Genomic DNA, 56,630 nt, shown 5'->3' on the forward strand with positions numbered 1-56,630 from the left:
CAGCCTGGCCGGTGAAGACCTTCGGCGGCTGCACTTCCATGTTCTTGACCACGTCACCGTCGTAATAGGTGACCGGCACCGGCTTGCCCGACGCCATCATCTCGTCGACGTAGCCCTTGAGTTCCTTGAGGGTGAAGCCGGAGAAAATCTGCGCGACCCACGGGTAGCAGACCATGTCGTCGACTTCGCAGAGGCGGTAGTAGTAACTGAAGAGGCTTTCCTTGTGGTCGGCGGTGTCTTTGAACGGGATCAGCTTCAGGGAGGGGTCCATGGTGTCGCGGGTGATCAGGCCCTTGTTTTCCAGGTACGGCAGCAACGACTCTTCAAGGTCGTAGCGGTAACTGGTGTTGTCCATGTCGAACACCGCGAAGTTGCCCTTGTTGGCATTGGCGGCAATCATCGTGTCCAGTTGCTTCGCGGCAGCCGCAGGCCAATGTTTCAACTCGGTGGCGGCAAAGGCCTGGCTCGCGAGGCCCAGGCACAGCGCGGCGGCAAACAGTTTCGGCGCTAGCTTCATGTGCGTTTTCTCCCTGAGTGAAAGACATCGACGCTAACAAATCTGTATGACAGTTATCGCCCGAGCGCGACCGCTTTCGTCGTGATCGCGCCAATGCCATACGCCTGCGCGTCATCCGCTTATTCCAAAAACGACAGTCACCATGCGATAACGTTATTAAATCAATATATTTCAAGCTGTTAGGCTTGCCGGTTCGCAATCGCAGGCTCCTGCGATTGGCTGCCTTCTCAACGGAGCTTCAATGAATCTGCCCCTGATTCTCAACTTACTGGTGTTCGTGGCCTTGCTGCTGGGCCTGGCACAAACCCGCCGAACCAACTGGAGCCTCGCCAAGAAGGTCTTGTTTGCGTTGGTACTCGGCGTGATCTTCGGTGTGGTGCTGCACGCGATCTACGGTGCCGGCAACCCGGTGCTAAAGGCCTCGATCGGCTGGTTCGACCTGGTCGGCAACGGTTACGTGCAGTTGCTGCAAATGATCGTGATCCCGCTGGTGTTCGCCTCGATCCTCAGCGCCGTGGCCCGTCTGCATAACGCCTCGTCCCTGGGCAAGATCAGCTTCCTGACCATCGGCACGCTGCTGTTCACCACGGCGATTGCGGCGCTGATCGGTATCGGCCTGACCAACCTGTTCGGCCTCACCGCCGAAGGCCTGGTGGCCGGCACCCAGGAAATGGCGCGCCTGCAAGTGATCCAGAGTGATTACGCGGGCAAGGTCGCCGACCTGAATATCCCGCAACTGCTGCTGTCGTTCATCCCGCAGAACCCGTTCGCCGACCTGGCCCGGGCCAAGCCGACGTCGATCATCAGTGTGGTGATCTTTGCCGCATTCCTCGGGGTTGCCGCGCTGCAACTGCTCAAGGATGACGTGGAAAAAGGCCAGAAAGTCCTCAACGCCATCGACACCCTGCAAGCCTGGGTGATGCGCCTGGTGCGCCTGGTGATGAAGCTGACCCCGTACGGCGTATTGGCGCTGATGACCAAAGTGGTCGCCAGCTCCAACCTGCAAGACATCATCAAGCTCGGCAGTTTTGTGGTGGTGTCGTACCTGGCCCTGGGCCTGATGTTTGTGGTGCATGGCCTGCTGCTGTCGCTGGCCGGGATCAACCCGCTGCGGTTCTTCCGCAAGGTCTGGCCGGTGCTGACGTTTGCCTTCACCAGCCGCTCCAGCGCCGCCAGCATCCCGCTGAGCATTGAAGCGCAGACCCGTCGCTTGGGGATTCCGCAGTCCATCGCCGGTTTTGCCGCCTCGTTTGGCGCAACGATTGGCCAGAACGGTTGTGCCGGCCTTTATCCGGCGATGCTGGCGGTGATGGTTGCGCCGACCGTGGGTATCAACCCGCTGGACCCGCTGTGGATCGCGACCCTGGTGGCGATTGTGACCTTGAGTTCGGCCGGTGTGGCGGGCGTGGGTGGCGGTGCGACGTTTGCCGCGCTGATCGTGCTGCCGGCGATGGGCTTGCCGGTGTCACTGGTGGCGCTGCTGATTTCGGTTGAGCCGCTGATCGACATGGGCCGTACCGCGTTGAACGTGAACGGTTCGATGACGGCCGGGGCGATTACCAGCCAGATCATGCAGCAGACGGATAAAGCGTTGTTGAATGCGGATGAGCATGCGGAGCTGGCGCAGGCTTGACGGCTGAACGTTGTGGCGAGGGAGCTTGCTCCCGCGCCACAGCAAGCTCCCTCGTCACAGCAAGCTCCCTCGCCACATGAGTTTTTAGGCTTTTTCCCAGACTTCGAAGTTGTACGCCGGCTTGTCACCCTCAGCCGCATTCTCGACATTCGACACCAGCTTCCACTGGTTCAAATCAAACTCGGGAAACCACGCATCCCCGTCCGGGCTCAACGCCACCCGCGTCAAATACAGGCGATCCGCCTGCTCCAGCCCATGGGCATACAACTGTGCGCCGCCGATCAGCATCAGCTCATCCACGCCCTGCGCCTTGGCCCATTCCTCAGCCCGCTCCACTGCTGCGTCGAGGGACGGAAAAACTTCCGCACCTTCCAGCGCCAGATCGGTCTGACGGCTGACCACAATGTTCAATCGGCCCGGCAACGGTCGCCCCAGGGAATCCCAGGTCTTGCGCCCCATGATGATCGGCTTGCCCAAGGTGGTGGCCTTGAAATATTTGAAATCCCCCGGCAAATGCCAGGGCATGCTGTTGTCGACGCCGATCACACGGTTTTCACCGAGGGCTGCGATCAGGCTTAAAGGGAGAGTTTTTTTCATGGCGACGAGAATACCAGAGCCGCGCGCGGCATACCCCAACCGGCGTTCCAGCGGTTATGCTCCAGACTCACTGGCTCAACAGGACGGCGCGTGACAGCTCTGAACCCCCTGCAAACACTCTGGCTGACCGAGACCGTGCGCCTGCGCGAGGACCACGCGGGCGCCCTGGAAGACCAGGAAGCCAATCGCCTGGCCCGCAGCGCCGGCGGCGATTTGCCCACGCGCATTCAAAACCGCGCGCTGTGGCTGGCCGAACGCGATGGCCTGACCGCCGCCCTGACCCGCTGGCTGCAAGGTGCGCGCCTGGCGCTGATCCTGCTGGCGGCAGTCGCCATTATCAGCGGCGCCGGCCTGGCGTTTGCCGCGCTGGGCAACGGGTTGGCGCCGGTCAATGTGTTCTGGGCCCTGGGCAGCCTGCTGGGTTTGAACCTGATCCTGTTGTTGAGCTGGGCCCTGGGCCTGTTGTTTGCCGGTGAACACGGCGCCAGTCTTGGCCGCCTGTGGTTATGGCTCAGCGAAAAACTCGCCCGCGACGCCAAGGCCGCGCAACTGGCGCCCGCCCTGCTGCTGTTGCTGCAACGGCGCAAGCTCAATCGCTGGGCCGTCGGTGTGCTGGTCAACAGCCTGTGGCTGCTGGCCCTGCTCAGCGCCCTGGTGATCCTGCTGACGCTGTTGGCCACCCGGCGCTACGGTTTTGTGTGGGAAACCACCATCCTGCGGGCGGACACCTTTGTCGCCGTGACCCAAACCCTCGGCGCCCTGCCCGCCTTGCTCGGCTTCAATGTGCCCACTGTCGAGATGATCCGCGCCAGTGGCGATGCCGCCTTGAATATCGAAAGCGCCCGCCAGGCCTGGGCCGCCTGGCTGGTGGGCGTGCTGCTGGTGTACGGCATCCTGCCGCGGCTGATCCTTACGTTGCTGTGCCTGTGGCGTTGGAAACGTGGGCGCGCCGCCTTGAGCCTCGACCTCAACCTGCCCGGCTACAGCCAACTGCGTGAACGGCTGATGCCCAGCAGCGAACGGCTTGGGGTCAATGATGTGGCGCCCGAACAATTGCACCACGTAACCGGCGGCGTCAGTGAACTGGAAAGCGACGGCGCCCTGCTGGTGGCCATCGAGCTGGACGACCAGCGCCCATGGCCGCCGAAGCTCCCGGCCAGTGTCAAGGACGCCGGCATCCTCGACAGCCGTGAATCCCGCAACAAGCTGCTGGAGCAACTCACCCGCTTCCCGCCCGCGCGCCTGGCCATCGCCTGCGACCCACGCCGCTCGCCGGATCGCGGCAGCCTTGCGCTGATTGCCGAACTGGCCCGCAGCGCCACCGCCACTCGGGTCTGGCTGCTGCAAGCGCCCGCCGGCCAAGCCCTGGATGCTGAGCGCCTGGGTGATTGGCACACGGCCTTGCAACAACTGGAGATACCGTTCGCCGATTGCGCGCCGCTCACCTGGCTGGAGACCGGTCATGACTAAGCCCCTGAAACTTGCGGTGGTCGGCCACACCAACGTCGGCAAGACCTCGTTGCTGCGCACGCTCACGCGAGACGTCGGCTTTGGTGAAGTCTCCCATCGTCCCAGCACCACCCGGCATGTCGAAGGTGCGCGCTTGTCGGTGGACGGCGAAGCCTTGCTGGAGCTGTACGACACGCCGGGCCTGGAAGATGCCATCGCCCTGCTCGATTACCTCGAACGCCTGGACCGCCCCGGCGAACGCCTCGACGGCCCGGCACGGCTGGCGCGTTTTCTGGAAGGCAGCGAGGCCCGGCAACGCTTCGAACAGGAAGCCAAGGTGCTGCGCCAACTGCTCGCCTCCGACGCCGGGCTGTATGTGATAGACGCCCGGGAGCCGGTGCTGGCCAAGTACCGCGATGAGCTGCAAGTGCTGGCCAGCTGTGGCAAGCCGTTGCTGCCGGTGCTCAATTTTGTCAGCAGCGCCGACCACCGCGAGCCGGACTGGCGCGAAGCCCTCGCCCGCCTCGGCCTGCACGCGCTGGTGCGTTTCGACAGCGTGGCGCCGCCGGAAGACGGCGAGCGCCGGCTCTATGAAAGCCTCGCCCTGCTGCTGGAAAACTCCCGTGGGCAACTGGAACGGCTGATCCTTGATCAGGAAGCCCAGCGCCAGGCCCGCCAGCAAAGTGCCGCGCGGCTGATCGCCGAACTGCTGATCGACTGCGCCGCCTGCCGCCGCAGCGTGGTCAGCGAAGCCGAAGTGGAACAGCAGGCCATCAGCGAACTGCGCAAAGCCGTGCGCCAGCGCGAACAGCGTTGCGTGGAAGCCTTGCTCAAGCTGTTCGGCTTCCGCCCGCAGGACGCCGCCGCCAGCGATTTACCGCTGCTGGACGGGCGCTGGGGCGATGACCTGTTCAACCCCGAGACCCTCAAGCAACTGGGCGTGCGGGTCGGTGGCGGCATCGCGGCCGGCGCCGCCGCCGGTGCGGGCGTGGACTTACTGGTGGGCGGGCTGACCCTCGGCGCCGCCGCCCTCGCCGGTGCCATCGCCGGTGGCGCCCTGCAAACTGCCCGCAGTTATGGCAGCCGCCTGCTGGGCAAGATCAAGGGCCAGCGCGAGCTGACCGTCGACGACAGCGTGCTGCGCCTGTTGGCCCTGCGCCAGCGGCAACTGCTCAAGGCCCTGAACCTGCGGGGCCATGCGGCGATCCACAGCATCAAGGTCGACACGCCACAGGACAAGACCTGGCGCGAAGGCAAATTGCCCGAAGCCCTGAACAAGGCCCGGGCTCATCCGCAATGGTCGTCCCTCAACCCGCACCCCAAATTGAGCCAGGCCGAACGCCAGGAACAGATCGAAGCCCTGGCCCAGCGCCTGGACGAGACCTAAGCCGCCAACAGTTGCCGGGCCTTGGATTTCAACACTTCAAGGTCCAGCAACGGCACATGCATTTCCTTGGCCTGTTCATCCCAGTGGCGCATGCGCAGGCTCACGGCGCAGAGCGGGTCCTGCTCGAACGCTTGGGCTTCCTCGGCGGTCATCACGCCGCCCTGGTAACCCAAGGTACGACGGCTGGCTTCGCTCAAGCGTGCGTAATAGTCCGGCTGGCTGAAGGTCAGGTAGCGCTTGGCCTGCACGTGGTACTCCACCAGTTTTGCCATGCGCTCGCTGAAGCCTGCCCGGCGCAGATAATCAGCCCCCAGCCGTTCATGGCTGACCACACCATAACCGCCCATGTTCTCGCCACCTTGGCCGCAGATGTGCCCGATGTCGTGGAAAAACGCCGCCAGCACCACTTCATCATCGAAGCCTTCGGCCATGGCCAGTTGCGCAGCCTGGGACATGTGCTCAATCTGCGAGACCGGTTCGCCGATGTAGTCGGTGGTGCCGTGCTGTTCGTACAGGCCGAAGACTTCGGCGATTGCCTGCTCTGCTTTCATCACGCACTCCCCCACAGCTCATTGATATTGCGCTCGGCCATCGCCGGCCCGACGCTCATGCCCACGCCGGTGTGCATCAACGCCGCGCTCACCCCCGGCGCCGCCCGCGTGAACGAGAACGGCCCCGGCCCACGGGAACCATAGACGCCCTGCCAGCGCTCCACGACCTGGATCTTGCAGCCCAGGGTATGTTCGGCCAGTTCGATCATCCAGTTGTCCACCTGTTCGGCGTTGAACGGTGAAGGATCGCTGCCGTAATGGTGGGAATCCCCGATGATCAGTTCGCCATAGGGTGTCGGGCTGATCAGCAGGTGAATACCGTTTTCATGCAGGTGCGGTACATCCCGCAGAATTTCGGCCTGTACCGGCGCGGCTTCCGGCAAGTCGGCGAAGGCGCCGTAGTGCACGCAGCTGAGGCCGGTCAGCAGCGCGTGTTGCAGGTTCAACTCCACCACTGGCCGGGCGCGCAGCATTTGCAGGCGGCAGATTTGCGGGTTGAGCTCGGCAATCTGCTCGGCCAGCAGCGTCTGGTAGTCGTGACCGGAGCAGACAATGATCTGCTCGCCGTGAAAGGAACCGGTCGTGGTGTGTACCTGGCCGGGCTCGATGTCGCGGACCAGGGTAGAGAAATGAAACTCCACGTTCAGTTCGCGGCTCAGGTAGTTGATCAGCGCCGGGATAGCCTCGCGCGAATACAGTTGTTGATCATCCAGGCCGTGAAGCGCAGCGCGGTGATGGGCGAACTGGCCACCGTACAGCTCGTGCAGGGCGGTGCCTTGCAGCAACTTGACGCGATAACCGTGTTCTTGCGCGCGACCGGCGCAGAAGGCTTCAAGCAAGTGCTCTTCGGCTTCGGTGCGGGCGAACAAATAAGAGCCGTTGCGCTTGAGCTGGATGCCGGCGAGTTGCGCCCACTGGCCCCAGATCTCGCGGCTTTCCCGCGCCAGGTCGAGCATTGGCCCGGGCGGCTGGCCGGTGACCAGTGCCTGGCCGAAGTTGCGCACGGAAGCACCCAGCGGTGTGGCGCTACGCTCGAAGACCTTGACCTTGAGGCCGCGTTTGGCAGCGGCAAAGGCATGGGACAGGCCGAGGATGCCGGCGCCGATGATCAGCAGTTGTGTCATGAAGACCTCTCGTTCCCACGCTCCGCGTCACGACTACAAAAGCGGACGCAGAGCGTCCAGAGCCGCGTTCCCACGCAGAGCGTGGGAACGATCGGTGGTTATTGTTTTTCCGACTTGCCGTCATAGCGCTTGCGCCATTCGGTCAGGATGCTGTCGCGGTTTTTCGAGGCCCAGGCAAAGTCATTCTTGATCAACCGCTGCTCGTAGTCCGCCGGCAACTCGGTCTGCGGCTTGGCGATGCCCGGCTGGGCCAGTACCGCGAAGTTTTCCTTGTACAGCTCCATCGCCGCGGGGCTGGCGGAGAAGTCGGCGAGTTTCTGTGCCGCGTCTGCGTGGGCAGTGCCCTTGATCACGGCAGTGGCTTCGATATCCCAGCCCAGGCCTTCTTTCGGCAGGATGATGTCCAGCGGTGCGCCCTGGCGCTTCAGCTGAACGGCCGGGTATTCGAAGGAAATGCCGATCGGGAATTCACCCGAGGCCGCCAGCTTGCAGGGTTTGGAACCGGAGTGAACGTACTGGCCGATGTTCTGGTGCAGGTCGTCCATGTACTGCCAGCCCTGCTTCTCGCCGAAGGTCTGCAACCAGGCACTCACATCCAGGAAGCCCGTGCCGGACGAGGCCGGGTTGGGCATCACGATCTTGCCCTTGTACTCAGGCTTGGTAAGGTCCTGCCAGCTCACCGGCTTGCTCAGGCCCTGCTTTTCGGCTTCGACAGTGTTGAAGCAAATAGTCGCAGCCCACACGTCCATGCCGACCCAGGCCGGCGGGTTGGCGGCGTCGCGGTAGTTCGCACCGATCTTGCTCAAATCTGCCGGTGCGTAGTTTTGCAGCATGCCCTGCTGATCGAGAATCGCCAGGCTGGAAGCGGCCAGGCCCCAGACCACATCAGCCTGCGGGCGGGCTTTTTCGGCAAGCAGCTTGGCGGTGATGATGCCGGTGGAATCGCGCACCCATTTGATCTCGATGTCCGGGTTAACCTTTTCAAAGGCCTGTTTGTAGGTCTTCAATTGCTCGGCTTCGAGGGCCGTGTACACGGTCAACTCGGTCTTGGCGGCAAAGGCATTCAGGCTGAACGCAGTGAGCACAGCAGCGGCTAACGCCAGGGGCTTGAACATGGTGCAGTTCCTTTATGGGTGAATTATTGGCCGGGCGCGGTTTGGCGCCAGGCCTGGGAGCGGCGCAACAAGCCGCGTGAGGCCCACGCCAGCAGCAAGGACACGCCCGCCGAGGTGAACAGGATCAGGGTCGACATGGCCGCCGCACCGCCGACGTTGCCGGCGTCGTCCATGTTCAGCACGGCGACGGCGGCGAGGATGGTGTCGGGGCTGTAAAGGAAGATCGCGGCGGAAACGGTGGTCATCGCCGAGACGAACAGGTAGCGCACGATGTCCAGCAGCGCCGGCAGGCAGATCGGCACGGTGACCCGCAGGTAATGGCGGTACAGCGGCGCCTTCAGCGACAGCGCGGCGGCTTCGAATTCCGCGTCCAGTTGGCGCAGGGCCGTGGTGGCGGTCATTTGGGCGGTGGTCAAATAGTGAGCAATGGTGCACACCACCAGCAACGTCATGGTGCCGTAGAGCACATGCAGCGGGTTGCCGTTGAGGTTGAAAAAGAACACGTAGCCCAGGCCGAGCACCAACCCCGGCACCGCCATCGGCACGAAGTTGAGCATGCGCAGCGCCAGGTTCAGGCCCTTCTGGCCCCTGGTTTTTTCCATCAGGTAGGCGCCGGTGAAGATCAGCACGCTGCCGATCAACGCGGTGCACAGGGCCATGGTGATGCTGTTGCGGTAGGCCAGCCAGCCGCCGCCGGCCGTGTCTTCGAACTGGTAGTGGGCCAGGGACAGCGACAGGTTGTAGGGCCAGAATTTCACCAGGGATGAGTAGACCGCCATGCCGAACACCAGCAGCAGGATCGCGCAGATCAGCAGGACGATGGCCAGGTAGCAGCCATCCCGCAGTTTCGACGGCGCCGGCTGGAACACCTGGGCGCGGCCGCTCATGGAGTCGCCATGGCGGCGGCGCAACCAGGCGTCGACACCGAAGCTGAACAGCGCCGGCAGCAGCAGGACCATGCCGATCAAGGCACCGCGGCCGAATTGCTGCTGGCCGACCACAGCTTTGTAAGCTTCCAGCGCCAGTACTTGATAGTCGCCACCGACTACCACGGGCACGCCAAAGTCAGTGATGGTCAGAGTGAACACCAGGCAAAACGCGGCAAACACGGCCTGGCGCGTCGCCGGCCAGGTGATGCTGCGAAACGCCCGTGCGGGACTCGCACCCATGCTCGATGCGGCGTCAAACAAACGTGCATCCGCCAGGGAAAGCGCCGACAACAGGATCATCAAGGCATGGGGAAAGGTGTAGATCACTTCGCCGAGGACGATGCCCCAGAAGCCATAGATGTTGTCCGACAGCAGCCCGCGCAGCATGCCCTGGTTACCGAATAGGTAGACCAGCGCAATCCCGGGCAGCATCGACGGCGCCATCAACGGCAGCAGCGACATGCCACGCCAGATCGCCTTGCCGGGAATCAGCGTGCGTTGCAGCGCGTAGGCAAACAGGTAAGCCAGCGGTACGACGATGACCGCCACGCTGCCGGAAACCTTCAGGCTGTTACCGAGCAACCAGTGGAAGTTATCGCTGGTGACCAACTCCCGCGCCGCCACCAGGCCACCGCCCTGCCCGGCTTCACTGCTGAAGCCGCGCCAGAAGATCGCCAGCAGCGGCATCAGCACCGCGACGCCCAGCAGGCACAGCCAGAGCAGCTTGCCGCCGACTACAAAAATACGGTCGCCGAGTTCGGCACGGGAAACCTGACGAGCCACGTTATCGGGTATCGGCAGAGTCATATCGCGGGCCATCTCAGGCAAACACCTGCAGGCTGCGCGGGGGCAGCGCGACCCAGATGTCCTGGGCGCCGAGGCGCGGCATGGCTTCCGGGGCCAGCTCGGCCAGCAGCGGATGGCCGGGCAGTTGGTCCAGCTCGAAGCTCATGCGGCAGCGGTTGCCGAGGAAAGTGATCTCGCGGACCTTGGCCGGGAACAGGTTTTCTTCATGCACTGGCGGGTTGACGCTGATGGCTTCCGGGCGGCAGAACAGACGGCCCGATTTCGCGACGCCTGCGTTGTCCGCCAGGCGCATGTTCATGCCGCCAACCTGTGCGTGGCTGGCGCTGTTGCGACTGAACGGCAGCCAGTTGCCCTGGCCGACAAACTCGGCCACGAACGGTGTGGCCGGACGGTCATAGATTTCCTGGGGCGTGGCGTACTGCTCGACCTTGCCGTTGTTCATCACGGCAATGCGGTCGGCCATCAGCATGGCCTCGTCCTGGTTGTGGGTGACCATCAGGGTGGTGATGCCCAAGCGGCGCTGCAATTGGCGCAGCTCGGTGCACAGATGCTCGCGCACCCGGGCGTCGAGGGCCGACATGGGTTCGTCCAGCAGCAGCAAGGACGGCGCCGGCGCCAGGGCGCGAGCCAGTGCCACACGCTGTTGTTGCCCGCCGGAAAGTTGGCCGGGGTATTTCTTTTCGCTGCCCACCAAACCCACCAGTTCGAGCATCTGCCCGACACGCTTGCGCACTTCATCACGGCCACTGCCGGTGAGGCCGTAGCCGATGTTCGCTTCGACGGTGAGATTGGGAAACAGCGCGTAGGACTGGAACAGAATGCCGTAGTCCCGAGCCTGGGGTGCCAGTAGGGAAACATCGCGGTCGCCGAGGTACAACTCGCCGCTGTCCTGGCGCTCCAGGCCGGCGATGCAGCGTAGCAAGGTGGTCTTGCCGCAGCCCGACGGGCCCAGCAGGCACACCAGTTCGCCAGCGGCGACGTCCAGGGACACGTTATCCAGCGCGGTGAAGGCGCCGAAGCGTTTCTGTACACCGCGCACCTTCATTGGCGCGCCGGGATTAGTCATGGCTGTGTTCATGGAGGCACCTCATCAAACTGATGAAGGTCATCCTAGGCAGGCAATGCGTCCCTCTTGTGGCAGAAAGGCAAAACGTGGCGATAGTGGTATTGGTGGATTTGGGTAGGGCTGGAAAGGGACGGTGACAGGGCTACCGCTTTCGCGAGCAAGCCCGCTCCCACATTGGATCGCATTCCAAACGTCAAACTCGGTCGAAGGTGGGAGCGGGCTTGCTCGCGAATGGCAAAGCCAGCGTAACACTTTAGATCGGAGACATTTCCTGGGCCAACCCCAGGAAAGCCGCCGGCAACCGGGCGCCCTTTCGCTCTTTGAGGCAGTACAAATACTCGGGAATCTGCGGCGCATTTTCGATGGTCAGCACGCGCAATTGCGGGTCGTGGGGCACTTCCTGGCGGGCAATGATGCTGATGCCGATATTGCGCAGCACTGCCTCACGGATCGATTCCCGGCTGCCGATCTCCAGCAACGGCCCGTAACTCACGCCGGCGCCCTGCAACATCTCTTCGGTCAATCGACGGGTGGTCGACCCCGGCTCGCGCATCAGCAAGGTATGCCCGGCCAGCGCGGTCAGCGGTACATGTTCAAGTACCGCCAGCGGATGATTGCGATGCACCGCCAGCACCAGCGGGTCCATGCCCAGTACCCGCCGGATCAGGCGCGGGTCTTCAAGCAATTGGGACGAGGCAGCGACGTCGACGCGGTAGTCATCCAGCGCTTCCAGCACCTGCTGGGAGTTGCCGATCTCCACCGAAACCTCGACCTGCGGCAGTCGCTCGCGGAAGGTCTTGACCAGGTCGAGGATGTAATAAGGTGCCGTCGCGGCAATCCTCAACGTGCCCTGCACCTGGCCACTGTTGCGCAGGAAAAACTCGATATCCGCCTCCTGCTGCAACAGCGCCTTGACCATCGGCAACAGCCGCGCGCCTTCGTCGCTGACGGTCAGGCGGCGCCCGCCACGGTAGAACAATTCCACCGAGTACTGGCTTTCCAGGTGACGAATCTGGGTGGTCACCGTGGGCTGGCTGAGCCCGAGCTTTTTCGCCGCCTGGGTAATGCTGCCCAGGCGGGCGACCATGTAAAACGCCTTCAGCTCGGCACTCAGCACACCACCCTCTCATCGACTATTTGCGCAGCAGGCGCAGACCATTGAATACCACCAGCAGGCTCACGCCCATGTCGGCGAACACCGCCATCCACATGGTGGCCATCCCAAGGAAGGTCACCGCGAGGAAGATCGCCTTGATCACCAGGGCCAGGGCGATGTTCTGTTTGAGGATACTCGACGTTTGCCGCGACAGCCGAATGAATGCTGGAATCTTGCGCAGGTCGTCGTCCATCAGGGCCACGTCGGCGGTCTCGATGGCGGTATCGGTACCCGCAGCAGCCATGGCAAACCCGATCTCGGAACGGGCCAGCGCCGGGGCGTCGTTGATCCCGTCGCCGACCATGCCGACCCGGTGGCCCTTGGCGTAGAGCGCTTCGATGGCTTGCAGTTTGTCGGTGGGCAACAAGTCGCCCTGGGCCTGGTCGATGCCCACCTGATCGGCGATCGCCTTGGCCGTGTGGGTGTTGTCGCCGGTCAGCATCAGGGTCTTGATGCCCAGGTCATGCAACTGCTGGATGGCTTCGCGGCTGGTGTCCTTCACGGTGTCGGCCACGGCGAACAGCGCCAGCGGGCCGGACTTGTCCAGCAGCAGGACCACGGACTTGCCTTGTTTTTCCAGGGCGAAGAGCTTCTTCTCCAGGGCCGGCGAGCACAGGTTCAGCTCTTCCACCAGACGGTGGTTGCCCAGGTAGTAGACCTCGCCATTGATTTCACCCTTCACACCGCGACCGGTCAGGGCCTCGAAGTTATCCACCGTGTGAACGGCGAGATTCTTATCCACAGCCGCGTTGGCGATGGCCAGGGACACCGGGTGATCGGAACGCCCGGCCAGACTGGCGGCCAGGGCCGGCGCGCTGTCTTCCATGTTCGGGAACAGCGCCAGGTAATCGGTTTGCACCGGTTTGCCGTGGGTAATGGTGCCGGTCTTGTCGAGGGCCAGGTAGTCGAGTTTGTAGCCACCCTCCAGGTACACACCGCCCTTGATCAGGATGCCTTTGCGCGCCGCGGCGGCCAGGCCGCTGACGATGGTCACCGGGGTGGAAATCACCAGTGCACATGGGCACGCGACCACCAGCAATACCAGTGCGCGGTAGACCCATTCAAACCACACACCGCCCATGAACAGCGGCGGAATCAACGCCACACCCAGGGCAAAGATGAACACCGCCGGGGTGTAGACCTTGGCGAAGGTGTCGACAAAACGCTGGGTTGGCGCACGGGCGCCCTGGGCCTGTTCCACGGCGTGGATAATCCGCGCCAGGGTGGAGTTGTTGGCGGCTGCAGTGACTTTGTATTCCAGGGAGCCGGCCTGGTTGATGGTGCCGGCGAAGACTTTGTCGCCCACGGTCTTTTCGATCGGCAGGCTTTCACCGGTAATCGGCGCCTGGTCGATGGTGGACTGGCCGGAGGTGACTTCACCGTCCAGGCCAATGCGCTCGCCGGGACGAACCCGCACGATGGCGCCCAGTTCAATGACTTTAACCTCCTGTTCAACCCAACTGCCATCTGCCTGACGGACCGTGGCCTGTTCCGGCGTCATCTGCATCAAGCCGCTGATGGCGTTACGTGCGCGGTCCAGGGACTTGGCCTCGATCAACTCGGCCACGGTGAACAGGAACATCACCATCGCCGCTTCCGGCCACTGGCCGATCAGGATCGCGCCGGTGACGGCGATGCTCATCAGGGCGTTGATGTTCAGGTTGAGGTTTTTCAGGGCGATCCAGCCCTTTTTGTAGGTGGTGAGGCCGCCGCTGAAGATCGAGATCAGCGCGACCAGGGCAATCACCCACGTCGGGGCTGCGTTGGTGAAGTGCAGCACTTCAGCACCCAGCGCGCCCACGCCGGACACAGCCAGCGGCCACCAGTGCTTCTTCGCCGGCGGCTCAGCCGGGGCGACGCCTTCTTCGATGGGGTCCGCCTGCATGCCCAGGGACTTGATGGCGTCGATGATCGGCGCGGTCGTCGGCAGGTCGTGAGTGACGCCGAGAATGCGGTTGATCAGGTTGAATTCCAGCTGCTGCACACCCGCAAGCTTGCCCAGTTTGTTCTGGATCAGCGTCTGCTCGGTGGGGCAGTCCATGGCTTCGATGCGGAAGGTGCTCAGCCGCGAGCCCGCTGTCGGGGCTTCGGTCAGCTTCACCAGCGCCGGCGCGGCCTTGCTGGAACAGCAGGAATCGCCATGGCTGCCATGGTCGTGCTTCTGCACAGGTTTGAGCTTGGGGCCGTGATCGTGCGCGTGGTCATGATCATGGTCGTGCTTGTGCGGGGTGTGGAGGGAATCGCTCATTCTGTCGCGTCCGTAAAGGTGCCTGTTGCCAAGTAAAGACCCTGTAGCCACTATAGGGTCAAGCATCCTTTTGGAGATTGCTGCGATGAAGATCGGCGAATTGGCAAAATTGACGGATTGCCAGGTGGAAACCATCCGTTATTACGAGAAAGAAGGCCTGCTGCCGCCGCCTGCGCGCAGTGACGGTAATTACCGGCTGTACACCCAGGCGCACACCGAACGGCTGGTGTTTATCCGCAACTGCCGCAGCCTGGACATGACCCTTGAGGAAATTCGCAGCCTGCTGGGCCTGCGTGACAGTCCTCAGGACCAGTGCGAAAGCGTGAATGCGTTGATCGACGAGCATATCCACCACGTCAAGGCGCGGATCGACGGGCTGCTGGCGTTGCAGGAACAGTTGCTCGACCTGCGCCAACGCTGTGGCGGCGGGCCGGATCTGGATCAGTGCGGGATTTTGCAGCGGCTGGAAGTCAGCGGGAGTGTCGCGGCCAGCGAGGCTGAGCCATCACATGTGGGCAGAAGCCACGGGCATTGAATGTGTACACAAAACAAATGTGGGAGCGAGCTTGCTCGCGAAAGCGGTGTGTCAGCCACTGAATGTGTTTCTGATACACCGTATTCGCGAGCAAGCCCGCTCCCACATTTGGACCGAGATCGCTTTTAGATCGCTACATCGGCCTTGATGCTCGGATCAGCGTCATAGCCCACGATTTCAAAATCTTCGAATTTGTAATCGTAGATCGACGCGGGTTTGCGCTTGATCACCAGTTCCGGCAGCTTCTTCGGCGTGCGCGCCAGCTGGGTCTGGATCTGTTCCATGTGGTTGCTGTAGGCGTGGGTGTCGCCCGTGGTGACGATGATCTCGTGAGGGATCAGGTCGCACTGCTGGGCCAGCATATGGGTGAGCAACGCCAGGGCAGCGGTGTTGTACGGCAGGCCGAGGAATACATCGGAGCTGCGGATGTACAACTGCATCGACAGATGACCGTCATGCACAAAAGCCTGGTACAGCAGGTGGCAAGGTGGCAGCGCTTGCTTGCCGTCCCGGGCGTTCTGCTGCGGGCTTTTGGTCTCGTCCGGCAGGTACTCGACGTTCCAGCCGTGAAACAGGATGCGGCGGCTGTTGGGGTTGGTCTTCAACGTCTCGACCATGTAGTCGATCTGGTTGATCTTGCCGCCGTCCTTGGTGGGCCACGCGGTCCACTGCTCGCCGTAAACCGGGCCCAGGTCGCCGTCTTCGGTGGCCCATTCGTCCCAGATACGCACGCCATTTTCGTTCAGCCACTGGATGTTGGTGTTGCCACTCAACATCCAGATCAATTCGTTGGCGATGCTTTTGAAGTGAAGCTTCTTGGTGGTCAGCAGCGGGAAGCCGTCGGCCAAGCTATGCCGAAACTGACGGGCAAACACGGCCTTGGTGCCGGTGCCGGTGCGGTCGCCCTTGGTCAGGCCATTGGTCACGACATCGTTCAGTAGTTCGAGATATTGCTTCATGTGTATACCTGTATCGTTGAAGCCGGGACCCTCGGGCCCCGGCGTTCGAGTTTAAAGCGCGGTGTTCTTGATGCCTTGCGGGCGATTGTAAGCCCACCACAGCAGGCCCAGGCCGGCGATGATCATCGGCAGGCTAAGAATCTGACCCATGGTCACCCAGCCCCACGCCAGGTAGCCCAGCTGCGCATCCGGCACCCGTACGAACTCGACGATAAAGCGGAAGATCCCGTAGAACAACGCGAACATCCCCGAAACGGCCATGGTCGGGCGTGGCTTGCGCGAGAAGATGTAGAGGATCAGGAACAGCGCCACGCCTTCCAGGGCGAACTGGTACAGCTGCGAGGGGTGGCGCGGCAATTGCGCCGGATCGCTGAACGGCGGGAACACCATGGCCCACGGCACGTCAGTCGGCTTGCCCCACAGTTCGGCGTTGATGAAGTTACCGATGCGCCCGGCACCCAGGCCAATCGGCACGAACGGTGCGACGAAGTCCATCAACTGGAAGAACGACTTACCGTTACGCCGGCCAAACCACCAGGCGGCGATCATCACCCCCACAAACCCGCCGTGGAACGCCATGCCGCCCTTCCACACCTCGAAGATCAGCGTCGGGTTGGCGATGTAGGCTGGCAGGTCGTAGAACAGCACATACCCCAGGCGTCCGCCGACGATGACCCCCATCGACATCCAGAACACCATGTCGGAGAGCTTCTCCTTGGTCCAGGTCGGGTCGAACCGGTTCAGGCGCCGGGAAGCCAGCAGCCAGGCACCGCCGATGCCGATCAGGTACATCAACCCGTACCAATGGATTTGCAGCGGACCGATGGCCACGGCCACCGGGTTGATCTGCGGGTAAGGCAGCATTGCGACTCCTCGTTAAATCAATAGTCATGGCGCATCGGACCATGCCGGTGCGCGATTAAGCCTGCGTTACAGCAAAAAATTCAGCCCTACGCAAAACAGCAGCCCGGCGAACAGCCGCTTGAGCAAGCGCGGCGACAACCGGTGCGCCAGGCGCGCGCCGAAACGGGCCGCCACCATGCTGGTCAGGGCGATGCCCAGCAGCGCCGGCAAGTACACAAAGCCGAGACTATGATCGGGCAGCAGCGGATCATGCCAGCCCAGAATTATGAAACTTAACGCACTGGCCAGGGCGATCGGCAAGCCGCAGGCCGACGAAGTGGCCACTGCCTGCTGCATCGGCACGCTGCGCCAGGTCAGGAACGGCACGGTCAACGAACCACCACCGGTGCCGAAAATCGCCGACGACCAGCCGATCACGCCACCCGCCAGGGTCAGGCCAAGCTTGCCCGGCACCTGGCGGCTGGCCTTGGGCTTGAGCTCCAGAGTCATCTGCACGGCGATCACCAGGGCGAACACACCGATGATCTTCTGTAGATGCGGCCCGGAGATCGCCTCGGCGGTCAGCGCGCCAACGCCCGCGCCCAGCAGGATACCCACGGCCATCCATACGAAGATCGGCCAGCGCACGGCGCCGCGCCGATGATGCTCACGCACCGCATTCACCGACGTGAAGATAATAGACGCCAGGGACGTGCCGACAGCTAGGTGGGTCAGCACCGCGGGATCGAAGCCCTGCAAGGTGAAGCTGAACACCAGCACCGGCACAATAATGATGCCGCCGCCCACGCCGAACAGCCCGGCGAGCATGCCCGCGCAGGATCCCAGCAGCAAATACAGCAGAAATTCCATGGGAGCCCCCGAAAACAGACCGGCATGTTAACGGATGCAAAGCACAGGGTTCTATGGGTAGAGTGGGCAAAACACAAAGGGATCGCCTTATGTGCCTGATTGTTTTCGCCTGGCGGCCGGGCCACGCCCAGCCGCTGATCGTCGCGGCCAACCGTGATGAATTTTATGCCCGGCCCAGTTTGCCGTTGGCCCAGTGGCTGGATGCGCCCCATGTTTACGCGGGCAGGGACCAGGAAGCGGGCGGGACCTGGCTGGGAGTTGGCGCAGACGGGCGCTTTGCGGCGCTGACCAATATCCGTGACCCGCACCAGCCGCCGGCGCGTAAGTCGCGGGGTGAGTTGGTGGCGCGCTTTCTCAGCGGTTCGCTGTCGATTGACGACTATTTGGCCGACGTTAATGGCAGATCGATTGAATATGCCGGGTTTAACCTGCTGGTCGGGACGCGGGACGAGCTTTGGCATTACAACGCCAAGGAATCTGCGCCGACACCATTGGTGGCGGGGGTTTATGGGTTATCCAATGCAGGGCTGGATACGCCGTGGCCGAAGTTGTTGAAGGCCAAGGCGGCGCTGGCGCAAGTGCTGGAAGATCCGCAGCCCGAGGCCTTGTTGGAGATTTTGAGCGATCCGCAGACCGCGCCGTTTGCTGACTTGCCGGACACCGGCGTGGGCTTGGCGACGGAGAGTCTGTTGTCGAGCGTGTTTATTGCCAGCCCCAGCTACGGGACGCGGGCGAGCACGGCGCTGATTGTGAATGCCGACGGGACACGGCATATCGTGGAGCGCAGTTTTGGGCCGTATGGCGGACAGTTGGGTGAAGTTGAACTCAAAATCTGAACCTCACGCAAATCAAATGTGGGAGCGGGCTTGCTCGCGAAGGCGGCGTGTCAGCCAATACATAAGCTGACTGATGCACCGCTTTCGCGAGCAAGCCCGCTCCCACATTTCGATTGGGGACAGGCTCTGAAATCCGGTTAGAGGCTCTTTGCAGACGCCGGGTTGATCATCCGCGCCAACCCAAGGTTCTTCAGCGCCAATTGCAGCGAGCTGTGGATAACTTGCGGGTTGTCGATAGTCATCAACTCCGCCAGCAGCTCCTTGGCCCGGCTCAGGTTGATCTGGCGCAGCATCCATTTCACCTTCGGCAAGTTGGTGGCGTTCATCGACAGGCTGTCAAAGCCCATCGCCATCAACAGTACGGCCGCCGCCGGGTCACCGGCCATCTCGCCGCAGATACTCACCTGCTTGCCTTCGGCATGGGCATCGCGCACCACGTTCTGCAAGGCTTGCAGCACCGCCGGGTGCAGGTAGTCGTAGAGGTCGGCCACCCGCGGGTTGTTGCGGTCCACGGCCAGCAGGTACTGGGTCAGGTCGTTGGAGCCCACCGACAGGAAGTCCACCTGCCGCGCCAGCTCTTTAGCCTGGTACACCGCCGCCGGAATCTCGATCATCACGCCAATCGGCGGCATCGGCACGTCGGCGCCTTCGTCGCGCACTTCGCCCCAGGCCCGGTGGATCAGGTGCAGGGCTTCTTCCAGCTCGTGGGTGCCGGAGATCATCGGGAGCAGGATGCGCAGGTTGTTCAGGCCTTCGCTGGCCTTGAGCATCGCGCGGGTCTGGACGAGGAAGATTTCAGGATGGTCGAGGGTAACGCGAATACCGCGCCAGCCGAGGAAGGGGTTGTCTTCCTTGATGGGGAAATACGACAGTGACTTGTCGCCGCCAATGTCAAGGCTGCGCATGGTCACCGGTAACGGATGGAAGGCGGACAGTTGCTCGCGATAAATCGCCAGCTGCTCCTTCTCACTCGGAAAACGCTGGTTGATCATGAACGGCACTTCGGTGCGGTACAGGCCCACCCCTTCGGCACCGCGCTGTTGTGCACGTGCCACGTCCGCCAGCAGGCCGGTGTTGACCAGCAGCGGTACGCGGTGGCCGTCTAGGGTCACGCAGGGCAGTTCCCGCAGGGCGTCGAGGCCCTGGGACAGCTGGCGTTCTTCTTCCACCACTTCGGCGTATTGCTTGCGCAGCACTTCGCTGGGGTTGGTGTAGACCTCGCCGTGGTAGCCGTCGACGATCATTTCGATGCCGTCGACCTTGGAATACGGCAGGTCCACCAGGCCCATCACCGTCGGAATGCCCATGGCCCGCGCCAGGATCGCGACGTGGGAGTTGCCCGAACCCAGTACCGAGACCAGGCCCACCAGTTTGCCTTCCGGCACTTCGCCGAGCATGGTGGCGGTCAGTTCTTCACTGATCAGGATGGTGTTGTCGGGGTACACCAACGTGGTCGAGCGCTCTTCCTGCAGGTAGGCCAGCAGACGGCGACCGAGGTCCTTCACGTCCGAGGCGCGCTCGCGCAGGTAGGCGTCGTCCATCAATTCGAAACGGTTGACGTGATCGGTGACCACCTGGCGCAGCGCGCCCTGGGCCCACTGGCCGGTCTTGATCACGTCCTTGACTTCGCTGCCCAGGGACGCGTCGTCGAGCATCATCAGGTACACGTCGAACAACGCCCGCTCTTCAGGCCGCAGCTGGGTGGCCAGCTTGGTCGAGAGGGTGCGCATGTCATTGCGTACGCCTTCGAGGGCGGTCTTGAACAGGATGATTTCAGCGTCGATGTCGGTGACGGTCTTGTCCGGCACCACGTCCAGGTCGGCGGGCGGCAGCATGACCACGGCGGTACCGACAGCAGCACCCGGCGAACCCGGCACGCCGACGAACTTGGCTTCCTGGATGCCCTTGCCCTGGCGCCCCAGGCCGCGAATCGAACCGGTGGCCTCGGCGTGGGCGATAACCCCGGCGAGCTGCGCGCTCATGGTCACGAGGAAGGCTTCTTCACCTTCGTCGAACTGGCGGCGTTCTTTCTGCTGGATGACCAACACGCCGACAACGCGGCGGTGGTGAATGATCGGCGCACCGAGGAACGAGGCGTAGCGCTCTTCACCGGTTTCGGCAAAGTAGCGATAACGCGGGTGATCGGCCGCGTTTTCGAGGTTCAGGGGTTCTTCACGCGTCCCCACCAGGCCCACCAGACCTTCATTGGGCGCCATGCTGACCTTGCCGATGGAGCGCTTGTTCAAGCCCTCGGTGGCCATCAGGACAAAACGGTTGGTCTCGGGGTCCAGCAGGTAAACCGAGCAGACCTGGCTGCCCATGGCTTCCTTGACGCGCAACACAATAATCCCCAACGCCGCCTTGAGATCCTTGGCGGAGTTAACTTCCTGGACGATCTTGCGCAGCGTATTGAGCATGGCTCGGGGTCGAACTCCGTCGTCAGTCGCGCGCTAAAAGGCGCGGGGCAAGCTCTTTAAGAGCGCGACGATAAACCTCGCGCTTGAATGTCACCACCTGGCCCAACGGATACCAATAACTGACCCAGCGCCAGCCATCGAACTCCGGTTTACCGGTCAAATCCATCCGCACCCGCTGCTCGTTGGAGATCAGGCGCAGGAGAAACCATTTCTGTTTCTGGCCGATGCACAGCGGTTGGCTGTGGGTACGCACCAGACGTTGCGGCAAACGATAGCGCAACCAGCCTCGGGTGCAGGCCAGAATTTGCACATCTTCACGTTCAAGGCCTACTTCTTCGTTCAACTCACGGTACAAGGCGTCTTCAGGGGTTTCGTCGGGGTTGATTCCGCCTTGAGGAAACTGCCAGGCATCTTGGTTGATACGGCGAGCCCATAGCACCTGTCCGGCATCATTCGTAAGAATAATCCCGACATTAGGACGGAAACCATCGGGGTCGATCACGGCAACAACCTCGCAAACGCATGTCACCGCATTGTTCCACAAAGATTGATACAGCGGCAACGAGGCTGCTTACCTTATGTGCACTCTTGTGAAAAGACCGTATTCTGGACGCCTTTTTACAGACTTTTCAGCGAGTAACTGCAATGCGCCTGGCTTTATTCGACTTGGACAACACGCTTTTGGGGGGTGACAGCGATCACGCCTGGGGCGATTACCTCTGTGAACGCGGGATTCTCGACGCGGTGGCCTACAAGGCCCGCAACGACGAGTTCTACCAGGACTACCTGGCCGGCAAGCTGGATAACGCCGAGTACCTGAACTTCTGCCTGGAAATCCTCGGCCGCACCGAGATGGCCCAGCTGGATGAATGGCATCGCGACTACATGCGCGACTGCATCGAGCCGATCGTACTGCCCAAGGCAGTTGAGTTGCTGGCCAAGCACCGGGCGGCGGGCGACAAGCTGGTGATCATCACCGCGACCAATCGTTTTGTGACCGCGCCGATTGCCGAGCGGCTGGGGGTTGAAACCCTGATTGCGACGGAATGCGAGATGCAGGATGGCCGCTACACCGGGCGCAGTACGGATATCCCGTGCTTTCGCGAGGGCAAGGTGACGCGCTTGAATCGCTGGCTGGAAGAGACCGGGTACAACCTGGAGGACAGCTACTTCTATAGCGACTCGATGAATGACCTGCCGCTGCTGGAGCAGGTGACGCATGCAGTGGCAGTGGATCCGGATCCGAATCTGCGGGCTGAAGCCGAGAAGCGTGGCTGGCCGGTGATCACCCTGCGCGGCTAAAGATCGTTCCCACGCTCCGCGTGGGAATGCATCACTGGACGCTCTGCGTCCGCTCTTGGGACGCGGAGCGTCCCGNNGAGCGTGGGAACGATCATCTAGACGGGCTTGGCACCCATTAACCCGGCAATCGCCACAAACCCCACCAGGCTCACCACCGCCAACGCCACGGTAAAGTTCAAACTCCCCGCCCCGCCCAGCCGCAGCCGATTAAGCCGCACCACCAGCCAGAACCAGCTCAGCGCCGCCACGGTGTAGATCACGCTGGAACCCAGGATCCAGGTTTGCCCCAGCGGCCAGCCGATCAGGTGCGCCAGCCACCAGCCGGTGAACGGCATGCTCACCACGCAAATGCCCATCAACAACCACACAAACACCCACGGCCGCTGCACGGTATAGGCCGGCCCCGCGCTGCGTTTGCGCCAGGCCAGCACTGCCAGGGCGAGGCCGCTGAGCAGCAGCAACACCGTGGCCGCGATGTGGATAACTTTAAGGGTGGTCAGCGTTTCCATGTTCTCGATTCCTTGAAGGCCGCCCAGTCAGCGTAGTCGCTCAACCGAGGAACAGCTGGTAGGCCGGGTTATCACTTTCATCCCAGTACGGATAGCCAATGGCCTCCAGCGCCGCCGGCACCAGGTGACGCTCGTCCGCCGGTACTTGCAGGCCCGCCACCACGCGCCCATCGGCGGCGCCGTGGTTGCGATAGTGGAACATCGAGATGTTCCAGCGCCCGCCCAATTTGTTAAGGAAGTTGAACAGTGCCCCCGGACGTTCCGGGAATTCGAAGCGGAACACCACCTCGTCGCTGACGTGCGCCGCATGGCCACCGACCATATGGCGGATGTGCAGCTTGGCCAGTTCGTTTTCCGTCAGGTCCAGCACCGGAAAACCCTGGCTGGTGAGGCTGGCGATCAGCGCACTGCGCGGGTCGTTTTCCGGGTGGGTCTGCACGCCGACAAAAATGTGCGCCTCGCGACCAGAGTGGTAGCGGTAGTTGAATTCGGTGATCTGGCGCTTGCCCACGGCCTCGCAGAAGGCCTTGAAGCTGCCCGGCTTCTCGGGGATGGTCACGGCGATGATGGCTTCGCGGCCTTCACCCAGCTCGGCGCGCTCGGCCACATGGCGCAGGCGGTCGAAGTTGACGTTGGCCCCGGAATCGATGGCCACCAGGGTTTGCCCGGTGATGCCACGGGTCTCGACGTACTTCTTGATGCCCGCCACGCCCAGGGCGCCAGCCGGCTCCGTGATGGAGCGGGTGTCGTCGTAGATGTCCTTGATCGCCGCGCAGATTTCATCGGTGCTGACGGTGATCACTTCATCCACGTAGTCCTTGCAGATGTCGAAGGTGTGCTGGCCGATCTGCGCCACCGCCACGCCGTCGGCGAAGATGCCCACGGTCGGCAATACCACGCGCTCGCCCGCCGCCATGGCGGCTTGCAGGCAGTTGGAGTCGTCCGGCTCGACGCCGATGATCTTGATTTCGGGCCGCAGGTATTTCACGTAGGCCGCGATACCGGCAATCAGGCCGCCGCCGCCCACCGGGACGAAAATCGCGTCCAGCGGCCCCGGGTGCTGGCGCAGGATCTCCATCGCCACGGTGCCCTGCCCGGCAATGGTGTGCGGATCATCGTAGGGGTGAATGTAGACGTAGCCTTTTTCGTCGACCAGCTTCAGCGAATACGCCAGGGCTTCCGGGAAAGAATCCCCGTGCAGCACCACTTTGCCGCCACGGGAACGCACGCCTTCGACCTTGATCTCGGGGGTGGTCTTGGGCATCACGATGGTGGCCTTGACCCCCAGCACCTTGGCCGCCAGGGCCAGGCCCTGGGCATGGTTGCCCGCCGAAGCGGTGACTACGCCGCGCGCACGTTCTTCGGCGCTCAGTTGGGTCAGCTTGTTGTAGGCACCGCGAATCTTGAACGAGAACACCGGCTGCAAGTCTTCGCGCTTGAGCCAGACCTTGTTGCCCAGCCGCTCGGAGAGCTGGCGGGCGGTCTGCAGCGGGGTTTCTACGGCAACGTCGTAAACGCGCGAGGTGAGGATCTTTTTGACGTACTGTTCAAGCATCGGAAAGCATCACTGGGCGGGTTGGGCAGGGCCAAGGAGTCTAACCCAGCGTTTGGCCGGGCGACCACACGAAAACCGAGGTTTTGTTGGGTTATACTCGCGCCCCTCTTTACTCCCCGCCCGTTCCGGAGCCCGCATGACCCAGGATCAACTCAAACAGGCAGTGGCCCAGGCCGCCGTCGATTTAATCCTTCCTAAACTCGACGATAAAAGCATCGTCGGTGTCGGCACCGGTTCCACCGCCAATTGCTTTATCGATGCGCTGGCCCTGCACAAGGGCGCGTTCGACGGCGCGGTTGCCAGCTCCGAAGCCACCGCTGCGCGGCTCAAGGGCCACGGTATTCCGGTGTACGAGCTGAACACCGTCAGCGACCTGGAGTTCTACGTCGACGGCGCCGATGAAAGCGACGCACACCTGAACCTGATCAAGGGCGGCGGCGCAGCCCTGACCCGCGAGAAGATCGTTGCGGCCGTGGCCAAGACCTTCATCTGCATCGCCGACGCCAGCAAACTGGTGCCGGTACTCGGCGCGTTCCCGCTGCCGGTGGAAGTGATCCCGATGGCCCGCAGCCACGTGGCCCGCGAGCTGGTGAAACTGGGCGGCGACCCGGTGTACCGCGAAGGTGTGCTGACCGACAACGGCAACATCATCATCGACGTGTTCAACATGCAGATCACCAACCCGGTGGAACTGGAGCGCCAGATCAACGCGATCGTCGGCGTCGTCACCAACGGTTTGTTTGCGGCCCGTCCGGCTGACGTACTGCTGCTGGGCACCGCGGAAGGCGTGAAAACCCTTAAGGCGTAATGCAAAACCCCTGTGGGAGCGGGCTTGCTCGCGAATGCGCAGTGTCAGTCACTGAATATGGCGCCTGATACACCGCATTCGCGAGCAAGCCCGCTCCCACATTTGTTCTGCACATGACTCAAGACTTGGTTTTTTTGAATACATAGAAAAGATTGGGCTCACTGACCATGTACAACGTGCCGTCGTTGTCCATGGCGATCCCCTCGGCCTGAGGCACGCGCTGCTTCAGGCCATGGCGCCCCTTGAGCAGCGACAGGCTGCTCAGGGGGCGACCGTCGATATCCAGTTCCAGCACCAAAAATGACTCATCCGACAGCGCCAGCAGATGACCGCTACGCTCGTCGTATTGCAGGCTCGACAGGTCGCGCACAAACAACCCGGCATCGCGCTTGGGGTTGTTGATCACGTGCACCGAGTAGGTTTTTTCCGGTTTGAAATGCGGAAAGCCGTGGACCTCGTAGATCAGCATCGGGTCGCGCTCCTTGGCCACAAACAGGCGCTTGCCCACCGAGTCATAGGCCAGGCCTTCGAAGCCCTTGTTGCCGCCCAGGTGCACGCCGAGGGTCATTTGTTCGGCGTCGGCGGCATCGAGGAATTGGGTGTCGTCATCCACGTGGACCTTGATCAGCCGCTGCTGGCGTTCGTCGCTGATCACGTAGGTGTTGTCGCTGATGTACTCCACGGCCTCGGCATCGCCAAACCCCACCAGCGCAATGCGCCGCAGGATTTTGCCGTCCAGGGACAGTTCGACCAGCTCAGCGTTCTTGTTGGTCACGGTAAACAGGCTGTTGCGCACCGGATCAAAGGTCAGTGCCGAGACATCATCGTTGAGGCCGTCGATCACCTGCGCCTCCAGGGCCACCCGGTAATCCCCAAGGCCAATGGAGTGCTCCCCGGCGGGATTGCGCCAGGATTGCCAGTTGAACCAGGCACGCTCAAACAGGCGCAATTGCTGGGCAACCACACCGCACGCCACCAGGGCGATCAGGATCAGGATAAAAAAAGCAGGTTTGGGGCGGGCAAGTCGACGCATCGGGCGGGGCTCAGAGTAAAAACTGGCGAATGAATATCACGGTCGCCTGAATTTAAACTTAAACGCCCCGGGTGTCTGGCGGATGCCGCAGATAGAGAGAAATCTGACGTAATCGAACTACTGCGCCTGCTTCTCGAAGCGATAGAACAGGTTCGGCTCGCTGACCATATACAGCGTGCCGTTCTCGTCCATGGTCACACCTTCGGCACGCGGGATGGTGTTCTTCAAGCCATTGAAGCCGCCGAGCAAGGTCATGAAGCTGACCTGCTCGCCCTTTTCGTCCAGTTCCAGCAACAGATGGGAGTCCGCCGACAGCGCCAGCAGGTGGCCGGTACGCGGGTCGACGGTCAGCGCCGACAGGTTGCGCATGTCCAGTTCAGTGCTGGCGAGCTTTTGCTTGGCGCCGGTGAGGGTCTGGCTGCCGTCGCTTTTCCAGGTGAACAGGGCCGGTGGGCGTTCTTCGCCGAGAATCAGCTGTTGGTTGCGCTTGTCCCAGGTCACCGCCTCAAAGGCTTTGTTCTGGTCCTTGGACGGGCCCAGGTCATAGGACGGGAAGTCGGCTTTGTTCAACTGCTGGGTCTGTGGGTCGACCTTGACGATGGTCAGGCTGTGCTGGCGCTCATCGACCACGGCCATCAGGCCGTTTTCCATCATGGTCACGCCTTCCGGGTTGTTCCAGCCGTTGAGCGGCATCTTGCGCAGCACGTCGCCTTGCAGGGTCAGTTCAACCAGGAACGGGTTCTTGCCCATCACCGAGAACAGGGTCTTGGTCAGCGGGTTATAGGCGAGGTCCGAGGCTTCGTCCTTCTCCATGCCGGGCAGCAGCTTGGCGTCGATCACCGCGTGGTAGTCCGGGAGCCAGACGCTTTCCAGGCGCTCGGCCGGGGTTTCGAAACCCTCCGCCAGCCACAACACACCGCGGTCGTCCCAGTGCATCGCCCAGGCCACGCCGTAAATGATCGCGCCGGCGAGGAACAGCCAGGAATACCAGCGCATGGCAAGGCGTGAACGAAACGTGGGTTTTACGGATGGGAGAGGCACGGCCATTACGCTTTCCAGAAAGTCAGCTTTAGGGGATAGCACAGGATCAAAAGGTCCGCGCGCAGGAGGCTGAGGATTATCCGGATGGGGTGTGAAAAAAATGCAAAAACACGATTGGGTGGCAGTACACAGATCAAATGTGGGAGCGGGCTTGCTCGCGAAAGCGGAGTATCAGTCACTGAATCTGTCACTGATACACCGCTTTCGCGAGCAAGCCCGCTCCCACATTTTTGACCGCGTTTCGCCAGGTATTCAGCGAACGCTGCTTTCGAAGCGGCTCACACCCGGCAATTCCAGCACCAGCTCGTCACCCACATTCAGCGGGCCCACGCCTGCCGGCGTACCGGTGAGGATCACATCCCCGGCCTGCAACGAGAAGCAGCCGGCCATGTACTGGATCATCGGGATGATCGGGTTGAGCATGATCGCGCTGTTGCCGTCCTGGCGCACTTCGCCATTGATGGTCAGGCGAATGCCGATATCCGTCACATCCGGGAAGGTGCTGCCGACCACGAACGGTGCAATCACTGCCGCGCCATCAAACGACTTGGCGATTTCCCACGGCAAGCCCTTGGCTTTCAGCTCGGCCTGTTTGTCCCGCAGGGTCAGGTCCAGGGCCGGGGCGAAGCCGGAGATGGCGTCCAGCACTTCCTCGCGGCTCGGTTTGGCCGACAACGGCTTGCCGATCAACACCGCGATTTCCGCTTCGTAATGCACCGAACCGCGCTCGGTAGGGATGGCAAAACCGCCTTCCAGTGCCACCACGCAACTGCCGGGCTTGATAAACAGCAGCGGCTCGGTGGGTACCGGGTTATCCAGTTCCTTGGCGTGTTCGGCGTAGTTACGCCCGATGCACACCACCTTCCCCAGGGGAAAGTGAATATTGGTGCCGTCGACATACTTGTGCTGGTAGCTCATGGACCGACTCCTTCAGGGACTGTTAAACAGCGAAAATCTTGCCCGGGTTCATGATCCCGTTCGGGTCGAACACCGCTTTCACTGCCTTCATGTATTCAATTTCAACCGGCGAACGGCTGTAGGTCAGGTAATCGCGCTTGGTCATGCCCACGCCGTGTTCGGCGGAGATCGAGCCGTTGTACTTCTGCACGGTCTCGAACACCCACTTGTTGACGGTGGCGCACTTGGCGAAGAACTCGTCCTTGCTCAGGTTTTCCGGCTTGAGGATGTTCAGGTGCAGGTTGCCGTCGCCGATGTGGCCGAACCAGACGATTTCGAAGTCCGGGTAGTGCTCGCCGACGATCGCGTCGATTTCCTTGAGGAAGGCCGGTACTTTCGACACAGTCACCGAAATGTCGTTCTTGTACGGCGTCCAGTGAGAGATGGTCTCGGAGATGTACTCGCGCAGCTTCCACAGGTTGTGCAGTTGGGTTTCGCTCTGGCTCATCACGCCGTCCAGCACCCAGCCCTGCTCGACGCAGTGTTCGAACGTGGCCAGGGCATCGTTGGCCACTTCTTCGGTGGTCGCTTCAAATTCCAGCAGCGCGTAGAACGGGCAGTCGGATTCGAACGGCGCCGGCACGTCGCCGCGACCGAGGACTTTGGCCAGGGCCTTGTCGGAAAAGAATTCGAAGGCGGTCAGGTCCAGCTTGCTCTGGAAGGCGTGCAACACCGGCATGATCGAGTCGAAATCGGTGGTGCCGAGCACCATGGCGGTGAGGTTTTTCGGCGCCCGGTCCAGGCGCATGGTCGCTTCGACCACAAACCCCAGGGTGCCTTCAGCGCCGATGAACAGCTGGCGCATGTCGTAGCCGGTGGCGTTCTTGATCAGGTCTTTGTTCAACTCCAGCAGGTCGCCCTTGCCGGTGACGACTTTCATACCGGCCACCCAGTTACGGGTCATGCCGTAGCGAATGACCTTGATCCCGCCGGCATTGGTGCCGATATTGCCGCCAATCTGGCTGGAACCCGACGAGGCGAAATCCACCGGGTAGTACAGGCCTTTTTCTTCGGCGACGTTCTGCAATTGCTTGGTGACCACGCCCGGCTGGCACACGGCGGTGCGGTCGGTGAGGTTAACGTCGATGATCTGGTTCATATAGTCGAACGACACAACCACTTCGCCATTCGCAGCGACGGCAGCGGCCGACAGGCCGGTACGGCCACCGGACGGCACCAGCGCGACCTTGTGCTCATTGGCCCAACGGACGATGGCCTGCACCTGCTCGGTGGTCTTCGGGAAGACGATGGCCACCGGGGCCGGCGCGAAATGCTTGGTCCAGTCCTTGCCATAAGCCTCAAGGGAGTCAGCATCGGTCAGGACCTTGCCAGGCTCAACCAGGGTCTTCAGCTCATCAATCAGGGCAGGATGGGTCATCGACAGAACTCTCGAACAATTCATGGTCATCCTGAGAACGCTTCACGTCGCAGGAATGGGTGTTTAGCGGGGCACGTATGCTAGCATACCGCCCCCGCAGGATAGTGCCCAAGGGCGTTCTGCGGTGACGGCTTTCCTGCCGTCCGGGTCAGCTTACGTGATCCGATTCCCTGCCATTTTTCTCCGGGATACAGGTTTACGCAGATGAGCAAGACTTCTCTCGATAAGAGCAAGATCAAGTTCCTTCTTCTGGAAGGCGTCCACCCATCGGCCGTCGAAGTCCTGAAGGCCGCCGGGTACACCAGCATTGAGTACATCACCAGTTCTCTGCCGGAAGCCCAGCTCAAGGAAAAGATCGCCGACGCGCACTTTATCGGCATTCGCTCCCGCACTCAGCTGACCGAAGAGATCTTCGATCACGCCAAGAAGTTGGTAGCTGTCGGCTGTTTCTGCATCGGCACCAACCAGGTCGACCTCAACGCAGCGCGCGAGCGCGGCATCGCGGTGTTCAACGCACCGTACTCCAACACCCGCTCCGTTGCTGAGCTGGTATTGGCCGAGGCGATCCTGTTGCTGCGCGGTATTCCCGAGAAGAACGCTTCCTGCCACCGTGGCGGCTGGATCAAGAGCGCAGCCAACTCCTTCGAAATCCGCGGCAAGAAGCTGGGTATCGTCGGTTACGGCTCGATCGGCACGCAGTTGTCGGTACTGGCCGAAGGCCTGGGCATGCAGGTGTTCTTCTACGACACCCTGACCAAGCTGCCATTGGGCAACGCCACCCAGGTGTCGAGCCTGACCGAGCTGCTGGGCATGTCCGACATCGTGACCCTGCACGTACCGGAAACCGCTGAGACCCAGTGGATGATCGGCGAGAAGGAAATCCGCGCCATCAAGAAGGGCGGGATCCTGATCAACGCTGCACGCGGCACCGTGGTCGAGCTGGACGCCCTGGCCGACGCGATCAAGGACAAGCACCTGATCGGCGCCGCCATCGACGTGTTCCCGGTTGAGCCGCGCTCTAACGACGACATCTTCGAAAGCCCGCTGCGTGGCCTGGACAACGTGATCCTGACCCCGCACATCGGCGGTTCCACCGCTGAAGCCCAAGCCAACATCGGCCTGGAAGTGTCGGAGAAACTGGTCAAGTACAGCGACAACGGTACGTCGGTGTCCTCGGTCAACTTCCCGGAAGTGGCTCTGCCGGCGCACCCTGGCAAGCACCGTCTGCTGCACATCCACCAGAACATCCCTGGCGTGATGATGGAGATCAACAAGGTCTTCGCGGAAAACGGCATCAACATTTCCGGTCAGTTCCTGCAGACCAACGAGAAAGTCGGCTACGTGGTTATCGACGTAGACGCCGAGTATTCGGACCTGGCGCAAGAGAAGCTGCAACACATCAACGGCACTATCCGTAGCCGCGTGTTGTTCTAATCGTTAAACGCGCATAAAAAAGGGAGACCCTCGGGTCTCCCTTTTTTTGTCTGAACAAATCTTACTTGACGTTAACCGTGATGACTTTCGAGGCTACAGTCGGGTTGAACTGCATGTGCAGTTTGTCGCCGGCTACCAGTTGCAGCGTGTGCTTGCCTGGGGTGAGGGTCAGCTCGGTTTCGGTCTGTGCCTTGCCGTAGTGGATCACGGTGTCGGTGGCCGGGATCGGCACGCTGGCATCCGGCAACTCTTTCTGGTCGATCAGCAGGTGGTGGTGGCCGGTGCCCGGGTCCTGGCTGGTGGCCGGGGCCAGTTTCAGGCCTTCCATGCCGAATTTCACGGTGAAGGTTTTATCGACGGTGGCGCCATCTTTGGGCGACACGATGAACACTTTGGCACCTTCTGGTGGAGCGCTGCGCGGGATGCCATCAGCAGCGGTCGCCAGCATCGAAGCGCCCAGCAATAGGCTGGCCAGGGTTGCACGGGTCAAAAAGGCTTTCATTCACTTCTCCAGTTTTTCCGGGAAATCTGTAGGGTTATGACAACTTCGCGACAAATTGCTGTCCAAGGCATTCAACACCATAGCAAAGCGAGCCTGAACAACGCTTCGCTCATTCGAATTCTTTAGGAGCGACCATGCGTTTCCTGCCTGGCCTGTTACTTTTACTGCCCCTTGCAAGCCCCTTGGCCCATGCCGAACTGATCGACGATGTATTTGACCGCGGGGAACTGCGCATCGCAATGGAAGCCAACACCCCGCCCTTCAACTTCAAGGAAGGCGACAAACTCACCGGTTTTGAAGTGGAGCTGGGTGAGTTGCTGGCCAAGGAAATGGACGTACGCCCCTCCTTTATCACCGTCGATGCCGCCGAGTTGCTGCCCGGCGTGGAAAGCGCCAAGTACGACGTGGCCATCAACCATATCGCTATGACTCCTGAACTGGCGGATCGTTTCGACTTCAGCGAGCCCTACAGCTACTCCAGCGCACAGCTGATCGTGCGCAAGCAGGAACAGCGCCCGTTGGGCAGCTTTGCGGCGCTCAAGGGCAAGGCGTTGGGCGTGGCCCAGGGCAGCCAGTTTGTGGAGCAGGCGCGCACCGCCGAGGGCGTTGATTTGCGCAGCTATGCCGATGCCAGGCAGCCGCTCAAGGACGTTGCCGATCAACAGATCGATGCCGCCATCAGTGATCGGCTGCTGATTCCCTACGCGATTCGCGACAGCCAGCTGCCGGTGAAGGAAGGCGCAGACGTCGGCCCGACGCTGAGCCTGGCGATTCCGTTCCAGAAGGGTAACCCGGCGTTCAAGGCCAGCCTGGACAAGGCCCTGCAACGAGTGAAGGCCGATGGCCGGCTGGCGGCGTTGTCGGAGAAGTGGTTCGGGATGGATGCGAGCAAGCCGGTGAAAAAGGCCGAATAAACGACTCGGTCAATGTGGGAGCGGGCTTGCTCGCGAATGCGGTGGCTCGGCTTGAGCATCGGGTGACTGACACTGCGCTTTCGCGAGCAAGCCCGCGCCCACATGTTGATCTATGTCGGGCTTGAGCATTTTGCCAGGGCCACTGCCGCTTCGGGCAATTCCAGCTCACTGAACACCAGCACCCCATGGCGCTTGAGCAAGGCCGCCGTCACGCCTTCGCCCGTGACCTTCACGCCGGTGAAGGTACCGTCATAGGTCAGCAGATTGCCGCACGACGGGCTGTTGGCCTTGAGTACGGCGACGCGGATATTGTGACGCTGTACCAGCGCCAATGCCTGGCGGGCGCCATCGAGGAAGGCTTCGCTGAAGTCTTCCCCCTGGGCCGTCAGCACCTGGGCGCGGCCTTCCCACACGTCAATCCCCTGCCCGCCCGGGATTTCGGCAGACGGCCGTGGCGTCGGCAAGCCACCCGCCACTTCCGGGCACACGGCAACCACCCGGCCTTCGGCCTGCCACGCGGCCAATTGATCGAAAGGCCCGCTGGCCCCTCCGTCGTAGCGTACCCGGTGCCCCAGCAGGCAGCGGCTGACCAGAATCTTTTGCATCATCAAAACGGCTCGTTGCCCCGCCGGCGAAACCAGCCGGTGAGGGACAGGCGTTCGCGGGTGGCGGGCATGACTTCATGGGGGATTTCCCCCGACAGGAATACCACCAGGCAACCGCCGGTGGGCACCACATCGTATTCGACGTCGCCCTTGAGGTACATGCGCAACTGGCCGCCATGTTCCGGCAGCCAGGCGTTGTTCAAGTAGATCACCGCCGACACCATGCGCCGGTCGTCATCGCGAAAACGGTCCACATGCTTGAGGTAAAACGCCCCCGGCGGGTACATCGCGAAGTGGCTTTCGAAGTCTTCCAGGCCCAGGAACAGGCCACGGTTCATCGCCACCCGCAGGCTGTCCATCAGCTCCAGGTAGTTATCGCAGGCCACCACCTCGCCCGGCTCCAGCCACTGGATATGGTCACCCCGGATGCCCTCGCGAATCTCCTGGGAAGGCCCCCGTCCGACCGCCGCGGGCGCCAATTCACCTTCGGCGGCGCGTTTTTGGCACTCAGCCGCCAGTTCGAGGGTCAGAGCCTCGGGCAGGAAGATATTCTGCTGCGACCAGCCTTGTGCGGCCAGGTCATCGACAATGCGTAACAGCAGCGGGTGATCGGAGGGTATGGGCATGGCGCGCATAGTATCCATACGCCTGTGAATCCGACAGAGCCGCCGAGCGTCTGAATACACTTTAGTCAGGTGACCGATAGGATTTCTCGACAAATCCTACGCCCGACACGGACAATAGTGGCCGACTGACAGGAGTCCATATGCGTCGTTTGTTTTTTTCCTTGCTGATGTTCTGCGTTTTGCCCGCCTGGGCAGACAGCCATGACCAGTTGTACAAGGTCGCCGGCTGGGCAGACCAGCGCGCGCATTTTAATGACGCCCTCAGTGCCGCCCAGCAACGCTACCGCAACAGCCTGCCGCCGGCGGTGTATCAGGCGCTGGTGGACAACAGCAATAAACGCTTCGCGCCCCAGTCGGTAGACCAGCGCGCCGAAGCGCAACTGCGCAAGAATTTGGCGGACCCTAAGCCGGCACTGGCCTTCTTCCAGTCGCCGCTGGGCCGCAAGATTGTCGCCGCCGAGTTGCTGGCCACCCGCCGCGATCAACTGGCGAAGAACGCCCAGGGCTTGCCGCACATGGAAGCCGATGCCACCCGCAGCCTGATCATCGGCCACCTGGCCCAGGCCTTGCCTGCGCGGGAAGCCGGGGCTGAAGTCAGCCTGGCGATTGCCGGCGTGGCGGCCGACAGCTTGAGCCAGATGATCCCCGGGCTGTTGGGCGGAGGCCAGGCGCAGGGCATGTTGAACGGCCAGCGTGAGCGCCTGATGCAGCAGATCGGCAATGATCTGAACAACACGCTGTTGTACGTCTACCGGGATTTGTCCGACCCGGAGCTGGAAGAGTTCGCGACGTTCGCGGAGTCGCCGGAGGGCAAGGCGTACTACAAGGCGGCACTGGCGGCGATTCGCGCCGGGCTGGCGGTCGGCCAAAGCACCTCGAGCCTGGCGCAGTAACCCTGTGGGAGCGGGCTTGCTCGCGAAGACGGTGTGCCAGTCACTGGTTATGCTAACTGATCGACCGCCTTCGCGAGCAAGCCCGCTCCCACATTTGGATTGCGTTATTTCAGGTGGTCGGTGAGAAACCCGAAGTATTGCTGCCGAATCTCCGGAATCTCATTCGCCAAGTGATGCCTGCCGCGCGGCAGCATCAACACCTCCGGTTGGTCGAACTTGCTGCGCAGCACCTTCAGGTTGTGCTGCCAGTCCACCGTCATGTCTTCCTCACCCTGCACGATCAACGGCCGCCGCGTGCTGCGTGGCGCCGCTTCAACACGTTTGATCCAGCGCGCCAGGGCGCCCACCCAGGCAGTCGGCAACTGCCGTGGCTGCAACGGGTCGGCCTCCAGGAACGGCTTGAACTGCGGGTCGTTGGTGTTATCGCTGAAGCGCCGGGCAATGCCTTTGACGAACGGCCGGAGCAGGTAATAACTGAGCTGCGACCAGCCCCAGGCGCGGGGCCGCACCAGCGGTGACAACAGGAACGTCTTGCCCTGGGCCGGGCTGTCGACGCCACGGCTAAGCAGGTGATCCACCACAATCGCGCCGCCGGTGCTTTGCCCGAACAAGTGCCACGGCTGCGGCAACTGCAGCGCCTTGGCCTGTTCAAACAACGCCTGCACCACGTCCTGGTACACCGCAAAGTCATCAATGCTGGCCCGTTCACCGCTGGACAGGCCATGGCCCGGCAAGTCGCAGGCGATCACCACAAAACCCTGGTCCAGCGCCCAGTCCACGGCATGCCGGTACAGGCCCATATGGTCGTAGAAGCCATGGAACAGGAACATCGTCGCCACCGGCACCGGTGGCCACCACACCTGGCAGACCACGTCGAACCCATCCACCGCAAACCGCCCCAGGCGGCTTGTCACGGGCACCTTGCGGGCAGCGAGGTCCAGGCCGTAGAAGCGCTGGTAGACCCGGGCCTCGGCTGAAAGCGGCTGCGCGTCCACCAGTGGGCGCAAGCTTTCGCGTAGATGATCAGGGTCAAACGTAACGGGCATAAGAACTTCCAGACTGTGGCTTCAACGCATTGAACAGATGAATATCGAGCCGCGATATTCATCTGTCAGGGCAAGCATGGCAAGCTACGCGTCCTCCGAGGATTGATCCAAATGCGACAGCCCTACCGCACCACCCTCTTCGCCAGCCTGATCGTGATCATTTGCGCCGGGGTGTTGTGGGCGGCGTATGACTGGTTCCAGGGACGCTACCTGCGGGCATTCAGTGAGCATACGGCGGTGTTTTCCGGTGACAGCCTGAGCCTGCCGGCCGAGCTTGCCGGCCCGGGCCCGATCCGCCTGGTGCACTTCTGGGACCCCGCCTGCCCGTGCAATGTCGGCAACCAGCAGCACCTTGGCGAGTTGATCGAGCAGTACGCCCCCCAGGGCGTGGAGTTCTATTCCCTGCAGAAAGCCGGCAGCCACGGGCAGTTGCCCGCCACCCTGGGCTCGATGAAGGCCCTCAAGGCCGTGCCCGGTGCCCAGCATCTGCCGGCCAGCCCTGCCGTGGGCATCTGGGACCGCAGCGGCAAGCTGGCGTATTTCGGGCCCTACAGTGAAGGGTTGACGTGTAACTCCAGCAACAGCTTTATCGAGCCCATCCTGCAAGCCCTCGAAGGCGGACGCGAGGTCAATGCGACCCACACCCTGGCGGTCGGCTGTTATTGCGAGTGGAACGGGGAAACGTCTCCACCCTGACTCGGCAAGCTGAACAGACGCTGTTCGTTCGACAAACTCGAACAACTGTATCGGCACGCTCCTGTATCGTAAGCAACTAGCCGTACAAGCAGACGACACGGGAACACATGAGCCAATTAACCATCATCCTCTGGATACTCAACGTCATCGTTGATACGTCCGGCCAGTTGGCGTTCAAAGCCGCAGCCTCAGCCAGCGCCGAGCATGACGGCATGGCCCACTGGCGCCATATGCTCAAGCGTCCGTGGATCTGGCTGGGCATCATCTGCTATGTGTTCGAATTCGTGCTGTGGCTGGCCTTCCTGACACTGGTGCCGTTGTCGGTCGGGGTGATGCTGGGCTCCATCAATATTGTCGTGATCATGATTGCCGGGCGTTTCCTGTTCAAGGAAAGCCTGAGCAAATGGCGGTTGATCGGCATCATGCTGATCGCCTGTGGCGTGACCGTCGTGGGGTTCGAGTAATGAAACGGTTTTATATCCTGGGTTTTCTGTCGCTGATCATTTTCGATACCTTGGCGCAGGTCAGTTTCAAGTTCGCCTCGATTCATGCCGAACCGCTGACGATGGACGCCGCCTGGTTGATCCGCGTGTTCGGTGCGCCATGGATCTACGGCGCATTCGTGGGCTACATCGGCGCGTTTTTCACCTGGATGACGCTGTTGAAATACGCCCCGGTGGGCCCGGCGTTTGCGGCCTCCCACCTGGAGCTGATCAGCGTGACGCTGATCTCCGTCTGGCTGTTCAACGACACCCTTACCCTGCCCAAAATCGTCGGTGGCGCGCTGATTATCGCGGGCATACTGTGCCTGGCGCGCAGCGAAGACAAAGAAAGCAAGACCGTCGAGGCCGAACCCTCGCAGACGCTGGCGTCATGACGCCCGTTGTCAGCCAGCGGGAGATTCCGCCAACGGCGGGGCTTCCCCTGCGCTGGCAGGACTTGTTCAACCGCTCGGGCGACCTGGCCCGCGACCTGGCCCGACAGCTCGACATCCCGCTGCCGGCCCTGCCCTGCTCCGGCACCGCCGCGCTGATCATGGCGCTGCGGGTGTTGCAGCAGCGCACGCCTGGGCGCACCGAGCTTATCGTGCCGGCCTATACCTGCCCGCTGGTGGCCCTGGCGGCCCATCACTGCCCGCCTTTGCGCGTGGTGGCGTGCGATCTGCAGCCCGGCAGCATCGACCTGGACGAACACCAGCTGGCGCAGCTGTGCAACCAAAACACCTTGGCGATCGTCGTCACTCACCTGGCCGGGCGTGTGGCGGATGTGGAGGCTGCCAAGCGCATTGCCGAGCCACTCGGCATTGCGGTGATCGAAGACGCCGCCCAAGCCATGGGCGCACTGGATGATGGAAAAAGCGTCGGACTGAAAGGCGACATCGGCTTTTTCAGCATGGCGCTGGGCAAAGGCCTGACGACGGCTGAAGGCGGTGTGTTGTTCAGCCGGGATCCGGCGCTGCATCAGGCGTTGCACCAGCAATGCCGGCAGGACTTGCCCTTCAGCCTGCGCTGGGAAGTGCAACGCAGCGCCGAGCTGTGGGGCTATGCCGCGGCGTATCAGCCCCGCGGGCTGAAGTACGTGTACGGCAAGCCGCTGCGGGCGGCGCTGGCGCGGGGCGATGAAGTGGCGGCGGTGGGCGATGATTTTTCCGTCAACGATATTCCGTTGCACCGGTTGGGCGGCTATCGCCAGAAGGTCGGCGCCGCAGCCCTGGCACGCTTGCCCGAGCATTTGCAGCAAGGCCGCCTGCGGGCCTTGCGTCGCGTGGCGCAGTTGAGCAGCTTGCCCGGCGTGTCGGTGTTGACCGACAGCCCGGGCCAGCAAGGCACCTGGCCGTTCCTGATGGTGGTGATGCCCAGCGCACAAACCCGCGATACCGCGATGGCGCAGCTGTGGACGGCAGGCCTGGGCGTGACCCGCCTGTTCATCCACGTATTGCCGGGCTACCCGGCACTCACCCCGCTGTTACAGCAAGGCGCCGATATCCCCCGCGCGCAAAGCTTCGCCGCCCAGACACTGTCGATCAGCAATAGCCACTGGCTGACGGACGAGCTGTTCGAGCAAGTGCTGGATCATCTGCGGCGGATTCTTAAACGCTAGGCCCAGCTTTGATCGATACGGGTCAACAAGCGCGCATTCAGCTCATTCTGCTGCTGTTGCCAGATCACCACCTGGTTTTCCGGCAGCTCTTCCTGGCCGTCCGACGCACTCAGCCAGCGCTTGAACTTGCTCTGGTAGTGGTAGGCGGACACGTCGCCGGTAATGTCCGCGCCAATAATGCTGCCGTGGCAGGCGTCGATCAGCGCATTCAAATGCTTCTCCAGAAACTCGCCCTGGTCCCAGTTGGTATTCACCACCTGCGGGCTCAGCACGTCTTTGTCGATGGAGAGATACACCGGCAGCGAAGGGTCGAGCTGCGCCAGGAACGCGCCCATCAACTCGTCCGCGCTGGTGAATGCACGATTGCTGCGGCCTGCGCCGATCCAGTTCAACCAGCGGGTATCGACGTTGGTGTTCCAGTAGGTCAGCTTGCGTTTCACCAGCGGCGACCAGTGATTCTCCCAGGCGTGCTTGAGGGAAATGTCCGGCGAGCCAATGCCCAGCACGTGAACGTGTTCGACCTGCGGCAGGCGGCTGGCCCAGTAGACCCAGGACCCACAATGGATGCCAAACGGATAACGCATGTTGTCCGGGTGGTTATCGCAAATGATCAGCTGGATCTTTTGCTGGGTGGGAAGACGGTTCAACAACAGCTGGCTGAGGTGGTGATAATCACCGCTGCCGGTAAACACACAGCCGTAATCGCTGGGCATCTGCGCGTGCAGGGCGCTCTCCAGCTCCTTGAACTGCGCCCAGCGGCAGCCGAAACGGATTTTCTCCTGCCAGGCTTGCAACGGCAGGGTAAGGGCGCCGGGAATGTTATTCACGGCCCCGTCAAAATCGAGGATCAATGCGGGACGGGCCTGGCTCATGCGGTTTGCTCCTGCTGCCACTGGGTATCGCTTTCAAAATGGTGCCGGAAACGGTTCATCACTTTGCGCAGCAGCGGGTTCCTCACCCACACCAGATGGCGGGTAAACGTGAACTTGGCGCCGAGGCTGGATTTGACCTGCGGATCGGTCCACCCCGCGACATAAAACTGCAGGCCCTTTTCCAGGGCGAACTCCAGGTTCACAAACCAGCTGACGAAGTACAGGTTGTGCTCCAGCGCCAGCGGGTAGTTCAGGCCGATGTACTTGTCGAGCAACTTGCCGTCTTGCTGGTAGCACAGGTTATAGCCAACCAGTTCGTCCTCGTCCCAGTAGCAGAACACATGCCCGCCGCTGTCGGCATCGGTGAGCAACTGGATGAAGAATTCGGGCGTGAGCAAGTCGAAGTGGATTTCGCTCTGTGCGTACACCGCCTTGTACAGCCGATACAGTTCCTGCTGCCATTGCTCATCGCTGAAGCGGGCATCGCCGGTGTCCAGTATCTCGATGCGCAGCTCATCACGGCTGCGTAGCTTGCGGCGGATATTGCGGCGACGGCTGTGGGACAACCGCGACAGATACTCATCCGTCGAGCTGAAGTCGATCGGTACATAGGCCAGCGCCTGGCCCTCTACATTGATGAATCCGCGCTGGGTGCAGGCCTCGATCAACGCGTGTGCGTAGCGATTGTCCTCAACGCTGAGCAGCGGAGAATCCAGCGGCACATCCTTGACGATGGTGAGCTTGCGTTGCGGTGCACACTCCTGTTGCAGCCATTGCGCCATGTCCTGTGGCGCTACGTTCAGCGGGAACGGGGAATATTCGCTGACCGTGGTGCCGATAAAACAGGTGTCGATATGCAGCCATGACTGCCACAAACGGTACCCCGGCCAACTGCGCAGGCGGCTACGCAGCTCATCGTCGGCGGTGGTCTGCAGGTCGAACCGGGTAAAAAAGTACGGCAGTCCCTGTGCTGACAGCTGGGCAGTGAAACCCACCGGCGGGTATCGCAAAAAATTGCTGATCAGCGATGGCGTTTCCATGCAGCAGGCATAAGGCACCTGTGCACGGCTGGGATCTGTCATAAATTGCATTCCGAAAGTGATAGCAAAGGCGCGCCCGGATGACGGGGTGAATCATCGCGCCGCTGGTTTCATGTAACAGAGTAAACATAATACTCCGCCTACCCGCGGCCCACTTCAGAACCCCCACTTCATGCAGCTCAGGTTCAGGGAGCACGAACCCGAGAGCATTTTCCGCAGCGCTCGCCAAACCCACTAAACTGCCCGAATCTTCACGGTGACCGACTAATAAGGGACAACCCATGAAACGCATCCTGACCGCGCTGGCCATCCTGCTCGTAGCCCTTATGGTTGGCGCCGGCTGGTACGTGTACAGCAAGCAGCCGACCCGCCAGGGCACGGTGGAGCTGGCCCATCTGCAAGGTTCGGTCACCGTGCGCTACGACGACCGAGGCGTGCCGCATATCCGCGCCGAGAACGAGACCGACCTGTACCGTGCCCTCGGCTACGTACATGCCCAGGACCGGTTGTTCCAGATGGAAATCATGCGGCGCCTGTCCCGTGGCGAGCTGGCCGAGGTGCTGGGACCCAAGTTGCTGGAAACCGACAAACTGTTCCGCAGCCTGCGCATTCGCGAGCGCGCCTTGAGCTACGTCGAACACATGGACCATGAGTCTGCGTCCTGGAAGGCCATGCAAGCCTACCTGGACGGGGTCAACCAGTATCAGGACAGCCACGCCAAACCCATGGAGTTCGACGTACTGGGCATCCCCAAGCGCCCGTTCACCGCCGAAGACACCATCAGTGTCGCCGGCTACCTGGCCTACAGCTTTGCCGCAGCCTTTCGCACCGAACCCTTGCTGACCTACGTACGCGATCAGTTGGGCAACGACTACCTGAAGGTCTTCGACCTCGACTGGCAGCCCAAGGGCGCGCTGAACCTGGCGGCCGGTGACTGGAAAGACCTCGGCGCCATTGCCCAGTTGAGCGAACAGGCCATGGCCGACAACGGCCTGCCGCAGTTCGAAGGCAGCAACGCCTGGGCCATCAGCGGCAGCCGCACCAAGAGCGGCAAGCCGTTGCTGGCGGGTGACCCGCATATCCGTTTCTCGGTGCCGTCGGTGTGGTACGAGGCGCAGCTGTCGGCGCCGGGCTTCGAGCTGTACGGTTATCACAACGCGCTGGTGCCGGTGGCGTTCCTGGGCCACAACAAGGATTTCGGCTGGAGCCTGACCATGTTCCAGAACGATGACCTCGACCTGATCGCCGAGAAGGTCAACCCGGACAACCCCAACCAGGTCTGGTACCACGACAAGTGGGTGGACATGACCAGCAGCGAGCAACAGATCGCGGTCAAGGGCCAGGACCCGGTAACCCTGACCCTGCGCACCTCGCCCCACGGTCCGATCATCAACGACGTGCTCGGCGAGAATGCCGGCAAGACGCCGATTGCCATGTGGTGGGCATTCCTGGATACCGAAAACCCGATCCTCGACGGTTTCTATCAGCTCAACCGTGCCGATACCCTCGCCAAAGCGCGTGCGGCGGCGGCCAAGGTCCAGGCGCCTGGCTTGAACATCGTATGGGCCAATGCCAAGGGCGATATCGGCTGGTGGGCGGCGGCGCAATTGCCGATCCGCCCGGCCGGGGTCAACCCGGGCTTTATCCTCGACGGCAGTACCGCCCAGGCGGACAAGCTCGGTTTCTACCCATTCAGCGCCAACCCCCAGGAAGAAAACCCGGCCCGCGGATATGTGGTGTCCGCCAATGCCCAGCCGGCGTCACCCACCGGCATGCCGATCCCCGGGTATTACAACCTGGCAGACCGTGGCCAGCAGTTGAACGCGCAACTGAGCGACAACAGCGTGAAATGGGACGTGGAAAACAGCCAGGCCTTGCAGCTCGGCACCACCACCGCCTACGGCCCACGGCTGCTGGCACCGCTGCTGCCGGTGCTGCGTGAGGTGGTCAAGGACCCGGCGCAGTTGAAGCTGGTGGAGCAACTGGCAGCCTGGAAAGGCGATTACCCGCTGGACTCCACCAGTGCCACGCTGTTCAACCAGTTCCTGTTCAACCTCACTGACGCGGCGTTCCACCCGAAACTGGGCGATGGGATGTTCAAGACCTTGCTCACCACTCGGGTAGTGGACGCAGCCTTGCCGCGCCTGGCCGCTTCAGCGGATTCGCCGTGGTGGGATGGCCACCGCGCCGAGACCGTCAAGCTTGCCTGGGACAACAGCCTGCAACACCTCAAGGCGACCTTTGGTGAGGATCCATCGCAGTGGCAATGGGGCAAGGCCCACACCCTGACCCACGGCCATCCACTGGGCTCGCAGAAGCCGTTGGACAAGATCGTCAACGTAGGCCCGTTTGCCGCTCCCGGCACCCATGAAGTGCCCAACAACCAATCCGCACAGATCGGCCCGGCGCCGTGGCCGGTGACGTACGGGCCGTCGACCCGGCGCCTGATTGATTTCGCCGATGCCGCACATGGGCTGACCATCAACCCGGTCGGGCAGAGTGGTGTGCCGTTCGACAAGCACTATTCCGATCAGGCGGAAACGTACATCGAAGGCGGGTATGAGCAGGCGCATTTCAATGATGAGGAAGTGACGGCGAATACCCGCAGTACGCTCAAGCTGTTGCCGGCCCGGACACCGCAATAACTGAAGAAACAAAAAACCAATGTGGGAGCGGGCTTGCTCGCGAATGCGGTGGATCAGTCAATACATCTGGTGACTGACACTCCGCATTCGCGAGCAAGCCCGCTCCCACATTTTGATCTGCGTTGTTGCTTCTAGCGGGTACGCAGCCGCCCCGGCGCCTCACCGTAGGTTTCCTTGAATTTCTTGCTGAACGCCGCCTGGGATTGATACCCCGCCTGAGCGGCAATATCCGTCAGGCTCAGCCGCGACTGATGCAGCAGGTTGAACGCCAGCTCCATGCGCAACTGCGTCAGCAACACCCACGGCGACACGCCCGCCACTTTGACAAACCCACGCATGAAGGTCGCCCGGGACATCGACGCGGCGCTGGCCAGGCTGTCGATGGTCCACTCATGCCCGGGATCCGCCAGCATCGCCCGCCAGGCCTTGCCCAGGCGTTTGTCGGTCAACAAGGCAAAGGTGCCCGCCACCGGCGCTTGCTGCGTCAGCCATGCCCGCAGGATCAGGGTGAACAACGCCGACGACAGCGCATCAATGAAAAACCGCGCCCCCAGCCGCTGCCCGTCCGCCTCGCTGCGCAGCAGTGCGATCAATGCCGCCAACTGTCCATCGGCCTGCCACTGCCGGCTGGACACCACCAGGTAGTCCGGCAACGCACTGAACAGCAACGACTGGCGGTTGTAGCGAAAACTGCCGCAGAGCATGTCCACGTCCGGCTGCTCACCGCCCAGGCGATGGATCGGCAGCAAGCCGCCTTCGATCACGGTCTGCGCCACCGGCTTTACCCGCGCGCCCTGGCTGCGCACCAGGTGCGTCGCGCCACCGGGCATCAACAGGATGTCGCCCTCCTCCAACGTCACCTGCTGCCCGCCGGACAATTCGGCGCGGCAGGTGCCCGCCAGCACAATGTGATACGGCGCCACGCCCAGCGGCTCGGGCTCGTGGTCCATGGCCCAGGCGCCCTGGAACTGGCAACGCAGGTCCAGGCTGCCCCGCAGGTTGGCCAACGCGATGAGGGTGTCGATGGAGTTCATTTGCGAGCATCGGTCAAAAAGGTGAGTGGATCGAACAAAAGCGCCAAACCTGAACCGCGCACACTGGCTTCACACCCAACCCGTTCAGGAGTTAACACGATGTTCAATAACTGGTCCGACTTGCTGCCTACCGTGAAGAAAGCCTTTGGCGCGCTGGGCAAGAGCAACCCGAAGATGGTCAAAGCCTACATGGCGCTGGGGGAAGCAGCCGAGGAAAACAACGTCCTGGATGCCAAGACCCGTGAGCTGATTTCCATCGCCGTGGCCATCACTACCCGCTGTGACGGCTGCATCGGCGTGCATGCCGACGCGGCGATCAAGGCCGGCGCCACCCGCGAAGAAGTGGCCGCGACCCTGGCCACCGCGATCTCGCTGAATGCCGGCGCGGCGTATATCTACTCGCTGCGCGCCCTGGAAGCCTATGACACGCTCAAACCGGCGCCGCAAAGTTAAGCCGGAATTGTTGCGGCGTCACGCCCAGCCGGCGATTGAACACACTGCGCATGTGCTGGGCGTCGCGAAAGCCGCATTGATACGCCACGGTCTTGAGCGGTGCGTGGGTGCTTTCGAGCATCACCCGCGCCGCATCCACCCGCGCCCGCTCGACGAACTCCGCCGGAGTGATCTGCGCCTCCCGGGCAAATACCCGCGAGAAGTTGCGCGCGCTCATGTTGGCGGCTTTGGCCAGGTCGGCGATGGTCAGGTCGCCCGTCAGGTTGGCCAATACATACAGCTGCACCAGCGCCACCGCCGAGGTGGCTTGCGCGTGGGGTGTCAGGAACGGGCTGAACTGCGACTGCCCGCCGGAACGCTGGGTGAACACCACCAGGCGCTTGGCCACGCTGAGGGCGACTTCCGGGCCGTGGTCCTGGGCCAGCAGGTACAGCGACAGGTCGATGCCCGCCGTCACCCCGGCCGAGGTGTAGAGGTTGCCGTCCTGCACATAGAGGCGGTCGGCTTCGACCTGGGCCGATGGGCATAAGGCGGCCAGGTCGGCGGCATCGCCCCAGTGGGTGGTGACGGTGCGCCCGTCCAGCAACCCGGCGCGGGCGAGCATGAAGGCACCGTTGCAGATGGAGCCGAAGCGCCGAGCTCGCGCACTGGCGTCACGCAGCCATTGATTGAACACCGGGCCGAAATCCTCGAAGGGCAACTGCGGCCCGCCGGCCATCAATAGTAAATCGTAGGGCTCGACGGCCTCGCTGAAATGCCGGTGTGCCTGCAACGACAAGCCGTTGGAACAGGCCATGTTGCCGTGCCCCAGGCCAATCACCTCCAGTTGGTAATGCGCCTCGGGCGGCAGAAAACGGTTGGCCTCGCAGAACACATCCAGGGGCCCGGTCACGTCCAGTGACTGGACGCCGGGGAAGATCAGGATGGCGACGGTTTTGCCCATGAGCAGGAACACCTTTTTCTAACTGAATAAACACAACCCTTGTAGGAGCTGGCTTGCCGGCGATGCAGACACCTCGGTGTAGCAGGTATACCGAGGTGATGCTATCGCAGGCAAGCCAGCTCCTACATTTGATCGCGCATAGCCTTGGCGCGATATCGCGGCACATTGGCCGGGATCGCATCCTCGCCGCGATGGCCCCTTCGCGGGCGCGCGACCAGACTGGACTCATCGGCGCCAACCCCGGCGCTTTCTTGAGGAGAACGACCATGAGCACCACCATCGCCGGCATCAAGATCCCGGACAGCGCCCTGGCCAAGGCCACCACCGAATACATCCGCGACATCGAATCCGACCTGCTCTACCACCACTCCCGCCGGGTGTTCCTGTTCGGCGCATTGAGCGGCGAGCGCCAGCAGTTGGCCTATAACCCGGAGTTGCTGTACGTCGGCGCGATGTTCCACGACCTGGGCCTGGTGGAAGGTCACCGCAGTGACGACGAACGCTTTGAAGTGGACGGCGCCAACGCGGCGGCGGACTTTCTCAAGCCTTACGGGTTGAGCGATGACGACATCGAACAGGTGTGGTTGTCCATCGCCCTGCACACCACACCGGGGGTGCCCAAGCACTTGCGTCCAACCGTGGCGCTGGTGACGGCGGGCGTGGAAATGGATGTGCTGGGAATGGAGTACGCGGCGTTTACCAGCGTGCAGCGCGAAGCGGTGGTGCATGCGCATCCACGGGGTGAAGGGTTCAAGGAGTGCATCATCTGCGCGTTTGCCGACGGCCTGCGCCATCGTCCGCAGACCACGTTTGGCAACGTGAAGACCGATGTGCTGGTGGATCAGGAGCCGGGGTTCAAGCCGATGAACTTCGTCGAGGTGATTCGCAAGTCGCCTTGGACTGCTTAACCCGAATTGGAATGCAATCAAAATGTGGGAGCGGGCTTGCTCGCGAAGGCAGTGGATCAGTCAATACATCCGGTGACTGACACTGCGCTTTCGCGAGCAAGCCCGCTCCCACATTTTTGATCCGGTTTCTTCAGGGCTACCTGATTAGACCGGTGCTGGAGCCCGACGCGAATCCGCCGGCTTCTCCCAACCATCCGCAGCCGCTTCTTCAATCGCCTGCTGGATCGCTTTCTTGCGGTGCTCTTCCGCACGACGGCTGAAGAACCACACCAGGAAGGTCACGATCGACACCGCCAACAGAATCAGGCTGGCCACGGCGTTGATCTCGGGTTTAACCCCCAGGCGAACCGCCGAGAACACTTCCATCGGCAACGTGGTCGAACCCGGCCCCGACACGAAGCTGGCCAACACCAGGTCATCCAGCGACAGCGCGAACGACATCATGCCGCCCGCCGCCAGCGACGGCGCGATCATCGGGATGGTGATCAGGAAGAACACCTTCCACGGCCGCGCACCCAGGTCCATGGCTGCCTCTTCAATCGACAGGTCCAGCTCACGCAAGCGCGCCGACACCACCACCGCCACATACGCCGAACAGAACGTGGTGTGGGCGATCCAGATGGTCACCAGGCCACGTTCCTGCGGCCAGCCGATCATCTGCGCCATGGCCACGAACAGCAGCAACAGCGACAGGCCGGTGATCACTTCCGGCATCACCAGAGGTGCCGTCACCAGGCCGCCGAACAGCGTGCGGCCCTTGAACTGGCTGATGCGCGTCAGCACGAACGCCGCCAACGTACCGAGTGCCACCGCCGCAATCGCGGTGTAGCAGGCGATTTCCAGGGAGCGACCGACCGAGCCCATCAACTGGGTGTTGTCCAACAGGCCGACGTACCACTTGATCGACCAACCGCCCCACACCGTCACCAGTTTGGATTCGTTGAACGAGTAGATCACCAGGATCAGCATCGGCAGGTAGATGAACAGCAACCCCGCCACCAGCATGAAGCTTGAGAAACTGACGCGCTTCATATCTTGCCCTCCATCTCTTTGGCTTGGCTGCGGTTGAACAGGATGATCGGCACGATCAGGATCGCCAGCATCACCACCGCCAGGGCAGACGCCACCGGCCAGTCACGGTTGTTGAAGAATTCTTGCCACAACACTTTACCGATCATCAGGGTTTCCGGACCGCCCAGCAGTTCCGGGATCACGAACTCGCCCACCACCGGGATAAACACCAGCATGCAGCCGGCGATGATGCCGTTCTTGGACAGCGGCACGGTGATTTTCCAGAAGCTGTTGAAGGTGCTCGAACCCAGGTCCGACGCGGCTTCCAGCAGGCTCTGGTCGTGCTTCACCAGGTTGGCGTACAGCGGCAGGATCATGAACGGCAGGTACGAATAGACCACGCCGATATACACCGCGATGTTGGTGTTGAGAATCTGCAGCGGTTCGTTGATCAACCCGATGGACATCAGGAAGCCGTTGAGCAACCCGTTGTTGCTGAGGATGCCCATCCACGCATAGACCCGGATCAGGATCGCAGTCCAGGTCGGCATCATGATCAGCAGCACCAGCACGGTCTGGATTTCCTTGCGTGCGCTGGCAATGGCGTAGGCCATCGGGTAGCCGATCAGCAGGCAGAGGATGGTGCTGAAAAACGCCATCTTCAGCGAGCCCAGGTACGCCGCGATGTACAACTCGTCATCGCCCAGCATCCCGTAGTTGGCCAGGTTCAGCACCAACTGCAGTTTCTGTTCAACGAAGGTGTAGATCTCGGTGTAAGGCGGGATCGCCACGTCGGCTTCGGCAAAGCTGATCTTCAATACGATGAAGAACGGCAGCATGAAGAACAGGAACAACCAGAGGAAAGGGATCCCGATGACCACATGCCGGCCACCGGGGGTTATTCGTTGCAGCTGGCGTTTGAACTTCTTCATGTTCATGAGCGAAGTACCACGCCGCTGTCGTCTTCCCACCACACGTACACCTGGTCGCCCCAGGTAGGGCGCTGGCCACGGCGTTCGGCATTGGCCACGAAGGATTGCACCAGCTTGCCGCTCGGCAATTCGACGTAGAACACCGAATGGCCGCCGAGGTAGGCGATGTCGTGCACCTTGCCGCTGGACCAGTTGTGCTCGCAGGTCGGCATTTCGGTGGTCACCAGCAGCTTTTCAGGGCGGATGGCGTAGGTCACCGACTTGTCTTCCACCGAAGTGGCGATGCCGTAGCCGACGTAGATATCGCGGTCCAGGTCCGGGCACTTGAGTACCGCGTGGCCTTCGGCGTCGTCCACCACCTGGGTGTCGAAAATGTTGACGTTGCCGATGAACTCGCACACCAGGCGGCTGGTCGGCGTTTCATAGATGTCGATCGGGCTGCCGATCTGGGCGATCCAGCCCAGGTGCATGATCGCGATGCGCTCGGCCATGGTCATGGCCTCTTCCTGGTCGTGGGTCACCATCACGCAGGTCACGCCCACGCGCTCGATGATCTCCACCAGTTCCAGTTGCATCTGCGAACGCAGCTTCTTGTCGAGTGCGCCCATCGGCTCATCGAGCAGCAGCAGTTTCGGACGCTTGGCCAGGGAACGCGCCAGCGCCACCCGCTGACGCTGGCCGCCAGACAGCTGGTGCGGCTTGCGCTTGGCGTACTGGCTCATCTGCACCAGCTTGAGCATCTCGGCCACACGGGCGTCGACCTCGGCCTTGGGGATCTTGTCCTGCTGCAGGCCAAACGCGATGTTCTGGGCCACGGTCATGTGGGGGAACAAGGCGTAGGACTGGAACATCATGTTGATCGGCCGCTCGTACGGCGGCATGTCGGTGATGTCCACACCGTCGAGGTAAATGCGTCCTTCCGTTGGGCGCTCGAAGCCTGCGAGCATGCGCAGCAAGGTGGATTTGCCCGAACCCGATCCGCCGAGCAAGGCAAAGATTTCGCCTTTCTTGATTTCCAGGGACACATCGTCCACCGCAATCGTCTCGTCGAACTTCTTCGTGACCCGGTCGATTTTGACCAGCACCTTTTTCGGTGTCTGGTCGCCCTCGAGGGCTTTCTTATAGGCGCCGGAGGCAACTGCCATTTACGAAACTCCCAGAATAAAAAGAGTGCAGCTCGCCCAATACGGGCCAGCCTTGGATAGTTTGAGCGTTAAGCCTTACTTGCCCGTCTTGACCTTGGTCCAGCTACGGGTCATCAAACGTTGCACTTTCGGGGGTAGCTCGAAGTTGACAAAAGTCCGGTCGAGAACCGCCTGCGGTGGGTAAACCGCTTCGTCGGTGCGTATCGATTGCTCCATCAGTTTGTCCGCCCCTGGGTTAGGGTTGGCGTAACCGACGTAATCACTGACCTGAGCGATCACTTCAGGTTTCAGCAAATAGTTGATGAAGGCGAGGGCCTCTTTGACGTTGGTCGCATCCTTGGGGATGGCCAGCACGTCGAACCACAGGTTGCCGCCTTCTTTCGGAATCACGTAGGCGATGTTCACGCCCTTGCCCGCCTCGGCTGCACGAGCCTTGGCCTGGAACACATCACCGGAGAAGCCGGCCGCCACGCAGATGTTGCCGTTGGCCAGGTCCGAGATGTATTTGGAAGAATGGAAGTAGGTCACGTAGGGACGCACTTTCAGGAGTTTCTCTTCAGCCTTCTTGTAGTCTTCAGGGTTGGTGCTGTTGGGGTTGAGGCCCATGTAGTTGAGCACCGCCGGCAGCATTTCATCCGCCGAGTCCATGAACGACACACCGCACGTGGCCAGCTTCTTCATGTTTTCCGGCTCGAACAGCACGGCCCAGGAGTCGATATGGTCGACGCCCAATACTTCCTTGACCTTGTCGACGTTGTAGCCAATGCCATTGGTGCCCCACAGGTACGGCACGGCGTACTGGTTGCCCGGGTCGTTCTTTTCCAGACGCTTGAGCAGCGCCGGGTCGAGGTTGGCGTAGTGGGTCAGTTGCGACTTGTCGAGCTTCTGGAACGCGCCGGCCTTGATCTGCTTGCCGAGGAAGTGGTTCGACGGCACGACCACGTCATACCCGGTACGCCCGGCGAGCAACTTGCCTTCCAGGGTTTCGTTGGAGTCAAACACGTCGTAGACCGGCTTGATGCCGGTGGCCTTTTCAAAGTTGGCCAGGGTGTCCGGGCCGATGTAGTCCGACCAGTTATAAATATGCACAGTCGGGGCGGCCTGCACGCTGACAGCCAGCGTGATACCTGCACCCACCAGCAAGGCTTTGCGAAATAAAGAAATTGGCAAGTGGAGGTCCTCTTAAATAGTTGGGCCCGAAGTTGTTGCCCGGCAACAAAACCGGCGCGCAACTTACCCTCGATAAACCGATCCGGCAAAACTTTCTGTCATTTAATTGTTTCGCTAACCACCGCGCGCATCGCGGCAGTTAGCAAAACAGGTATCAAAGCGGCTTTACTTGCCCGATTTGATTTTTGTCCAGCTGCGGGTCATTTCCCGCTGAGTAGCAGCCGGCAAGTCAGCAATGGCATACAGCTTGGCTTGCACGTCCGCTGGCGGATAAATGCCTGGGTCGCTGGTGATGTCTTTGTCGACCAACGCGGTAGCTTTCTCGTTACCGTTCGGGAAACGTACGCTGTTGGTAATGCCCGCCATGACTTCCGGCTTCAGCAGGTAGTTCATGAACTTGTAGGCAGCGTCGACGTTCTCGGCATCTTTAGGGATGGCGACCATGTCATAGAAGCTGCCGGCACCTTCTTTCGGAATGTCATAGGCAACCTTGACCTTGCCACCGGCTTCAGCCGCGCGGGACTTGGCCTGTTGCACGTCACCCGAATAACCCACGGCTACGCAGATGTTGCCGTTGGCCAGGTCGGAAATGTACTTGGACGAGTGGAAGTAGCCGATCGAAGGACGCAGCTTGAGGAACAGGGCCTCGGCTTGCTTGAGGTCTTCCTTCTTCTGGGTGTCGGTCGGCAGGCCCAGGTAATGCAGTGCCACTGGCAGCATTTCGGTTGGCGAGTCGAGGAAGCTCACACCGCAGCCTTTGAGCTTGGCGAGGTTTTCCGGCTTGAGGATGGTGTCCCACGAGTCGATCTTGTCGATGCCCAGTGCGGCCTTGACCTTCTCCGGGTTGTAGCCGATGCCGATCGAGCCCCACATGTACGGGAAGGCGTGCTTGTTGTCCGGGTCGCTGATGGACACTGCTTTAAGCAGGGACTTGTTCAGGTTGTCGTAGTTCGACAGCTTGGACTTGTCCAGTTCCTGGTAAACACCGGCCTTGATCTGCTTGGCGAGGAAGTTGTTCGACGGCACGACAATGTCGTAGCCGGACTTGCCTGCCAGCAACTTGGCTTCCAGGGTTTCGTTGGAGTCGAACACGTCATAGACCACCTTGATCCCGGACTCTTTTTCAAAGTTCGCGATGGTGTCCGGTGCGATGTAGTCGGACCAGTTATAAACGTGCAGCACTTTATCGTCGGCGTTTGCCGCGCCTGCCATGGCCCCCATCAGGGACAAGGCCAGGAGGGTCTTGCCAGCGTTCTTCAAACCTAATGCCTTCATTCGGTCATGCTCCAATTTTTTCTTTTTTGGGCCACGTTCGTTCTTTACTTACAACGTGTTTCGCAGCCCGTCTAAGGGCGACAAAACAGGGCGACAGTCTGGCAAGTTCAGGGGCCGGCTTTCAACCAATGCCCCGCTTTTCTAACACCCCAGAAGCAGCGCCCGACAGGCGCTGCGTTCTGAGCCTAGCATTTAGCCCTGCAATGCCGCCAAAGTCAGGTCCAGGCAGTGCCGCGCCTTGGTCACCAACTCGTCTATCTCGGCCTTGCTGATCACCAGCGGTGGCGAAATGATCATGGTGTCGCCCACGGCGCGCATGATCAGGCCATTCTCGAAGCAGAACGTGCGGCAGATCATGCCAACACCACGGCCTTCATAACGCTTGCGCGTTGCCTTGTCCTGAACCAGTTCGATGGCACCGAGCATGCCCACACCGCGAACTTCACCCACCAGCGGGTGATCAGCCAGTTCCCTCAAACGCTTTTGCAAATAGGGTGCCGTTTCGTCGTGCACGTGCTTAACAATTTGTTCATCGCGCATGATGCGGATGTTTTCCAGGGCTACCGCTGCCGCCACCGGGTGACCGGAATAGGTGAAGCCGTGGTTGAAATCACCGCCTTCGTTCAGCACGGCGACCACTTCGTCGCGCACGATCAGGCCGCCCATCGGGATGTAGCCGGAGGTCAGGCCCTTGGCGATGGTCATCATGTCGGGCTTGAGGCCGTAGAAATCGCTACCGAACCACTCACCGGTGCGGCCAAACCCACAGATCACTTCGTCAGCCACGAACAGGATGTCGTACTTGGCGAGGATTTCCTTGATGCGCGGCCAGTAGCTGTCTGGCGGCACGATCACGCCACCGGCACCCTGGATCGGCTCGGCAATAAAGGCACCGACGTTGTCCACGCCCAGTTCCAGGATCTTCTCTTCCAGCTGGTTGGCCGCCCACACGCCGAATTCTTCCGGGCTCATGTCGCCGCCTTCGCCGAACCAGTAAGGCTGGGCGATGTGGACGATGCCCGGGATCGGCAAGTCGCCTTGTTCATGCATATAAGTCATGCCGCCGAGGCTGGCGCCGGCCACGGTTGAACCGTGGTAGCCATTCTTGCGGCTGATGATGGTTTTCTTGTTCGGCTGGCCTTTGATCGCCCAGTAGTGGCGGACCATACGCAGCATGGTGTCGTTGCCTTCGGAGCCGGAGCCGGTGAAGAACACGTGGTTCATGCCCTGCGGGGCGATATCGGAGATGGCTTTGGCCAGTTCCAGCACGGGCGGGTGGGCGGTCTGGAAGAACAGGTTGTAGTAAGGCAGTTCTTTCATCTGCTTGGCGGCCGCATCAGCCAGTTCATCGCGACCGTAACCGATCGCCACGCACCACAGGCCGGCCATGCCGTCGAGAATCTTGTTGCCTTCGCTGTCCCACAGGTAAACGCCGTGGGCTTTGGTGATGATCCGTGGGCCTTTCTCTTTCAATTGCTTGAAGTCGCTGAACGGCGCCAGGTGGTGATCGCTGCTCAAGGCTTGCCATTCACGGGTTTGCGGGTTGCTGCTGGACATACCAATCTCCTAGATGTTTCAGGTGAGGACGCGCCGTTTGAAGGGCGCGCCCGGCGCATCAGACGGCGAAGAGCAGGAATTCCCGCTCCCACGAACTGATCACGCGCTTGAAGTTTTCATGCTCGGCCCGCTTGACCGCGACGTAGCCTGTGATGAATTTGTGACCCAGGTATTTCTCGATGGTCTTGCTGTTTTCCATGCGTTCCAGGGCGTCTTCGATGGTCAGCGGCAGGCGCAGGTTGCGGCGCTCGTAACCACGGCCCACCACCGGTGCGCTTGGGCTGATGCCTTCGACCATGCCGATGTAGCCACACAGCAAGCTGGCGGCAATCGCCAGGTACGGGTTGGCGTCGGCACCGGGCAGGCGGTTTTCCACCCGACGGTTTTGTGGGCCGGCGTCCGGAACCCGCAGGCCAACGGTGCGGTTCTCTTCGCCCCACTCCACGTTGACCGGCGCCGAGGTGTCGGGCAGGAAGCGGCGGAACGAGTTGACGTTAGGGGCGAACAGCGGCAACAGCTCGGGGATGAATTTCTGCAGGCCGCCGATGTGGTGCAGGAACAGCTCGCTCTTGGTCCCGTCTTCATTGGAGAACACGTTCTTGCCGGTGGCGATATCGATGATGCTCTGGTGCAGGTGCATTGCACTGCCGGGCTCGCCGGTCATGGGCTTGGCCATGAAGGTGGCCGCCACGTCGTGCTTGAGCGCCGCTTCGCGCATGGTGCGCTTGAACACCAGGATCTGGTCGGCCAGGGACAGTGCGTCGCCGTGACGGAAGTTGATTTCCATCTGCGCCGTGCCGTCTTCGTGGATCAACGTGTCGAGGTCCAGTTCCTGCAGCTCGCACCAGTCGTAGACGTCTTCGAACAACGGGTCGAATTCGTTGGCCGCTTCTATAGAGAAGGACTGGCGGCCAGTCTCCGGGCGACCGGAACGGCCAATCGGCGGTTGCAGCGGGAAGTCCGGGTCTTCGCAGCGTTTGGTCAGGTAGAACTCCATCTCCGGCGCCACGATGGGCTGCCAGCCCTTGTCGGCGTAGAGCTTGAGGACTTTCTTGAGCACGTTGCGCGGCGACAGCTCGATCGGGTTGCCTTGCTTGTCGTAGGTGTCGTGGATCACCTGGGCCGTAGGCTCTATGGCCCAGGGCACGAGGTACACCGCGTTCTCGTCCGGGCGGCAGATCATGTCGATGTCGGCCGGGTCGAGCAATTCGTAATAGATGTCGTCTTCGACATAGTCGCCGGTCACGGTCTGCAACAGAACGCTTTCGGGCAGGCGCATGCCTTTTTCGGCGATGAACTTGTTGGTCGGCGAGATCTTGCCCCGGGTGATGCCGGTGAGGTCGCCAATCATGCATTCGACTTCTGTGATCTTGTGGTCTTTCAACCAATCGGTGAGCTGGTCGAGGTTGTTACTCATAAATGCCTCTGGGCTGTGTTTCCTGACATCCATTAAAGGTCAGGCGTAAGTTGACGCAGCATCCGCGTCGCGTTGCATCACCCGCTTTCGACAGGCATTGCCAAATGCCTGGAAGATTGCGAGGTAGTGCGGGTTAGAGCTTACCTGCCATTCGGGGTGCCATTGCACTCCTAAAGCAAAAGCCTTGCCCGCGGGCACTGAAAAGCCTTCGATCAGGCCATCCGGCGCGGTGGCCTCGACCTGGAAACCGGCCGCCAGGCGATCAATGCCCTGTGAATGAATCGAGTTGACCTGGATCGTCGACGGCAAGCCCAGGCTTGCCAATACCCCATTCGGGGAGATGGTTACCGGATGTGCCGGGCCGTACTGGATGTCCAGCGGCTGGGTGTCGTCTTCGCGGTGATCCATCATGCCCGGCACTTCATGAACCTTCTGGTGCAGGCTGCCGCCAAACGCCACGTTCATTTCCTGGAAGCCACGGCAAATCCCCAGTACCGGAACGCCGGCCGCTATGGCTGCACGCAGCAGCGGCAGGGTGGTTTGGTCCCGTGCAGAATCATGAGCAGTCCCGGGCGCGCTGGCCGGACCGTCGTAGTGAAAGGGTTCGATATTGGAAGGTGAGCCGGTAAATAGAATGCCGTCCAGACCGTCAAGAATATTGGCCGGGTCGAGCAGATCCGCCAGGGACGGAATAATCAACGGCAAGCCCTTGGCAGCGGTGGCCACTGCACGGACGTATTTGTCGCCACTGATGTGATAAGCATGCAGACCGACCTGTTTGGAGCAGGCGGTGACGCCGATTAACGGCAGGCGAGACATGAAGCACCCCGGTATTATTGCTGTTATGGGTTTGAATCGAGCTTAGCCTTGTTCATTTTTTTACACAACACCCCCGTAAAAAATGCAACACGGCCCGCTCAAACGTGCTGGTTCCAAGAGCCCCAATCCCAAAAAATTGCCCCAAAAAGCCCCAAAAAAGCCCTCACGGCGCTTTTTTAGGGCAAAAAAGGCCTCGCTTGACTTCGGCATGCCGTTCGGGTTGACTGAAACCCGAAGAGATCAATGATTGATATTTTTAACAACAAAGGTGTTGCATCATGTCGGTACCCCCGCGTGCCGTTCAGCTTAACGAAGCGAACGCGTTCCTTAAGGATCATCCTGAGGTTCTGTACGTAGACCTTCTAATTGCGGATATGAATGGTGTGGTGCGCGGCAAGCGCATCGAACGCACCAGCCTCCACAAGGTTTACGAGAAGGGCATTAACCTGCCTGCCTCTCTATTTGCCCTGGATATCAACGGCTCAACGGTGGAAAGCACCGGCCTGGGTCTGGACATCGGTGATGCTGACCGAATCTGTTATCCAATCCCCGACACCCTGTGCAATGAACCCTGGCAAAAGCGCCCAACCGCGCAACTGCTGATGACCATGCACGAACTCGAAGGTGAACCTTTCTTCGCCGATCCTCGCGAAGTACTCCGCCAAGTTGTAAGCAAATTTGACGACCTCGGTCTGACCATCTGCGCCGCATTCGAGCTGGAGTTCTACCTGATTGACCAGGAGAACGTGAATGGCCGGCCACAACCGCCCCGCTCGCCGATCTCCGGCAAACGCCCGCACTCGACACAGGTCTACCTGATCGACGACCTCGACGAATACGTCGACTGCCTCCAGGACATTCTGGAAGGTGCAAAAGAGCAAGGCATCCCTGCCGACGCCATCGTCAAGGAAAGTGCCCCGGCGCAGTTCGAAGTGAACCTGCATCACGTTGCCGACCCTATAAAGGCCTGC

General features: G+C 61.5%; 54 protein-coding genes (2 of these 54 running past the window's edge). 18 read left to right on the forward strand and 36 right to left on the reverse strand.

The window, feature by feature from the left end; translation table 11 throughout:
- Positions 1-517 carry the beginning of a phosphorylcholine phosphatase gene (locus HX869_RS01870; RefSeq protein ID WP_003213803.1) on the reverse strand. 542 nt of this gene lie to the left of the window's left edge, so the window shows 517 of its 1,059 coding nt (coding positions 1-517); its start codon is at positions 515-517; its stop codon lies off the left edge, out of view.
- A gap of 241 nt (positions 518-758) precedes the next feature.
- Here HX869_RS01870 and HX869_RS01875 point away from each other — a divergent pair, with 241 nt between their 5' ends.
- Positions 759-2,150: an L-cystine transporter gene (locus HX869_RS01875; protein ID WP_178902678.1), complete on the forward strand. Its 1,392-nt coding sequence runs from the start codon at positions 759-761 to the stop codon at positions 2,148-2,150.
- A gap of 84 nt (positions 2,151-2,234) precedes the next feature.
- On the opposite strand, the gene HX869_RS01880 is transcribed toward HX869_RS01875, so the two are convergent.
- Positions 2,235-2,747: a dihydrofolate reductase gene (locus HX869_RS01880; protein WP_178902679.1), complete on the reverse strand. Its 513-nt coding sequence runs from the start codon at positions 2,745-2,747 to the stop codon at positions 2,235-2,237.
- 90 nt (positions 2,748-2,837) lie between these two features.
- Here HX869_RS01880 and HX869_RS01885 point away from each other — a divergent pair, with 90 nt between their 5' ends.
- Both HX869_RS01885 and HX869_RS01890 read left to right on the forward strand, forming a co-directional pair.
- Entirely contained in the window at positions 2,838-4,217 is a 1,380-nt protein-coding gene (locus HX869_RS01885) for a DUF2868 domain-containing protein (protein ID WP_178902680.1), read from the forward strand.
- Positions 4,210-5,583: a DUF3482 domain-containing protein gene (locus HX869_RS01890; protein WP_134327481.1), complete on the forward strand. Its 1,374-nt coding sequence runs from the start codon at positions 4,210-4,212 to the stop codon at positions 5,581-5,583. The genes HX869_RS01885 and HX869_RS01890 overlap by 8 nt, the downstream gene beginning before the upstream one ends.
- Here the strand turns inward: HX869_RS01890 and HX869_RS01895 are convergent.
- The 7 genes from HX869_RS01895 to HX869_RS01925 all read right to left on the reverse strand — a co-directional run bounded on the left by HX869_RS01895 (position 5,580) and on the right by HX869_RS01925 (position 14,579).
- Complete coding sequence (locus tag HX869_RS01895) at positions 5,580-6,134, reverse strand: phosphonate degradation HD-domain oxygenase (RefSeq protein ID WP_178902681.1); 555 nt, start codon at positions 6,132-6,134, stop codon at positions 5,580-5,582. The two genes, HX869_RS01890 and HX869_RS01895, sit on opposite strands and share 4 nt — an antisense overlap.
- Positions 6,134-7,258, reverse strand: coding sequence for a TIGR03364 family FAD-dependent oxidoreductase (locus HX869_RS01900; protein ID WP_178902682.1), 1,125 nt, complete (start codon positions 7,256-7,258; stop codon positions 6,134-6,136). Before HX869_RS01900 ends, HX869_RS01895 begins: the two co-directional genes overlap by 1 nt.
- A gap of 98 nt (positions 7,259-7,356) precedes the next feature.
- Complete coding sequence (locus HX869_RS01905; RefSeq protein WP_003213811.1) at positions 7,357-8,373, reverse strand: putative 2-aminoethylphosphonate ABC transporter substrate-binding protein; 1,017 nt, start codon at positions 8,371-8,373, stop codon at positions 7,357-7,359.
- A 23-nt stretch (positions 8,374-8,396) separates the two neighbouring features.
- Positions 8,397-10,121, reverse strand: a complete 1,725-nt coding sequence (locus HX869_RS01910) for a putative 2-aminoethylphosphonate ABC transporter permease subunit (RefSeq protein ID WP_178902683.1) — start codon at positions 10,119-10,121, stop codon at positions 8,397-8,399.
- Position 10,122: 1 nt separating this feature from the next.
- Positions 10,123-11,187 (reverse strand): putative 2-aminoethylphosphonate ABC transporter ATP-binding protein, encoded by a 1,065-nt coding sequence (locus HX869_RS01915; protein ID WP_023659299.1) that lies wholly within the window; start codon positions 11,185-11,187, stop codon positions 10,123-10,125.
- Between the two features lie 241 nt (positions 11,188-11,428).
- Entirely contained in the window at positions 11,429-12,292 is an 864-nt protein-coding gene (locus HX869_RS01920) for a LysR family transcriptional regulator (RefSeq protein WP_177041165.1), read from the reverse strand.
- A gap of 16 nt (positions 12,293-12,308) precedes the next feature.
- Positions 12,309-14,579, reverse strand: a complete 2,271-nt coding sequence (locus HX869_RS01925) for a heavy metal translocating P-type ATPase (RefSeq protein WP_177041163.1) — start codon at positions 14,577-14,579, stop codon at positions 12,309-12,311.
- Positions 14,580-14,664: 85 nt separating this feature from the next.
- On the opposite strand from HX869_RS01925, the gene cadR reads away from it, so the two are divergent.
- Positions 14,665-15,114 (forward strand): Cd(II)/Pb(II)-responsive transcriptional regulator, encoded by a 450-nt coding sequence (gene cadR, locus HX869_RS01930; protein WP_017476559.1) that lies wholly within the window; start codon positions 14,665-14,667, stop codon positions 15,112-15,114.
- Positions 15,115-15,239: 125 nt separating this feature from the next.
- Here cadR and HX869_RS01935 read toward each other — a convergent pair whose 3' ends face one another.
- The 3 genes from HX869_RS01935 to HX869_RS01945 form a co-directional block, all read right to left on the reverse strand.
- Positions 15,240-16,073 (reverse strand): thymidylate synthase, encoded by an 834-nt coding sequence (locus tag HX869_RS01935; protein ID WP_178902684.1) that lies wholly within the window; start codon positions 16,071-16,073, stop codon positions 15,240-15,242.
- A gap of 51 nt (positions 16,074-16,124) precedes the next feature.
- The gene (lgt, locus tag HX869_RS01940; protein WP_003213823.1) at positions 16,125-16,937 is read right to left on the reverse strand and encodes a prolipoprotein diacylglyceryl transferase; all 813 of its coding nucleotides are present in this window, start codon (positions 16,935-16,937) and stop codon (positions 16,125-16,127) included.
- 66 nt (positions 16,938-17,003) lie between these two features.
- Complete coding sequence (locus tag HX869_RS01945) at positions 17,004-17,786, reverse strand: sulfite exporter TauE/SafE family protein (protein WP_178902685.1); 783 nt, start codon at positions 17,784-17,786, stop codon at positions 17,004-17,006.
- Between the two features lie 89 nt (positions 17,787-17,875).
- On the opposite strand from HX869_RS01945, the gene HX869_RS01950 reads away from it, so the two are divergent.
- Positions 17,876-18,622: an NRDE family protein gene (locus tag HX869_RS01950; RefSeq protein ID WP_178902686.1), complete on the forward strand. Its 747-nt coding sequence runs from the start codon at positions 17,876-17,878 to the stop codon at positions 18,620-18,622.
- Between the two features lie 137 nt (positions 18,623-18,759).
- On the opposite strand, the gene ptsP is transcribed toward HX869_RS01950, so the two are convergent.
- Both ptsP and HX869_RS01960 read right to left on the reverse strand, forming a co-directional pair.
- Positions 18,760-21,039 carry a phosphoenolpyruvate--protein phosphotransferase gene (ptsP, locus tag HX869_RS01955; RefSeq protein ID WP_003213828.1) on the reverse strand — a complete coding sequence of 760 codons (2,280 nt, stop codon included), beginning with the start codon at positions 21,037-21,039 and terminating at the stop codon, positions 18,760-18,762.
- 22 nt (positions 21,040-21,061) lie between these two features.
- The gene (locus HX869_RS01960; protein WP_003176750.1) at positions 21,062-21,541 is read right to left on the reverse strand and encodes an RNA pyrophosphohydrolase; all 480 of its coding nucleotides are present in this window, start codon (positions 21,539-21,541) and stop codon (positions 21,062-21,064) included.
- Between the two features lie 143 nt (positions 21,542-21,684).
- On the opposite strand from HX869_RS01960, the gene HX869_RS01965 reads away from it, so the two are divergent.
- Positions 21,685-22,341, forward strand: coding sequence for an HAD family phosphatase (locus tag HX869_RS01965; protein ID WP_178902687.1), 657 nt, complete (start codon positions 21,685-21,687; stop codon positions 22,339-22,341).
- A 95-nt stretch (positions 22,342-22,436) separates the two neighbouring features.
- Here HX869_RS01965 and HX869_RS01970 read toward each other — a convergent pair whose 3' ends face one another.
- Both HX869_RS01970 and ilvA read right to left on the reverse strand, forming a co-directional pair.
- A complete protein-coding gene (locus HX869_RS01970; protein WP_102370118.1) occupies positions 22,437-22,850 on the reverse strand; it encodes a DUF2269 family protein in 414 nt (137 codons plus the stop codon).
- Positions 22,851-22,890: 40 nt separating this feature from the next.
- Positions 22,891-24,405 (reverse strand): threonine ammonia-lyase, biosynthetic, encoded by a 1,515-nt coding sequence (gene ilvA, locus HX869_RS01975; protein ID WP_003213834.1) that lies wholly within the window; start codon positions 24,403-24,405, stop codon positions 22,891-22,893.
- A gap of 136 nt (positions 24,406-24,541) precedes the next feature.
- Here ilvA and rpiA point away from each other — a divergent pair, with 136 nt between their 5' ends.
- Positions 24,542-25,213, forward strand: a complete 672-nt coding sequence (gene rpiA, locus HX869_RS01980) for a ribose-5-phosphate isomerase RpiA (RefSeq protein WP_003213836.1) — start codon at positions 24,542-24,544, stop codon at positions 25,211-25,213.
- Between the two features lie 118 nt (positions 25,214-25,331).
- Here rpiA and HX869_RS01985 read toward each other — a convergent pair whose 3' ends face one another.
- From HX869_RS01985 to HX869_RS02000, 4 genes are all read right to left on the reverse strand, one after another.
- Complete coding sequence (locus tag HX869_RS01985; RefSeq protein WP_003213837.1) at positions 25,332-26,246, reverse strand: SdiA-regulated domain-containing protein; 915 nt, start codon at positions 26,244-26,246, stop codon at positions 25,332-25,334.
- A 117-nt stretch (positions 26,247-26,363) separates the two neighbouring features.
- A complete protein-coding gene (locus tag HX869_RS01990) occupies positions 26,364-27,293 on the reverse strand; it encodes an SdiA-regulated domain-containing protein (protein ID WP_178902688.1) in 930 nt (309 codons plus the stop codon).
- Between the two features lie 246 nt (positions 27,294-27,539).
- Positions 27,540-28,205, reverse strand: coding sequence for a fumarylacetoacetate hydrolase family protein (locus HX869_RS01995; RefSeq protein WP_003213842.1), 666 nt, complete (start codon positions 28,203-28,205; stop codon positions 27,540-27,542).
- Positions 28,206-28,227: 22 nt separating this feature from the next.
- The gene (locus HX869_RS02000; protein WP_178902689.1) at positions 28,228-29,622 is read right to left on the reverse strand and encodes an FAD-binding oxidoreductase; all 1,395 of its coding nucleotides are present in this window, start codon (positions 29,620-29,622) and stop codon (positions 28,228-28,230) included.
- Positions 29,623-29,826: 204 nt separating this feature from the next.
- Between HX869_RS02000 and serA the strand changes: the two genes are divergently transcribed.
- Entirely contained in the window at positions 29,827-31,056 is a 1,230-nt protein-coding gene (gene serA / locus HX869_RS02005) for a phosphoglycerate dehydrogenase (protein ID WP_003213846.1), read from the forward strand.
- 61 nt (positions 31,057-31,117) lie between these two features.
- Here serA and HX869_RS02010 read toward each other — a convergent pair whose 3' ends face one another.
- The gene (locus HX869_RS02010) at positions 31,118-31,558 is read right to left on the reverse strand and encodes a DUF4399 domain-containing protein (protein WP_003213848.1); all 441 of its coding nucleotides are present in this window, start codon (positions 31,556-31,558) and stop codon (positions 31,118-31,120) included.
- A 134-nt stretch (positions 31,559-31,692) separates the two neighbouring features.
- Here HX869_RS02010 and HX869_RS02015 point away from each other — a divergent pair, with 134 nt between their 5' ends.
- Positions 31,693-32,472 carry a transporter substrate-binding domain-containing protein gene (locus HX869_RS02015; protein WP_177022348.1) on the forward strand — a complete coding sequence of 260 codons (780 nt, stop codon included), beginning with the start codon at positions 31,693-31,695 and terminating at the stop codon, positions 32,470-32,472.
- A 110-nt stretch (positions 32,473-32,582) separates the two neighbouring features.
- On the opposite strand, the gene HX869_RS02020 is transcribed toward HX869_RS02015, so the two are convergent.
- A complete protein-coding gene (locus HX869_RS02020; protein WP_043226180.1) occupies positions 32,583-33,077 on the reverse strand; it encodes a DUF523 domain-containing protein in 495 nt (164 codons plus the stop codon).
- Positions 33,078-33,079: 2 nt separating this feature from the next.
- On the reverse strand, positions 33,080-33,712 hold the full coding sequence (locus HX869_RS02025; RefSeq protein WP_003213854.1) for a 2OG-Fe(II) oxygenase: 633 nt from the start codon (positions 33,710-33,712) through the stop codon (positions 33,080-33,082).
- Positions 33,713-33,843: 131 nt separating this feature from the next.
- Here HX869_RS02025 and HX869_RS02030 point away from each other — a divergent pair, with 131 nt between their 5' ends.
- Positions 33,844-34,596, forward strand: a complete 753-nt coding sequence (locus HX869_RS02030; RefSeq protein WP_008438922.1) for a DUF2059 domain-containing protein — start codon at positions 33,844-33,846, stop codon at positions 34,594-34,596.
- 104 nt (positions 34,597-34,700) lie between these two features.
- On the opposite strand, the gene HX869_RS02035 is transcribed toward HX869_RS02030, so the two are convergent.
- Complete coding sequence (locus HX869_RS02035) at positions 34,701-35,642, reverse strand: alpha/beta hydrolase (RefSeq protein WP_178902690.1); 942 nt, start codon at positions 35,640-35,642, stop codon at positions 34,701-34,703.
- A gap of 111 nt (positions 35,643-35,753) precedes the next feature.
- On the opposite strand from HX869_RS02035, the gene HX869_RS02040 reads away from it, so the two are divergent.
- From HX869_RS02040 to HX869_RS02055, 4 genes are all read left to right on the forward strand, one after another.
- Complete coding sequence (locus HX869_RS02040) at positions 35,754-36,338, forward strand: DUF6436 domain-containing protein (protein ID WP_003213861.1); 585 nt, start codon at positions 35,754-35,756, stop codon at positions 36,336-36,338.
- Positions 36,339-36,445: 107 nt separating this feature from the next.
- Positions 36,446-36,802, forward strand: coding sequence for an EamA family transporter (locus HX869_RS02045; protein ID WP_003213864.1), 357 nt, complete (start codon positions 36,446-36,448; stop codon positions 36,800-36,802).
- Positions 36,802-37,215: a multidrug efflux SMR transporter gene (locus tag HX869_RS02050; RefSeq protein ID WP_008438917.1), complete on the forward strand. Its 414-nt coding sequence runs from the start codon at positions 36,802-36,804 to the stop codon at positions 37,213-37,215. Before HX869_RS02045 ends, HX869_RS02050 begins: the two co-directional genes overlap by 1 nt.
- Positions 37,212-38,438, forward strand: a complete 1,227-nt coding sequence (locus HX869_RS02055) for a DegT/DnrJ/EryC1/StrS family aminotransferase (protein ID WP_008438915.1) — start codon at positions 37,212-37,214, stop codon at positions 38,436-38,438. The genes HX869_RS02050 and HX869_RS02055 overlap by 4 nt, the downstream gene beginning before the upstream one ends.
- Here HX869_RS02055 and HX869_RS02060 read toward each other — a convergent pair.
- Positions 38,435-39,310 carry a hypothetical protein gene (locus tag HX869_RS02060; protein WP_178902691.1) on the reverse strand — a complete coding sequence of 292 codons (876 nt, stop codon included), beginning with the start codon at positions 39,308-39,310 and terminating at the stop codon, positions 38,435-38,437. The two genes, HX869_RS02055 and HX869_RS02060, sit on opposite strands and share 4 nt — an antisense overlap.
- Positions 39,307-40,392, reverse strand: coding sequence for a GNAT family N-acetyltransferase (locus HX869_RS02065; RefSeq protein ID WP_177123471.1), 1,086 nt, complete (start codon positions 40,390-40,392; stop codon positions 39,307-39,309). Before HX869_RS02065 ends, HX869_RS02060 begins: the two co-directional genes overlap by 4 nt.
- Positions 40,393-40,631: 239 nt before the next feature.
- On the opposite strand from HX869_RS02065, the gene HX869_RS02070 reads away from it, so the two are divergent.
- Entirely contained in the window at positions 40,632-42,995 is a 2,364-nt protein-coding gene (locus tag HX869_RS02070) for a penicillin acylase family protein (RefSeq protein WP_178902692.1), read from the forward strand.
- A 131-nt stretch (positions 42,996-43,126) separates the two neighbouring features.
- On the opposite strand, the gene HX869_RS02075 is transcribed toward HX869_RS02070, so the two are convergent.
- Entirely contained in the window at positions 43,127-44,029 is a 903-nt protein-coding gene (locus HX869_RS02075) for an AraC family transcriptional regulator (RefSeq protein ID WP_177041141.1), read from the reverse strand.
- A 99-nt stretch (positions 44,030-44,128) separates the two neighbouring features.
- On the opposite strand from HX869_RS02075, the gene HX869_RS02080 reads away from it, so the two are divergent.
- Positions 44,129-44,482 carry a carboxymuconolactone decarboxylase family protein gene (locus tag HX869_RS02080; protein WP_016973032.1) on the forward strand — a complete coding sequence of 118 codons (354 nt, stop codon included), beginning with the start codon at positions 44,129-44,131 and terminating at the stop codon, positions 44,480-44,482.
- Here the strand turns inward: HX869_RS02080 and HX869_RS02085 are convergent.
- Positions 44,460-45,425, reverse strand: a complete 966-nt coding sequence (locus HX869_RS02085; protein WP_177022353.1) for a GlxA family transcriptional regulator — start codon at positions 45,423-45,425, stop codon at positions 44,460-44,462. The genes HX869_RS02080 and HX869_RS02085 overlap by 23 nt on opposite strands.
- Positions 45,426-45,691: 266 nt before the next feature.
- Here HX869_RS02085 and HX869_RS02090 point away from each other — a divergent pair, with 266 nt between their 5' ends.
- Positions 45,692-46,333 carry an HD domain-containing protein gene (locus HX869_RS02090; protein WP_003213877.1) on the forward strand — a complete coding sequence of 214 codons (642 nt, stop codon included), beginning with the start codon at positions 45,692-45,694 and terminating at the stop codon, positions 46,331-46,333.
- Between the two features lie 144 nt (positions 46,334-46,477).
- Here HX869_RS02090 and HX869_RS02095 read toward each other — a convergent pair whose 3' ends face one another.
- The 8 genes from HX869_RS02095 to HX869_RS02130 form a co-directional block, all read right to left on the reverse strand.
- Positions 46,478-47,365 (reverse strand): ABC transporter permease subunit, encoded by an 888-nt coding sequence (locus HX869_RS02095; RefSeq protein ID WP_008438909.1) that lies wholly within the window; start codon positions 47,363-47,365, stop codon positions 46,478-46,480.
- Positions 47,362-48,282, reverse strand: coding sequence for an ABC transporter permease subunit (locus HX869_RS02100; protein WP_003213882.1), 921 nt, complete (start codon positions 48,280-48,282; stop codon positions 47,362-47,364). Before HX869_RS02100 ends, HX869_RS02095 begins: the two co-directional genes overlap by 4 nt.
- Positions 48,279-49,421 (reverse strand): ABC transporter ATP-binding protein, encoded by a 1,143-nt coding sequence (locus HX869_RS02105; protein ID WP_003195240.1) that lies wholly within the window; start codon positions 49,419-49,421, stop codon positions 48,279-48,281. Before HX869_RS02105 ends, HX869_RS02100 begins: the two co-directional genes overlap by 4 nt.
- 75 nt (positions 49,422-49,496) lie before the next feature.
- A complete protein-coding gene (locus HX869_RS02110) occupies positions 49,497-50,591 on the reverse strand; it encodes a polyamine ABC transporter substrate-binding protein (RefSeq protein WP_003213885.1) in 1,095 nt (364 codons plus the stop codon).
- A gap of 165 nt (positions 50,592-50,756) precedes the next feature.
- Positions 50,757-51,851: a polyamine ABC transporter substrate-binding protein gene (locus HX869_RS02115; RefSeq protein WP_177009125.1), complete on the reverse strand. Its 1,095-nt coding sequence runs from the start codon at positions 51,849-51,851 to the stop codon at positions 50,757-50,759.
- A 207-nt stretch (positions 51,852-52,058) separates the two neighbouring features.
- Positions 52,059-53,423 (reverse strand): aspartate aminotransferase family protein, encoded by a 1,365-nt coding sequence (locus HX869_RS02120; protein WP_178902693.1) that lies wholly within the window; start codon positions 53,421-53,423, stop codon positions 52,059-52,061.
- Positions 53,424-53,481: 58 nt separating this feature from the next.
- Positions 53,482-54,840, reverse strand: coding sequence for a glutamine synthetase family protein (locus tag HX869_RS02125; protein ID WP_003213891.1), 1,359 nt, complete (start codon positions 54,838-54,840; stop codon positions 53,482-53,484).
- Positions 54,841-54,879: 39 nt separating this feature from the next.
- Complete coding sequence (locus HX869_RS02130; protein WP_003213893.1) at positions 54,880-55,659, reverse strand: gamma-glutamyl-gamma-aminobutyrate hydrolase family protein; 780 nt, start codon at positions 55,657-55,659, stop codon at positions 54,880-54,882.
- A 278-nt stretch (positions 55,660-55,937) separates the two neighbouring features.
- On the opposite strand from HX869_RS02130, the gene HX869_RS02135 reads away from it, so the two are divergent.
- Positions 55,938-56,630, forward strand: the 5' portion of a protein-coding gene (locus HX869_RS02135; protein ID WP_003213894.1) for a glutamine synthetase family protein. Its footprint extends 684 nt past the window's final position; 693 of the gene's 1,377 nt are visible here — the first part of the coding sequence; it begins with the start codon at positions 55,938-55,940; its stop codon lies off the right edge, out of view.

The sequence above is a fragment of the Pseudomonas sp. P7779 genome (assembly GCF_013386315.1).
Classification (GTDB): domain Bacteria; phylum Pseudomonadota; class Gammaproteobacteria; order Pseudomonadales; family Pseudomonadaceae; genus Aquipseudomonas.

Bases quoted from the DNA above. Each gene is read 5' to 3' on its own strand.
- HX869_RS01875 (WP_178902678.1), top strand. From the start codon at position 759: ATGAATCTGCCCCTGATTCTCAACTTACTGGTGTTCGTGGCCTTGCTG.
- HX869_RS01880 (WP_178902679.1), bottom strand. From the start codon at position 2,747: ATGAAAAAAACTCTCCCTTTAAGCCTGATCGCAGCCCTCGGTGAAAAC.
- HX869_RS01890 (WP_134327481.1), top strand. From the start codon at position 4,210: ATGACTAAGCCCCTGAAACTTGCGGTGGTCGGCCACACCAACGTCGGC.
- HX869_RS01895 (WP_178902681.1), bottom strand. From the start codon at position 6,134: ATGAAAGCAGAGCAGGCAATCGCCGAAGTCTTCGGCCTGTACGAACAG.
- HX869_RS01900 (WP_178902682.1), bottom strand. From the start codon at position 7,258: ATGACACAACTGCTGATCATCGGCGCCGGCATCCTCGGCCTGTCCCAT.
- HX869_RS01905 (WP_003213811.1), bottom strand. From the start codon at position 8,373: ATGTTCAAGCCCCTGGCGTTAGCCGCTGCTGTGCTCACTGCGTTCAGC.
- HX869_RS01910 (WP_178902683.1), bottom strand. From the start codon at position 10,121: ATGGCCCGCGATATGACTCTGCCGATACCCGATAACGTGGCTCGTCAG.
- HX869_RS01915 (WP_023659299.1), bottom strand. From the start codon at position 11,187: ATGAACACAGCCATGACTAATCCCGGCGCGCCAATGAAGGTGCGCGGT.
- HX869_RS01925 (WP_177041163.1), bottom strand. From the start codon at position 14,579: ATGAGCGATTCCCTCCACACCCCGCACAAGCACGACCATGATCATGAC.
- cadR (WP_017476559.1), top strand. From the start codon at position 14,665: ATGAAGATCGGCGAATTGGCAAAATTGACGGATTGCCAGGTGGAAACC.
- HX869_RS01935 (WP_178902684.1), bottom strand. From the start codon at position 16,073: ATGAAGCAATATCTCGAACTACTGAACGATGTCGTGACCAATGGCCTG.
- lgt (WP_003213823.1), bottom strand. From the start codon at position 16,937: ATGCTGCCTTACCCGCAGATCAACCCGGTGGCCGTGGCCATCGGTCCG.
- HX869_RS01945 (WP_178902685.1), bottom strand. From the start codon at position 17,786: ATGGAATTTCTGCTGTATTTGCTGCTGGGATCCTGCGCGGGCATGCTC.
- HX869_RS01950 (WP_178902686.1), top strand. From the start codon at position 17,876: ATGTGCCTGATTGTTTTCGCCTGGCGGCCGGGCCACGCCCAGCCGCTG.
- ptsP (WP_003213828.1), bottom strand. From the start codon at position 21,039: ATGCTCAATACGCTGCGCAAGATCGTCCAGGAAGTTAACTCCGCCAAG.
- HX869_RS01965 (WP_178902687.1), top strand. From the start codon at position 21,685: ATGCGCCTGGCTTTATTCGACTTGGACAACACGCTTTTGGGGGGTGAC.
- HX869_RS01970 (WP_102370118.1), bottom strand. From the start codon at position 22,850: ATGGAAACGCTGACCACCCTTAAAGTTATCCACATCGCGGCCACGGTG.
- ilvA (WP_003213834.1), bottom strand. From the start codon at position 24,405: ATGCTTGAACAGTACGTCAAAAAGATCCTCACCTCGCGCGTTTACGAC.
- rpiA (WP_003213836.1), top strand. From the start codon at position 24,542: ATGACCCAGGATCAACTCAAACAGGCAGTGGCCCAGGCCGCCGTCGAT.
- HX869_RS01985 (WP_003213837.1), bottom strand. From the start codon at position 26,246: ATGCGTCGACTTGCCCGCCCCAAACCTGCTTTTTTTATCCTGATCCTG.
- HX869_RS01990 (WP_178902688.1), bottom strand. From the start codon at position 27,293: ATGGCCGTGCCTCTCCCATCCGTAAAACCCACGTTTCGTTCACGCCTT.
- HX869_RS01995 (WP_003213842.1), bottom strand. From the start codon at position 28,205: ATGAGCTACCAGCACAAGTATGTCGACGGCACCAATATTCACTTTCCC.
- HX869_RS02000 (WP_178902689.1), bottom strand. From the start codon at position 29,622: ATGACCCATCCTGCCCTGATTGATGAGCTGAAGACCCTGGTTGAGCCT.
- serA (WP_003213846.1), top strand. From the start codon at position 29,827: ATGAGCAAGACTTCTCTCGATAAGAGCAAGATCAAGTTCCTTCTTCTG.
- HX869_RS02010 (WP_003213848.1), bottom strand. From the start codon at position 31,558: ATGAAAGCCTTTTTGACCCGTGCAACCCTGGCCAGCCTATTGCTGGGC.
- HX869_RS02015 (WP_177022348.1), top strand. From the start codon at position 31,693: ATGCGTTTCCTGCCTGGCCTGTTACTTTTACTGCCCCTTGCAAGCCCC.
- HX869_RS02020 (WP_043226180.1), bottom strand. From the start codon at position 33,077: ATGCAAAAGATTCTGGTCAGCCGCTGCCTGCTGGGGCACCGGGTACGC.
- HX869_RS02025 (WP_003213854.1), bottom strand. From the start codon at position 33,712: ATGCGCGCCATGCCCATACCCTCCGATCACCCGCTGCTGTTACGCATT.
- HX869_RS02030 (WP_008438922.1), top strand. From the start codon at position 33,844: ATGCGTCGTTTGTTTTTTTCCTTGCTGATGTTCTGCGTTTTGCCCGCC.
- HX869_RS02035 (WP_178902690.1), bottom strand. From the start codon at position 35,642: ATGCCCGTTACGTTTGACCCTGATCATCTACGCGAAAGCTTGCGCCCA.
- HX869_RS02040 (WP_003213861.1), top strand. From the start codon at position 35,754: ATGCGACAGCCCTACCGCACCACCCTCTTCGCCAGCCTGATCGTGATC.
- HX869_RS02045 (WP_003213864.1), top strand. From the start codon at position 36,446: ATGAGCCAATTAACCATCATCCTCTGGATACTCAACGTCATCGTTGAT.
- HX869_RS02050 (WP_008438917.1), top strand. From the start codon at position 36,802: ATGAAACGGTTTTATATCCTGGGTTTTCTGTCGCTGATCATTTTCGAT.
- HX869_RS02055 (WP_008438915.1), top strand. From the start codon at position 37,212: ATGACGCCCGTTGTCAGCCAGCGGGAGATTCCGCCAACGGCGGGGCTT.
- HX869_RS02060 (WP_178902691.1), bottom strand. From the start codon at position 39,310: ATGAGCCAGGCCCGTCCCGCATTGATCCTCGATTTTGACGGGGCCGTG.
- HX869_RS02065 (WP_177123471.1), bottom strand. From the start codon at position 40,392: ATGACAGATCCCAGCCGTGCACAGGTGCCTTATGCCTGCTGCATGGAA.
- HX869_RS02070 (WP_178902692.1), top strand. From the start codon at position 40,632: ATGAAACGCATCCTGACCGCGCTGGCCATCCTGCTCGTAGCCCTTATG.
- HX869_RS02075 (WP_177041141.1), bottom strand. From the start codon at position 44,029: ATGAACTCCATCGACACCCTCATCGCGTTGGCCAACCTGCGGGGCAGC.
- HX869_RS02080 (WP_016973032.1), top strand. From the start codon at position 44,129: ATGTTCAATAACTGGTCCGACTTGCTGCCTACCGTGAAGAAAGCCTTT.
- HX869_RS02085 (WP_177022353.1), bottom strand. From the start codon at position 45,425: ATGGGCAAAACCGTCGCCATCCTGATCTTCCCCGGCGTCCAGTCACTG.
- HX869_RS02090 (WP_003213877.1), top strand. From the start codon at position 45,692: ATGAGCACCACCATCGCCGGCATCAAGATCCCGGACAGCGCCCTGGCC.
- HX869_RS02095 (WP_008438909.1), bottom strand. From the start codon at position 47,365: ATGAAGCGCGTCAGTTTCTCAAGCTTCATGCTGGTGGCGGGGTTGCTG.
- HX869_RS02100 (WP_003213882.1), bottom strand. From the start codon at position 48,282: ATGAACATGAAGAAGTTCAAACGCCAGCTGCAACGAATAACCCCCGGT.
- HX869_RS02105 (WP_003195240.1), bottom strand. From the start codon at position 49,421: ATGGCAGTTGCCTCCGGCGCCTATAAGAAAGCCCTCGAGGGCGACCAG.
- HX869_RS02120 (WP_178902693.1), bottom strand. From the start codon at position 53,423: ATGTCCAGCAGCAACCCGCAAACCCGTGAATGGCAAGCCTTGAGCAGC.
- HX869_RS02125 (WP_003213891.1), bottom strand. From the start codon at position 54,840: ATGAGTAACAACCTCGACCAGCTCACCGATTGGTTGAAAGACCACAAG.
- HX869_RS02130 (WP_003213893.1), bottom strand. From the start codon at position 55,659: ATGTCTCGCCTGCCGTTAATCGGCGTCACCGCCTGCTCCAAACAGGTC.